The 54,505-nt window shown below is 63.0% G+C and carries 60 protein-coding genes and 1 pseudogene (1 of these 61 only partly in view); 24 read left to right on the plus strand and 37 right to left on the minus strand.

Features of this window, described 5'->3' with window-relative positions:
- The 3 genes from hslV to B9Y97_RS07790 all read right to left on the minus strand — a co-directional run.
- On the minus strand, positions 1-430 hold the 5' portion of the coding sequence (gene hslV / locus B9Y97_RS07780) for an ATP-dependent protease subunit HslV (protein ID WP_085526207.1). It extends 128 nt beyond the left edge of the window; only the first 430 of its 558 coding nucleotides appear in the window; the start codon lies at positions 428-430; its stop codon lies off the left edge, out of view.
- 129 nt (positions 431-559) lie between these two features.
- Complete coding sequence (gene hemH, locus B9Y97_RS07785) at positions 560-1,600, minus strand: ferrochelatase (RefSeq protein ID WP_085526208.1); 1,041 nt, start codon at positions 1,598-1,600, stop codon at positions 560-562.
- A gap of 51 nt (positions 1,601-1,651) precedes the next feature.
- Positions 1,652-2,455, minus strand: a complete 804-nt coding sequence (locus B9Y97_RS07790; protein WP_085528166.1) for a methyltransferase domain-containing protein — start codon at positions 2,453-2,455, stop codon at positions 1,652-1,654.
- 29 nt (positions 2,456-2,484) lie between these two features.
- On the opposite strand from B9Y97_RS07790, the pseudogene B9Y97_RS18430 reads away from it, so the two are divergent.
- The 5 genes and pseudogenes from B9Y97_RS18430 to B9Y97_RS07810 form a co-directional block, all read left to right on the plus strand.
- Positions 2,485-2,664: pseudogene (locus tag B9Y97_RS18430) on the plus strand (double zinc ribbon domain-containing protein); the annotation flags it as partial.
- Between the two features lie 9 nt (positions 2,665-2,673).
- The gene (locus B9Y97_RS07795) at positions 2,674-3,201 is read left to right on the plus strand and encodes a ComF family protein (protein WP_369596657.1); all 528 of its coding nucleotides are present in this window, start codon (positions 2,674-2,676) and stop codon (positions 3,199-3,201) included.
- 45 nt (positions 3,202-3,246) lie between these two features.
- Positions 3,247-3,501: a glutaredoxin 3 gene (grxC, locus tag B9Y97_RS07800; RefSeq protein ID WP_085526210.1), complete on the plus strand. Its 255-nt coding sequence runs from the start codon at positions 3,247-3,249 to the stop codon at positions 3,499-3,501.
- Positions 3,501-4,319, plus strand: coding sequence for a carbon-nitrogen hydrolase family protein (locus B9Y97_RS07805; RefSeq protein ID WP_085526211.1), 819 nt, complete (start codon positions 3,501-3,503; stop codon positions 4,317-4,319). Before grxC ends, B9Y97_RS07805 begins: the two co-directional genes overlap by 1 nt.
- Entirely contained in the window at positions 4,320-4,763 is a 444-nt protein-coding gene (locus B9Y97_RS07810; RefSeq protein WP_085526212.1) for a MarR family winged helix-turn-helix transcriptional regulator, read from the plus strand.
- 23 nt (positions 4,764-4,786) lie between these two features.
- On the opposite strand, the gene ubiG is transcribed toward B9Y97_RS07810, so the two are convergent.
- Positions 4,787-5,533, minus strand: a complete 747-nt coding sequence (ubiG, locus tag B9Y97_RS07815; protein ID WP_085526213.1) for a bifunctional 2-polyprenyl-6-hydroxyphenol methylase/3-demethylubiquinol 3-O-methyltransferase UbiG — start codon at positions 5,531-5,533, stop codon at positions 4,787-4,789.
- Positions 5,534-5,584: 51 nt separating this feature from the next.
- Between ubiG and pip the strand changes: the two genes are divergently transcribed.
- The 5 genes from pip to infB all read left to right on the plus strand — a co-directional run bounded on the left by pip (position 5,585) and on the right by infB (position 12,069).
- Positions 5,585-6,571 (plus strand): prolyl aminopeptidase, encoded by a 987-nt coding sequence (gene pip / locus B9Y97_RS07820; protein WP_085526214.1) that lies wholly within the window; start codon positions 5,585-5,587, stop codon positions 6,569-6,571.
- Between the two features lie 130 nt (positions 6,572-6,701).
- Positions 6,702-7,283 (plus strand): ribosome maturation factor RimP, encoded by a 582-nt coding sequence (rimP, locus tag B9Y97_RS07825; protein WP_254900876.1) that lies wholly within the window; start codon positions 6,702-6,704, stop codon positions 7,281-7,283.
- Between the two features lie 3 nt (positions 7,284-7,286).
- Positions 7,287-8,906, plus strand: coding sequence for a transcription termination factor NusA (gene nusA / locus B9Y97_RS07830; protein WP_085526216.1), 1,620 nt, complete (start codon positions 7,287-7,289; stop codon positions 8,904-8,906).
- 23 nt (positions 8,907-8,929) lie between these two features.
- Positions 8,930-9,565 (plus strand): RNA-binding protein, encoded by a 636-nt coding sequence (locus B9Y97_RS07835; RefSeq protein WP_085526217.1) that lies wholly within the window; start codon positions 8,930-8,932, stop codon positions 9,563-9,565.
- Complete coding sequence (gene infB / locus B9Y97_RS07840) at positions 9,562-12,069, plus strand: translation initiation factor IF-2 (RefSeq protein ID WP_085526218.1); 2,508 nt, start codon at positions 9,562-9,564, stop codon at positions 12,067-12,069. Before B9Y97_RS07835 ends, infB begins: the two co-directional genes overlap by 4 nt.
- A 59-nt stretch (positions 12,070-12,128) precedes the next feature.
- Here the strand turns inward: infB and B9Y97_RS18105 are convergent, their stop codons facing one another.
- From B9Y97_RS18105 to B9Y97_RS07855, 4 genes are all read right to left on the minus strand, one after another.
- Positions 12,129-12,266 (minus strand): hypothetical protein, encoded by a 138-nt coding sequence (locus tag B9Y97_RS18105; protein ID WP_176224323.1) that lies wholly within the window; start codon positions 12,264-12,266, stop codon positions 12,129-12,131.
- 87 nt (positions 12,267-12,353) lie between these two features.
- On the minus strand, positions 12,354-12,752 hold the full coding sequence (locus B9Y97_RS07845) for a (deoxy)nucleoside triphosphate pyrophosphohydrolase (protein WP_085526219.1): 399 nt from the start codon (positions 12,750-12,752) through the stop codon (positions 12,354-12,356).
- Positions 12,749-14,014, minus strand: coding sequence for a bifunctional glutamate N-acetyltransferase/amino-acid acetyltransferase ArgJ (gene argJ / locus B9Y97_RS07850; RefSeq protein WP_254900970.1), 1,266 nt, complete (start codon positions 14,012-14,014; stop codon positions 12,749-12,751). The genes B9Y97_RS07845 and argJ overlap by 4 nt, the downstream gene beginning before the upstream one ends.
- A 59-nt stretch (positions 14,015-14,073) precedes the next feature.
- Entirely contained in the window at positions 14,074-14,922 is an 849-nt protein-coding gene (locus B9Y97_RS07855) for a peptidylprolyl isomerase (RefSeq protein ID WP_176224324.1), read from the minus strand.
- Between the two features lie 175 nt (positions 14,923-15,097).
- Here B9Y97_RS07855 and secA point away from each other — a divergent pair, with 175 nt between their 5' ends.
- From secA to B9Y97_RS07870, 3 genes are all read left to right on the plus strand, one after another.
- Positions 15,098-17,809, plus strand: coding sequence for a preprotein translocase subunit SecA (gene secA / locus B9Y97_RS07860; RefSeq protein WP_085526221.1), 2,712 nt, complete (start codon positions 15,098-15,100; stop codon positions 17,807-17,809).
- 206 nt (positions 17,810-18,015) lie between these two features.
- Positions 18,016-19,245: a hypothetical protein gene (locus B9Y97_RS07865; RefSeq protein WP_139828253.1), complete on the plus strand. Its 1,230-nt coding sequence runs from the start codon at positions 18,016-18,018 to the stop codon at positions 19,243-19,245.
- A 19-nt stretch (positions 19,246-19,264) separates the two neighbouring features.
- A complete protein-coding gene (locus B9Y97_RS07870) occupies positions 19,265-20,824 on the plus strand; it encodes a phosphate ABC transporter substrate-binding/OmpA family protein (RefSeq protein ID WP_085526223.1) in 1,560 nt (519 codons plus the stop codon).
- A gap of 29 nt (positions 20,825-20,853) precedes the next feature.
- On the opposite strand, the gene radC is transcribed toward B9Y97_RS07870, so the two are convergent.
- Both radC and B9Y97_RS07880 read right to left on the minus strand, forming a co-directional pair.
- Positions 20,854-21,624 (minus strand): RadC family protein, encoded by a 771-nt coding sequence (radC, locus tag B9Y97_RS07875; RefSeq protein ID WP_085526224.1) that lies wholly within the window; start codon positions 21,622-21,624, stop codon positions 20,854-20,856.
- 52 nt (positions 21,625-21,676) lie between these two features.
- Complete coding sequence (locus tag B9Y97_RS07880; RefSeq protein WP_085526225.1) at positions 21,677-22,678, minus strand: asparaginase; 1,002 nt, start codon at positions 22,676-22,678, stop codon at positions 21,677-21,679.
- A 177-nt stretch (positions 22,679-22,855) separates the two neighbouring features.
- Between B9Y97_RS07880 and B9Y97_RS07885 the strand changes: the two genes are divergently transcribed.
- The 4 genes from B9Y97_RS07885 to B9Y97_RS07900 all read left to right on the plus strand — a co-directional run bounded on the left by B9Y97_RS07885 (position 22,856) and on the right by B9Y97_RS07900 (position 25,466).
- Positions 22,856-23,377, plus strand: a complete 522-nt coding sequence (locus B9Y97_RS07885) for an invasion associated locus B family protein (protein ID WP_139828254.1) — start codon at positions 22,856-22,858, stop codon at positions 23,375-23,377.
- 102 nt (positions 23,378-23,479) lie between these two features.
- Entirely contained in the window at positions 23,480-24,676 is a 1,197-nt protein-coding gene (gene rlmN / locus B9Y97_RS07890; RefSeq protein WP_085526226.1) for a dual-specificity RNA methyltransferase RlmN, read from the plus strand.
- Positions 24,677-24,775: 99 nt separating this feature from the next.
- Complete coding sequence (locus tag B9Y97_RS07895; protein ID WP_085526227.1) at positions 24,776-24,973, plus strand: hypothetical protein; 198 nt, start codon at positions 24,776-24,778, stop codon at positions 24,971-24,973.
- A 49-nt stretch (positions 24,974-25,022) separates the two neighbouring features.
- Positions 25,023-25,466: a ribbon-helix-helix protein, CopG family gene (locus B9Y97_RS07900; RefSeq protein ID WP_085526228.1), complete on the plus strand. Its 444-nt coding sequence runs from the start codon at positions 25,023-25,025 to the stop codon at positions 25,464-25,466.
- A 10-nt stretch (positions 25,467-25,476) separates the two neighbouring features.
- Here the strand turns inward: B9Y97_RS07900 and B9Y97_RS07905 are convergent, their stop codons facing one another.
- Positions 25,477-26,325: an LOG family protein gene (locus tag B9Y97_RS07905; RefSeq protein WP_085526229.1), complete on the minus strand. Its 849-nt coding sequence runs from the start codon at positions 26,323-26,325 to the stop codon at positions 25,477-25,479.
- Between the two features lie 93 nt (positions 26,326-26,418).
- Here B9Y97_RS07905 and dapD point away from each other — a divergent pair, with 93 nt between their 5' ends.
- Complete coding sequence (gene dapD, locus B9Y97_RS07910; protein ID WP_085526230.1) at positions 26,419-27,246, plus strand: 2,3,4,5-tetrahydropyridine-2,6-dicarboxylate N-succinyltransferase; 828 nt, start codon at positions 26,419-26,421, stop codon at positions 27,244-27,246.
- Between the two features lie 95 nt (positions 27,247-27,341).
- Here the strand turns inward: dapD and B9Y97_RS07915 are convergent, their stop codons facing one another.
- The gene (locus B9Y97_RS07915; protein ID WP_085526231.1) at positions 27,342-27,695 is read right to left on the minus strand and encodes a DUF5368 domain-containing protein; all 354 of its coding nucleotides are present in this window, start codon (positions 27,693-27,695) and stop codon (positions 27,342-27,344) included.
- 15 nt (positions 27,696-27,710) lie between these two features.
- Positions 27,711-29,039, minus strand: a complete 1,329-nt coding sequence (locus B9Y97_RS07920; protein WP_085526232.1) for an NAD(P)/FAD-dependent oxidoreductase — start codon at positions 29,037-29,039, stop codon at positions 27,711-27,713.
- Between the two features lie 203 nt (positions 29,040-29,242).
- On the opposite strand from B9Y97_RS07920, the gene B9Y97_RS07925 reads away from it, so the two are divergent.
- Positions 29,243-29,581 (plus strand): hypothetical protein, encoded by a 339-nt coding sequence (locus B9Y97_RS07925; protein WP_085526233.1) that lies wholly within the window; start codon positions 29,243-29,245, stop codon positions 29,579-29,581.
- A 12-nt stretch (positions 29,582-29,593) separates the two neighbouring features.
- Positions 29,594-30,247 carry an NnrU family protein gene (locus B9Y97_RS07930; RefSeq protein ID WP_085526234.1) on the plus strand — a complete coding sequence of 218 codons (654 nt, stop codon included), beginning with the start codon at positions 29,594-29,596 and terminating at the stop codon, positions 30,245-30,247.
- Here the strand turns inward: B9Y97_RS07930 and B9Y97_RS07935 are convergent, their stop codons facing one another.
- The 3 genes from B9Y97_RS07935 to B9Y97_RS07945 form a co-directional block, all read right to left on the minus strand.
- Positions 30,248-30,823, minus strand: a complete 576-nt coding sequence (locus B9Y97_RS07935; RefSeq protein WP_085526235.1) for a hypothetical protein — start codon at positions 30,821-30,823, stop codon at positions 30,248-30,250. It abuts the gene before it with no gap.
- 79 nt (positions 30,824-30,902) lie between these two features.
- Positions 30,903-32,009: a Hint domain-containing protein gene (locus B9Y97_RS07940; RefSeq protein ID WP_139828255.1), complete on the minus strand. Its 1,107-nt coding sequence runs from the start codon at positions 32,007-32,009 to the stop codon at positions 30,903-30,905.
- Positions 32,006-33,619, minus strand: a complete 1,614-nt coding sequence (locus B9Y97_RS07945) for a Hint domain-containing protein (RefSeq protein ID WP_085526237.1) — start codon at positions 33,617-33,619, stop codon at positions 32,006-32,008. The genes B9Y97_RS07940 and B9Y97_RS07945 overlap by 4 nt, the downstream gene beginning before the upstream one ends.
- Positions 33,620-33,908: 289 nt before the next feature.
- Between B9Y97_RS07945 and dapE the strand changes: the two genes are divergently transcribed.
- From dapE to B9Y97_RS07960, 3 genes are all read left to right on the plus strand, one after another.
- Entirely contained in the window at positions 33,909-35,054 is a 1,146-nt protein-coding gene (dapE, locus tag B9Y97_RS07950) for a succinyl-diaminopimelate desuccinylase (protein ID WP_085526238.1), read from the plus strand.
- A gap of 82 nt (positions 35,055-35,136) precedes the next feature.
- The gene (gene rnr, locus B9Y97_RS07955) at positions 35,137-37,395 is read left to right on the plus strand and encodes a ribonuclease R (protein ID WP_085526239.1); all 2,259 of its coding nucleotides are present in this window, start codon (positions 35,137-35,139) and stop codon (positions 37,393-37,395) included.
- 53 nt (positions 37,396-37,448) lie between these two features.
- Entirely contained in the window at positions 37,449-38,609 is a 1,161-nt protein-coding gene (locus B9Y97_RS07960) for a lytic murein transglycosylase (protein ID WP_085528169.1), read from the plus strand.
- Here B9Y97_RS07960 and B9Y97_RS07965 read toward each other — a convergent pair.
- From B9Y97_RS07965 to B9Y97_RS08010, 10 genes are all read right to left on the minus strand, one after another.
- A complete protein-coding gene (locus B9Y97_RS07965; protein WP_085526240.1) occupies positions 38,583-39,293 on the minus strand; it encodes an HAD family hydrolase in 711 nt (236 codons plus the stop codon). The two genes, B9Y97_RS07960 and B9Y97_RS07965, sit on opposite strands and share 27 nt — an antisense overlap.
- Positions 39,290-39,952 (minus strand): phosphoglycolate phosphatase, encoded by a 663-nt coding sequence (gph, locus tag B9Y97_RS07970; protein WP_085526241.1) that lies wholly within the window; start codon positions 39,950-39,952, stop codon positions 39,290-39,292. The genes B9Y97_RS07965 and gph overlap by 4 nt, the downstream gene beginning before the upstream one ends.
- On the minus strand, positions 39,949-40,506 hold the full coding sequence (locus tag B9Y97_RS07975) for a thioredoxin family protein (RefSeq protein WP_085526242.1): 558 nt from the start codon (positions 40,504-40,506) through the stop codon (positions 39,949-39,951). The genes gph and B9Y97_RS07975 overlap by 4 nt, the downstream gene beginning before the upstream one ends.
- Before the next feature lie 36 nt (positions 40,507-40,542).
- A complete protein-coding gene (locus B9Y97_RS07980) occupies positions 40,543-41,463 on the minus strand; it encodes an MBL fold metallo-hydrolase (protein ID WP_085526243.1) in 921 nt (306 codons plus the stop codon).
- 8 nt (positions 41,464-41,471) lie between these two features.
- Positions 41,472-42,173, minus strand: a complete 702-nt coding sequence (rpe, locus tag B9Y97_RS07985; RefSeq protein WP_085526244.1) for a ribulose-phosphate 3-epimerase — start codon at positions 42,171-42,173, stop codon at positions 41,472-41,474.
- 95 nt (positions 42,174-42,268) lie between these two features.
- Positions 42,269-43,318, minus strand: coding sequence for a class II fructose-bisphosphate aldolase (gene fba / locus B9Y97_RS07990; RefSeq protein WP_085526245.1), 1,050 nt, complete (start codon positions 43,316-43,318; stop codon positions 42,269-42,271).
- 12 nt (positions 43,319-43,330) lie between these two features.
- Positions 43,331-44,332, minus strand: a complete 1,002-nt coding sequence (gap, locus tag B9Y97_RS07995) for a type I glyceraldehyde-3-phosphate dehydrogenase (protein ID WP_085526246.1) — start codon at positions 44,330-44,332, stop codon at positions 43,331-43,333.
- Positions 44,333-44,348: 16 nt separating this feature from the next.
- Complete coding sequence (tkt, locus tag B9Y97_RS08000) at positions 44,349-46,340, minus strand: transketolase (protein ID WP_085526247.1); 1,992 nt, start codon at positions 46,338-46,340, stop codon at positions 44,349-44,351.
- A 10-nt stretch (positions 46,341-46,350) separates the two neighbouring features.
- Entirely contained in the window at positions 46,351-47,223 is an 873-nt protein-coding gene (locus B9Y97_RS08005; protein ID WP_085526248.1) for a phosphoribulokinase, read from the minus strand.
- A 9-nt stretch (positions 47,224-47,232) separates the two neighbouring features.
- Entirely contained in the window at positions 47,233-48,243 is a 1,011-nt protein-coding gene (locus tag B9Y97_RS08010) for a class 1 fructose-bisphosphatase (protein ID WP_085526249.1), read from the minus strand.
- A 105-nt stretch (positions 48,244-48,348) separates the two neighbouring features.
- Between B9Y97_RS08010 and cbbR the strand changes: the two genes are divergently transcribed.
- The gene (gene cbbR, locus B9Y97_RS08015) at positions 48,349-49,272 is read left to right on the plus strand and encodes a LysR family regulator CbbR (protein WP_085526250.1); all 924 of its coding nucleotides are present in this window, start codon (positions 48,349-48,351) and stop codon (positions 49,270-49,272) included.
- Here the strand turns inward: cbbR and B9Y97_RS08020 are convergent.
- The 11 genes from B9Y97_RS08020 to B9Y97_RS08070 form a co-directional block, all read right to left on the minus strand.
- Positions 49,269-49,916, minus strand: a complete 648-nt coding sequence (locus tag B9Y97_RS08020; RefSeq protein ID WP_085526251.1) for a c-type cytochrome — start codon at positions 49,914-49,916, stop codon at positions 49,269-49,271. The genes cbbR and B9Y97_RS08020 overlap by 4 nt on opposite strands.
- An 18-nt stretch (positions 49,917-49,934) precedes the next feature.
- Positions 49,935-50,882 (minus strand): sulfurtransferase, encoded by a 948-nt coding sequence (locus B9Y97_RS08025; RefSeq protein WP_176224325.1) that lies wholly within the window; start codon positions 50,880-50,882, stop codon positions 49,935-49,937.
- Between the two features lie 40 nt (positions 50,883-50,922).
- Positions 50,923-51,111: a hypothetical protein gene (locus B9Y97_RS08030; RefSeq protein WP_085526253.1), complete on the minus strand. Its 189-nt coding sequence runs from the start codon at positions 51,109-51,111 to the stop codon at positions 50,923-50,925.
- Positions 51,112-51,124: 13 nt separating this feature from the next.
- Complete coding sequence (locus B9Y97_RS08035; RefSeq protein WP_085526254.1) at positions 51,125-51,403, minus strand: hypothetical protein; 279 nt, start codon at positions 51,401-51,403, stop codon at positions 51,125-51,127.
- Positions 51,404-51,413: 10 nt separating this feature from the next.
- Entirely contained in the window at positions 51,414-51,704 is a 291-nt protein-coding gene (locus tag B9Y97_RS08040) for a hypothetical protein (RefSeq protein WP_085526255.1), read from the minus strand.
- A 20-nt stretch (positions 51,705-51,724) separates the two neighbouring features.
- A complete protein-coding gene (locus B9Y97_RS08045; RefSeq protein ID WP_139828256.1) occupies positions 51,725-52,258 on the minus strand; it encodes a rhodanese-like domain-containing protein in 534 nt (177 codons plus the stop codon).
- 58 nt (positions 52,259-52,316) lie between these two features.
- The gene (locus B9Y97_RS08050) at positions 52,317-52,589 is read right to left on the minus strand and encodes a hypothetical protein (RefSeq protein WP_085526257.1); all 273 of its coding nucleotides are present in this window, start codon (positions 52,587-52,589) and stop codon (positions 52,317-52,319) included.
- Positions 52,590-52,697: 108 nt separating this feature from the next.
- Entirely contained in the window at positions 52,698-52,907 is a 210-nt protein-coding gene (locus tag B9Y97_RS08055) for a hypothetical protein (protein WP_085526258.1), read from the minus strand.
- A 4-nt stretch (positions 52,908-52,911) separates the two neighbouring features.
- Positions 52,912-53,217 carry a sulfurtransferase TusA family protein gene (locus B9Y97_RS08060; RefSeq protein ID WP_176224326.1) on the minus strand — a complete coding sequence of 102 codons (306 nt, stop codon included), beginning with the start codon at positions 53,215-53,217 and terminating at the stop codon, positions 52,912-52,914.
- Between the two features lie 28 nt (positions 53,218-53,245).
- Positions 53,246-53,878 (minus strand): YeeE/YedE thiosulfate transporter family protein, encoded by a 633-nt coding sequence (locus tag B9Y97_RS08065; protein ID WP_085526260.1) that lies wholly within the window; start codon positions 53,876-53,878, stop codon positions 53,246-53,248.
- Positions 53,879-53,881: 3 nt separating this feature from the next.
- Positions 53,882-54,379, minus strand: coding sequence for a YeeE/YedE thiosulfate transporter family protein (locus tag B9Y97_RS08070; protein ID WP_085526261.1), 498 nt, complete (start codon positions 54,377-54,379; stop codon positions 53,882-53,884).
- Positions 54,380-54,505 lie beyond the last annotated feature (126 nt).

The following is a 54,505-nucleotide window of genomic DNA, read 5'->3' on the forward strand; positions in this document are numbered from 1 at the left end:
CCAGCGCATAGTTTCCGCCCGATCCGATCGCGGTAACATCGTGCTCGGGTTCAAGCACGTCACCCGCCCCGGTAACGACAAAGAGGCCATCGCCATCGGTGACGATCAGCATGGCTTCAAGTTTTTGAAGATACTTGTCTGTGCGCCAGTCTTTCGCCAGCTCGACACAGGCGCGGGCGAGTTGTCCGGGCGTTGCTTCCAGCTTTGCCTCGAGGCGCTCAAGGAGCGTGAAAGCATCGGCGGTCGATCCGGCAAAGCCGGCAACGATCTCGTGCCCTCCAGGCGTCAGACGTCGAACCTTGCGGGCACTGCCCTTGATCACGGTCTGGCCGAGGCTCACCTGCCCGTCGCCAGCGATAACCACGAGACCGCCCTTTTTAACCCCGATAATCGTGGTGCCGTGCCAGCCGGGGAAATCCTTTTCAGCCATATCGCCTCCTTGAATGCTCCCCGCTATATGGCTTGGCAGGCTAGCGGCGACAACCTTGGCCGGGGGCCATTCTGGCGAAGAAAAGCCGAAACGGCCGGGATTGAACCGAAAAACAGTCTCTATTCCTCCCTAATCGAGCCAACCCGCGAGGTTTTCCTCCACGATCTCCGCCATCATCGAGATATGCGCCTCGTCGTCGTTGAGGCAAGGCAGATAGGTGAAGCTCTCACCGCCCGCCTCGGTGAAGCTTTCCTGAATCTCCTCGTTGATCTCTTCGAGCGTCTCGATGCAATCAGAAGAAAACGCGGGCGCGATCACGGCAATTCGCTTCTTGCCTGCCTCGGCAAGCCGGGCCACCTCTTCGACGGTGTAGGGCTGGAGCCATTCCTCGGGCCCGAACTTCGATTGGAAGGTCGTGACAACCCTGTCCTTCGCCCAGCCGAGCCGCTCGCGAAGAAGGCGCGTCGTCTTCTGGCAATGGCAGTGATAGGGATCGCCCTGCATCAGGTAGCGCTTGGGAACGCCGTGGTAGGAGCAGACCAGAACATCCGGTGCTTCCGCTTCGCTCGGATAAACCCGCTCCACGGACTGGGCCAGCGCCTCGATGTAGCTTTCGCGATCGTGATAGGCCGGCACCGTCCGCGCGGCTGGCTGCCAGGTTTCTTCCATCAACACCCGAAAGAACTGGTCGTTCGCGGTGGCCGTGGTCGGCCCGGAATATTGCGGGTAGAGCGGGAAGAACAAGATCCTCGTGCACCCTGATTTGACCATTTCCGCAACTTTCGACCTGGTCGAGGGATTGCCATAGCGCATCGCGAAATCGACCATCACCTTGTCGCCGTAGCGCTCATGGAGCGCTTCGCGCAACTTGGCGGTCTGGGCCTTGGTGATTGTCATCAGCGGGCTCTCGCCAAGCTCGTGGTTCCAGATCGACTTGTAGTTGGCCCCAGACCGGAACGGGCGGATCGACAGGATGATGCCCTGAAGGATCGGTTGCCATTTCCATTTCGGGTAGTCGATGACCCGCTGGTCCGAGAGGAATTCGCTCAGATACCTGCGCATTGACCAATAGTCGTAGTTGTCGGGCGTTCCGAGATTGGCGATAAGCACGCCGATTTTCTCCTCGGGAACCTTCGGGTGGTCGGCGGGCAAATGGGTGGTGTCGCGCATGTCCTGGCTCTCCTGCTGGGTCGGGCCGTGATAACCTCCTCGCGGTTACGGTCAATCAGGCAAATCGGTTTCCTTGGTGCCGAGCGCATCGGCGAGCCGCGTGGTGGCGGAGCCGGGCTTGAGCGGTTTCTGCTGGCTGTCGTGGGGTGCCCAGCCGGTAAGAAAGATCATCTCGAAAGTGGCGCGCACCCGTCCGTCGTCGCCAAAGTTGGCCGCGTAGATCTCCGCTGCGCGCCGAAACAGCGCGCGAGGCGTTTTCTCCGCCCGAACCGCCAGCGCGTTGCCCTCGCCCATGGCGCGCAGATCACGCATCAGCGCCCGGGCATCAAGGTAGGAAACCACTTGCGAGAGGGTGTCGGCCACCGGCAAGGCAAGACCGGCGATCTGCAATATTTGCGCCAGGTCACGGATCTCGCCCATTGGAAGCACGCGCGGGGAAAGCCCCCCGGTGAGCCCGACCTCGGCTTCCGCCAAGGCCGTGCGAAGTTCATGGAGGGTCTGTCCGCCGAAGGTTGCCCCGATGAACAGCCCGTCAGGTTCCAAGGCCTGATGGCATTGAAAGACCTGCGTAACCGGATCATTGGACCAATGCAGGGAAAGCCCGTGGATCACCGCGTCATGTGCACCGGGTTCCAGCGCGAGCACCTCGTTATCCGGCACGATCCGCGCGTCGGGAAAGGCCGCGCGCCACGGATCCGGAAAACCGGTCACAACGGCCGGGCGCATAAACCTTCTGTTAACCAATTCAAGGCGATCCTTCACCTCGTGCGCCGCGATCTCGTGGAGAAACATGCCCTCGGGCCGCGCGCGGGCACGGATCAGTTTCAAGCGGTCGGGGTCGACGAGTTTGGCCATGGCGCGGACCATAGAAGGACAAGGCCGAAATGCAATCGCCCCTCGCAATCCTCTACCCGCCGCAGTGTGTGAGTTGCGGCGAAACCATTGCCGACGACCACGGTTTGTGTGGAAAGTGCTGGGCTCAGACACCCTTCATAACCGGCCATATCTGCGATCGTTGCGGTGCACCCCTGCCCGGCGAGAGTGACGGCGAGTCGGATCTTTGCGACGATTGCATGAAGATTGCCCGGCCATGGTCGCGCGGGCGCGCGGCGCTGATCTACACCGGCAATGCCAGGCGTATCGTTTTGCAGATCAAGCTGTCCGACAGGCTCGATCTCGTGCCCTCGGCGGCGTTCTGGATGGTTCGGGCAGGGCGCGAGATCCTTGCGGGCGATGCGCTGCTGGTCTCCATCCCGGCGCATTGGACGCGCGTTTTCAGCCGCCGCTACAACCAGGCGTCCGAACTGGCCCGGGCGATTGCGCGCCAGACCGGGCTTGGGTTTGCCCCAACTGCCCTGACGCGCCCGCACCGAACCGAAAAGCAGGAAGGCAAAGGGCTGGACGGGCGCTTTGCCAATGTGCGTGATGCCATTCGACCGCACCCGAGACGCGGGGCGATCCTGAAGGATCGGCGCGTCGTTCTGATCGACGACGTGATGACCTCGGGCGCCACGCTTGCCGCCGCCGCCGATGCCTGCCTAGCGGCCGGGGCCGAGGATGTCGCAACGCTGACACTGGCGCGCACGGTGAAGGATGCCTAGATTGCTCTGCAACGGCGCGATCCTCGCGCAACCAGGGAAATCGAGATGCAACCAGTTACGATCTACACCACGCCCTATTGCGGCTTTTGCATTGCCGCCAAGCGGCTTCTCAACAAGAAAGGCGTCGAATTCAATGAGATCGACGTAAGCCATCACCCCGAGCTTCGTCAGGAAATGATGCAGAAATCGGGGCGCCATACCGTCCCGCAAATCTGGATCGGCGAGGTTCACGTTGGCGGCTTTGACGACATGCACGACCTCGACATGAGGGGCAAGCTAGATCCGCTGCTTCAGGGTTGATGCGCGCGGGGCTCATTCAGCTTACCTCGAGGGCCGATCCGGCAGAAAACCTGCCGACGTCCGTATCGTTCATTCGTGAGGCCGCCGCTCGCGGGGCGGAATTCGTTCTGACCCCGGAAGTAACAAACATCGTGTCGGCAGACCGCGGGTATCAGGCAAGCGTTCTGGTGCCGGAGGAGCAGGACGGAACGCTTGCCGCGTTGCGCCATGAAGCCGGGTCTCTTGGCATCTGGCTCCTGATCGGCTCACTGGCGCTCAAGACAGATGATCACGATGGACGTTTCGCCAATCGGTCGTTCCTGATCTCGCCGACTGGCGATATCGCCGCCCGGTACGACAAGATTCACATGTTCGATGTGGAAATATCGTCGACCGAACGCTACCGCGAGAGCGCGGGCTATCGTCCCGGGGGGCGTGCTGTTGTCGCCGAAGCGCCTTTTGCCCGGATCGGCCTCACGATCTGTTACGATCTGCGCTTTCCGCATCTCTACCGCCGATTGGCGCAGGCGGGCGCAGACATCCTCACCGTCCCGTCGGCTTTTTCGCAAGTGACCGGTGCCGCACATTGGGAAAGCCTGCTGCGCGCCCGGGCCATCGAAACGGGGTGTTTCATTCTGGCGCCGGCGCAAACCGGCAACCATGGACCCAAACGTGCAACGCACGGTCATTCGCTCGCGATCTCGCCCTGGGGCGAAGTGCTTGCCGATGGCGGAACCGAACCGGGCGTCACGCTGGTTGATTTCGATCTCTCGGACGTGGAACATGCGCGCAAACGTATCCCGTCGCTCGATCACGACCGGGAATTTGAAGGGCCCTGAATGTCAGACCATGCCGAAAGCCTCTCGGTTGCGCTGTTCAGCGAGATGTTCATGGCCGATCAACTTGCGCGAACGGCGCTGTCAAAGGCGCTGCCAAAGGGCATGGAACTCAGCCATTTCTCGGTGCTGAACCATCTTGCCAACGTTGCCGAGCCGAAAAGCCCGGGCCAGCTTGCCCGGACGTTCCACGTGACACGCGGTGCGATGACCAACACGCTTGGCAAGCTCGAATGGGCGGGGCATGTGCATATTCACCCCGACTGGGACGATGCCCGGCGCAAGATCGTCACCATCAGCCCGGCGGGCCGAAAGGCGCGCGAGACCGCGCTTTCAGCGATCTCCCCGATCATTGCCGACGTGGTCGAGAAGATCGGCCCCGACAAGGTGCGCGCCGCACTCCCGGTGCTGAGAGAAATCCGCGCGCGTTTTGATGAGCAAGCCTGAAAGAGGCTCTATTCCAGCGTGATTCACGCTGGACGGACACTGGCGGTCACATAGTTGACGCTCAGATCGCGCGATGAGATCGACCAGGTCCAGGTGATCGGGTTGAATACGAAACCCTTCTTGTCGACCGGCCTGAGCCCGGCACGGGTGATTAGCTCTTCAAGCTCGGCCGGGGTGATGAACTTGCGCCAGTCATGCGTGCCGACCGGCAGCCAGCGCATGACCCGCTCCGCTCCGACGATCGCCACCATGTAGCTCTTGGGATTGCGGTTGATCGTGGAGGCGATCATCAACCCGCCGGGCCTGAGCAGGTTGTGGCAGGCGGTGAGGTAATCGATCGGGCTTGCCACGTGCTCGACCACTTCCATGTTGAGCATGGCGTCGAATTGTTCGCCCGCCTCCGCCATCGCCTCCGCGGTTGTGTGCCGGTAGTCGATCTTGAGCCCCGATTGCTCGGCATGAACCTGCGCCACCGGAATATTGCGCTCGGCTGCATCGGCACCGACAACCTCGGCTCCGAGCCGCGCCATCGGTTCCGACAGCAGCCCGCCGCCGCAGCCGATATCGAGAATGCGCAGGCCCTTGAACGGGAGATTGTCGGTCAGGTCACGGCTGAACTCGGCGGCGATCTGGCTGGTGATGTAGTCGAGCCGGACCGGGTTCATCATGTGAAGCGGTTTGAATTTGCCGGTCGGGTCCCACCATTCCGCTGCCATTGCCTCGAATTTGGCGACCTCGCTCGGATCGACGGTTGATTGCGCGTCTGCCATGGGTTTCCCTTTCTCGTGGCGGTCGTCTCGGCCGCGTTATATAGGTTTCGCATGAACATCGCCGCAGGAAAAAACACCGCAGGTGCGCTCTACCCCGGCCGGGAGCCGTTCCGCCGCCATATGCTAGAGGTCGGCGACGGGCACACGCTCTACGTCGAGGAAGTCGGTCGTCCCGATGGGATACCCGTGGTCGTGTTTCATGGCGGTCCGGGCGGCGGATGCTCGCCCGCGATGCGCCGATTCTTCGATCCTGACAAGTTCCGCGTGATCCTGTTCGATCAACGCGGCTGCGGACGCTCGCGCCCCCATGCCTCGGTCAAGGCCAATACAACCTGGCATCTCCTGCGCGATATCGAACATATCCGCGTTACGCTCGGCATCGATCGCTGGATCGTTTTCGGCGGAAGCTGGGGTGCCACGCTGGCGCTGGTCTACGGGCAGGCGTATCCTGCCCGTGTCGCCTGGCTGGTGCTGCGCGGGGTCTTTCTCGCCACCCGGGCAGAGCTTGACTGGTTCTACGGCGGCGGCGCGGGTCGATTCTGGCCCGACCTGTGGGAGCGTTTCATCGATCCTATCCCGCTGGACGAACAGGACGATCTGATCGGCGCCTACAACAAGCGGCTGTTTTCGCGAGACCGCGCCGAGCAGATCACGCACGCCAAGTCATGGGCGGCATGGGAGAACGCCCTTGCCTCGATCGACAACGACGGCGCGATCATCGACAGCCCGGCCGACTACGCGCTGGCGTTCTCGCGGATCGAGAACCACTATTTCATCAACGCGGCTTTCCTCGACGACTCCCAGCAGATCCTCCCCAACATGCCGCGGATCGCCCATATTCCCGGCACCATCGTGCAGGGTCGTCACGACATGATCTGCCCCCCCGCTTCGGCATGGGCCCTGCACAAGGCCTGGCCTTCGAGCGACCTGCGCATGATCTCCAAATCCGGCCATGCCGTGTCCGAGCCGGGGATCGCGGCGGAGCTTGTGCGCACCATGGACAAGCTGGCGCGGCAGCGGGAAACGCTGGGTGTTTAGCATTTCCCTTGCAGACTCATCGCAACCACCCTATATCCCCCTCAACAGCGGCGCTTCGGCTTCCAAACCCGAGGCTCCACCGGGAGAAATCGACGGGCCGCGCGCCCGTTTTTTTGTGCTTGGAGACACCGTGACCGACCTGGTTGCCAAAACCACCATCGACCAGAGGCTGGCCGAGATCGTCCGTCCCGTCATCGAGGGGATGGGCTTCGAATTGGTGCGTCTGCGCCTGATGGGCGGCAACACGCCGATACTGCAGATCATGGCCGAGAAGCCCGAAGGCGGCATCGAGGTCGATGATCTGGCCGAGATCACCACCGCGCTGGGTGCCGTGCTCGACGTGGAAGACCCGATCACCGACAATTACACACTCGAAGTTTCCAGCCCGGGCATTGATCGGCCGCTGACCCGGTTGAAGGACTTCGACACCTGGAACGGCTACGTTGCCCGGATCGAAACCAGCGAACTCATTGATGGGCGCAAGCGGTTCAAGGGCATCCTGGCGGGCACCGAGGGCGACGAGGTTCTGATCGAGATCGAAGAAAACGGCGAGCCGGTCACCATCGGGCTGACCTTCGATCTTCTGGCCGAAGCCAAGCTCCTGCTCACCGATGAGCTGATCCGCGAAACCCTGCGCCAGCGCAAACACGCGAGCGAAATCGACGAAACGCTCTATGATGAAATCCTGACCGACAGTTCTGAGGAGGACTGACCCATGGCAATCACCTCTGCCAACCAGCTTGAGCTTCTGCAAACCGCCGAAGCTGTGGCGCGCGAAAAGATGATCGAACCCGGCCTCGTGATCGAGGCGATGGAAGAGAGCCTCGCGCGGGCTGCCAAGAGCCGCTACGGCGCGGAGATGGACATTCGCGTGTCGATCGACCGCAAGACCGGCCGGGCGACCTTCACCCGGGTGCGCACCGTCGTCGCCGACGAGGATCTGGAGAACTACCAGTCCGAGCTGACCGTGGAGCAGGCCAGGCAATACCTCGACGATCCGAAGGTCGGCGACACCATCGTCGAAGAAGTGCCGCCCGTCGAGATGGGCCGGATCGCCGCCCAGAGCGCCAAGCAGGTGATCCTGCAGAAGGTGCGCGAGGCCGAGCGGGATCGGCAATACGAAGAGTTCAAGGATCGCGCCGGCACGATCATCAACGGCGTGGTCAAGCGCGAGGAATACGGCAACATCATCGTCGATGTGGGTGCTGGGGAAGCGATCCTGCGCCGCAACGAGAAGATCGGCCGTGAGAGCTACCGCCCGAACGACCGCATCCGCTGCTTCGTCAAGGATGTGCGCCGCGAAACCCGTGGACCGCAGATCTTCCTCAGCCGCACCGCGCCCGAGTTCATGGCGGAATTGTTCAAGATGGAAGTGCCGGAAATCTACGATGGCATCATCGAGATCAAGGCCGTGGCCCGCGATCCCGGGAGCCGCGCCAAGATCGCCGTGGTAAGCTACGACAGCTCGATCGACCCTGTCGGTGCCTGCGTCGGCATGCGCGGCAGCCGGGTTCAGGCGGTGGTGAACGAGCTTCAGGGCGAGAAGATCGACATCATCCCGTGGAACGAGGACGTCCCCACCTTCCTCGTCAACGCGCTTCAGCCTGCCGAGGTTTCCAAGGTTGTTCTCGACGAAGACGCCGGGAAGATCGAGGTGGTTGTGCCCGACGAGCAACTTTCCCTCGCGATTGGCCGGCGTGGTCAGAACGTGCGACTGGCCAGCCAGTTGACAGCGCTCGATATCGACATACTTACCGAGGAAGAAGAAAGCGCGCGGCGTCAGGCCGAATTTGCCGAGCGCACAAAGCTGTTCATGGACACGCTGGATCTCGACGAGTTCTTCGCCCAGCTTCTCGTCTCGGAAGGCTTCACCTCACTTGAGGAAGTTGCCTATGTCGATGTTGACGAGCTTCTGGTGATCGACGGTGTCGACGAAGATACCGCCAACGAGCTTCAGGCCCGGGCCCGCGATGTTCTGGAAGAGCAGAACCGCAAGGCGCTCGAACACGCACGCGAACTCGGCGTCGAAGATAGCCTGGTCAATTTCGAGGGCCTTACGCCCCAGATGATCGAGGCATTGGCGGAAGACGGCGTGCTCACGCTCGAAGATTTCGCAACCTGCGCCGACTGGGAGCTTGCCGGTGGCTGGACCACCGTTGACGGCGAGCGCGTCAAGGACGAAGGCCTGCTTGAAAAATTCGAGGTAAGCCTGGAAGAAGCCCAGAACTTCGTGATGACTGCCCGTGTTCTGCTTGGCTGGGTTGATCCGGCCGACCTCGTGGAAGAGGAAGAAGCGAGCGAAGAGAGCGAAACTGAAGAGGAGGCCGGAGCCTGATTTCAGGCTCCGGGCAAGGCCAGATGACCCGAGGCGGTCGGCCGAATACGCGGGCGGAAGGCCCTGAGCGTCGTTGCATCGCGACGGGCGAGGTGCAGCCCAAACATGGGCTGATCCGCTTCGTCGTCGGTCCGGATTCCGAACTGGTGCCCGATCTGCGCGAGAAGTTGCCGGGCCGTGGAATTTGGGTCGCGGCGGATCGCGCCGCGCTGGACAAGGCGGTGGCGAAGAACCTCTTTGCCCGCGCGGCCCGCCAACCCGTCGTGGTGCCCGAAGGGCTGGCGGATCGGATCGAAGCCGCAATGGCTGGCCGCGTCGTTGAGCTGATCTCGCTCGCGCGCAAGGCGGGTGCGGCGGTGACGGGTTACGAGAAGGTCAAGGATTGGCTTGTCAAGGATCAGGCCGAAGTTCTGATCCAGGCTTCAGACGGTTCCGAACGTGGCAAGACCAAGCTGCGCCCACCCGGGAAAGATGGCCGATTCATCGGCTGCCTGACGGCCCGGGAATTGGGTTTGGCATTCGGGCGGGAAAATGTGATACATGGCGCGCTCGCGGCTGGTGGACTCACCGCCCGTGTAGTAGAGGAAGCCGCAAAGCTCTCGGGCTTGCGCAGAAACGACGGTGGGAACGCCCACCGGAAAGGTACGAAGACGACATGAACGATAGCGACGGCAAAAAGCCCCTTGGACTGCGTGGTGGTGCCCGGTCGGGCCAGGTGAAGCAGAGCTTCAGCCATGGACGCACCAAGAATGTGGTGGTGGAAACGAAGCGCAAGCGCGTTGTCGTTCCCAAGCCGGGTGCGTCTTCGGGAACTGGAGGCGGATCTGCCGGGCAGTCGTCCGGGGTTGACCCCAGCAAACGTCCCGCCGGCATTTCCGATGCCGAACTGGAGCGCCGGATGAAGGCCCTGGCAGCAGCCAGGGCGAACGAAGCCGGCGAAGCCAAGCGTCGGGAAGAAGAAGAGAAGGCGCGCGAAGAAGAACGCGAGCGCCGCCGCCGTGAAGCGGAAGAAAAAGAGCGCGAGGAGCGCGAACGCGCCGAAGCCGCGAAGCGCAAGGCCGAGGAAGAAGAGGCCAAGCGCACCGAAGCGGAAGCGGTGAAGACGGCCCCTGCCGCCGCGCCCGCCGCGGTTGCCGATCCGGCAGAAGCACAAGCTGCGGAGGCCCGCGGTGCCAAGGCACCGGGCCCGCGCAAGACGGATCGTGAGCGGGTGGCCGAGGAACGCCCGACGCGCGGCAAGGCTGCCAAGGACGACAGCAGCCGCCGCACCGGCAAACTCACGCTCAACCAGGCACTTTCCGGCGGCGAAGGCGGGCGGCAACGCTCGGTTGCCGCGATGCGCCGCAAGCAAGAACGGATGCGTCAGAAGGCCATGGGCGGTGGCGCCAGCCACGAAAAGGTTGTGCGCGACGTTCAGGTGCCTGAGACCATCCTGGTTCAGGAGCTGGCCAACCGCATGGCCGAGCGGGTCGCCGACGTCGTCAAGGCGCTGATGAAAATGGGCATGATGGTGACCCAGAACCAGTCGATTGATGCCGACACGGCGGAAGTGATCATCGAGGAGTTTGGCCACCGGATCGTTCGCGTTTCGGACGCCGATGTCGAAGACGTCATCGACATGGTCGAAGACAAGCCCGAAGATCTCAAGCCGCGCCCGCCGGTCATCACCGTGATGGGCCACGTCGACCACGGCAAAACCTCGCTGCTCGACGCGATCCGCCACACCAAGGTGACATCGGGCGAAGCCGGCGGCATCACCCAGCATATCGGTGCCTACCAGGTGACGACGGATGCCGGGCAGGTGCTCTCCTTCCTCGACACGCCGGGCCACGCGGCCTTCACCTCGATGCGCGCCCGCGGCGCACAGGTCACCGATATCGTGATCCTCGTGGTGGCGGCAGACGATTCCGTGATGCCGCAGACGGTCGAGGCGATCAACCATGCCAAGGCCGCCGGCGTTCCGATGATCGTGGCGATCAACAAGTGCGACAAGCACGACGCCAACCCCGACAAGGTGCGCACCGAGCTGTTGCAATACGAAGTGATCGTCGAGGGGCTTTCGGGCGACGTCCAGGATGTCGAGGTCTCGGCCATTACCGGGCAGGGTCTGGATACGCTGCTTGAAGCCGTCGCGCTTCAGGCCGAAATCCTCGAACTCAAGGCCAACCCCGACCGTCCGGCGCAAGGCGCGGTGATCGAGGCGCAACTCGATATCGGGCGTGGCCCGGTTGCCACCGTGCTGGTGCAGAAAGGCACGTTGCGTCAGGGCGATATCTTCGTTGTCGGCGAGCAATGGGGCAAGGTTCGCGCGATGGAAAATGACCGCGGCGAACGGGTCAAGGAAGCCGGTCCTTCGGTGCCTGTCGAGGTGCTCGGCCTCAACGGCACGCCGGAAGCCGGTGATGTGCTCAACGTGGTCGAAACCGAGGCGCAGGCCCGCGAGATCGCCGAATACCGGGAGCAGGCCGCGAAAGACAAGCGCGCCGCCGCCGGTGCCGGAACCTCGCTCGAACAGCTTCTGGCCCAGGCCAAGGCCAACGAGAACGTGAAGGAGTTGCCGATCCTCGTCAAAACCGACGTGCAGGGTTCGGCCGAGGCGATCATCCAGGCGATGGAGAAGATCGGGAACGAAGAAGTGCGCGTGCGCGTGCTGCACTCCGGTGTCGGGGCGATCACCGAAACCGATATCGGGCTGGCGGAGGCTTCCGGTGCCCCGGTGATCGGCTTCAACGTCCGGGCCAACGCACCCGCGCGCAACAGCGCCAACCAGAAGGGTGTCGAGATCCGCTATTACAGCGTGATCTACGATCTCGTGGATGACGTGAAGAAAGCCGCGTCTGGTCTGCTCTCGGCGGAAGTGCGTGAGAACTTCATCGGCTATGCCGAGATCCGCGAGGTCTTCAAGGTTTCGGGCGTTGGCAAGGTTGCCGGCTGTCTCGTCACGGAAGGTATCGCCCGCCGGTCGGCAGGCGTGCGTTTGCTGCGCGACAACGTGGTGATCCACGAAGGCACGCTGAAAACGCTCAAGCGCTTCAAAGACGAAGTCAAGGAAGTGCAGTCCGGCCAGGAATGCGGCATGGCCTTCGAGAACTACGATGATATCCGCACTGGCGACGTCATCGAGATTTTCGAGCGCGAGGAAATCGAGCGTTCGCTGACCTGATCGGAGCGAGACCTGCGAAAAAGGGGCACCTTCGGGTGCCCTTTTCATTTGCGATGGCGTCAGGCGGCGGGCACCGAAACCGGCCTGCCGGTGTATTCTTCCTTGCCGATCCGGACGACGATGCGTCCGTCGCCAAGTTTGCGCACGAAAAGGCCCTGGATCGACAGGTAATTCCCGACAGTGATTGTTCTGACCATGGCCATTTCCCCCGGACCTTGAGCGATAGTGCCTCAAGTGCGGGGTGGCGGTAAACAAGATCTTGATGCCGGGAACCGATGCTCCGATCAGAGCCAGTCGCGAAGGATCGGGATCAGAGGTTTGTCGGCCGGCGGCATCGGGTAGCTGCGCATGTCGTTTGGTCGCACCCAAGCCAGCTTCTGGCCTTCCTGCGGCACGACAGTGCCTTTCCAGCGCCGGCATGCGAAAAGCGGCATCAACAGGTGAAACTCCGGATAGCTGTGGCTTGCGAAGGCGAGCGGTGCAAGACAGGAGGCGCGGGTGTCGATCCCGAGTTCTTCGTGCAATTCCCGGATCAGCCCGGCTTCGGGGGTTTCGCCCTCTTCAACCTTGCCGCCGGGAAATTCCCACAGCCCGGCCATTGATTTTCCTTCCGGGCGCTGGGCGAGAAGCACCCGCCCATCGATGTCGATCAGCGCCACCGCCGCAACAAGAACGATTTTCACGACCGGTAATCCGCGTTGATCTCGATGTATCCATGGGTGAGGTCACAGGTCCAGACCGTGGCCGCACCCTTTCCGAGGCCGAGATCGACCGAGATCACCAGCTCCTGGTTCTTCATGTAGGCCGCGCCCTCGGACTCCCGATAGGCAGGCGAAACCCAGCCCTGCGAGGCGACGAGGATCTCGCCGAAGTGAATCATGAGCTTGTCGCGATCCGCCGCCGCGCCGGATTTGCCGATTGCCATGACAATCCGGCCCCAGTTCGGGTCTTCTCCGGCGATGGCGGTCTTGACCAGCGGCGAATTGGCGATAGCCATGGCATGGGTCCGCGCATCGCTGTCCGACGCCGCCCCCGTCACCCGGATCTCGATGAACTTGGTCGCGCCTTCGCCGTCGCGCACAACCTGGTGGGCGAGTTCAAGCATCACCTTCTTGAGCGCGTTGCGGAAGGCCGTGGTGTCTTCGGTCACCTCGATGCCGGAGGCCCCGGTCGCGGCAACAAGCAGCGTGTCGGAGGTTGAGGTGTCGCTGTCGACGGTGATGTTGTTGAAGGTCTCGTCGGTCAGGCTGCCCAGCATCTTCTGCAACAGCGGTTGCTCGATCTTCGCGTCGGTGAAGATATAGACAAGCATCGTCGCCATATCGGGGGCGATCATGCCCGAACCCTTGGCGATACCTGCAATCCGCACCGTCTTGCCGCCGATCTGAACTTCTGCGCCCGCACCCTTGGCATAGGTGTCGGTGGTCATGATTGCGCGCGCGGCAAGCTCGATCGCATCGGCGGTCAGCGTGCCGTTCAGTTCCTCGATCCGTGCCGTGATCCGCTCAAACGGCAAGGGTTCGCCGATCACCCCGGTTGAGGCGGAATAGACCCTGTTTTCCGGCACACCCGTCACCCGCGCGACCTCCTCGCAGATCGCGGCCACGGCCTTTTCGCCGCTGGCACCGGTGAAAGCGTTGGAGTTCCCGGAGTTGACGATGAACACGGCACCCCCCGAGGTATCGCTGCCAATCTTGGCCTGGCAATCGAGAACCGGCGCCGAGCGGGTGGCCGAGCGGGTGAAAACCCCGGCCACCGAGGTTCCGGGATCGAGCACGGCGAGCATCACGTCGACCCGCCCGGCATAGCGCACCCCGGCCTGCACCGCCGCAAAGCGGGCCCCGCCAATCACCGGCAGGCGCGGAAAGGCCCCCTTCGGCGCGAGCGGGGAGACGGCATGTCTATGCGTCTTGGCCGTCTTCAAACGGCCTTTGAGGCGCGCCACTTTTTCCTTGAGCTTCAGGACCTTTGCCTTGTTTCCCACCTTCCGGGACTCCCTTTCAATCAGTCAAGGAGCGAGACGTCGCTCAGAACGTCAGGATCAATGGCTTCAACGTCGGTCCGCTCGATCGTCGCGGCATCGAGCAATGTCGCCAGTGCCTGTTCCACGGCGTCGTTCTCAAGCTGCTCTTCGATCTCTCCGCGCACTTCGTCCAAGGCCGGAGCGCCTTTCATGCGGGCATCATTGAGCTTGAGCACATGCCAGCCGAACTCCGTCTGCACCGGCCCGGCTACATCGCCAACATCCATGTCGGCAACGGCAACTTCGAAGGGCTCAACCATCATGCCGGGGCCGAACCAGCCAAGCTCGCCACCAGACGGACCGGACGGCCCGGTGGAATGCTCGCGCGCCAGCACGGGAAATTCCGCGCCGCCTGCCAGTTCATCAACCAGCGCCTGCGCCTCTTCCTCGGTTTCCACAAGGATATGAGACGCATTCCATTCCTGCGTCGGTTCGGCATCGGCATAGGTTTCGTCATAGGCCGCCTGCACCTTGGCATCGTCCACCGCGCCCGAGATCACCTCGTCGAGCTTCTCCGTGGCCACGATGGCGCGGCGCTCGTTGTCGAGCTGGATCTTCGCCCGTGCCGACATTTCCTCGATCGCCTGGCCCAGAACGGTTTGCTGGATAAGCTGTTCGATCAGGCCGGGCAGGAGCACGTCGTTGGGCAACGCCTGGTAGTCCTCGGGCAGGGCAAATCTGGCCGCGATCACATGGCCGAGCGTTATTTCATCTCCGTTGACAACCGCCATGACCGTGTCGGCAGACTCCTCTGCCCGAAGCGGCGCGGAGGCCACGAGCATCAACGCAGCGCCGGCGAGCAGGGTGGTGGTTTTGGGCAAGATTTTCATGGGTTTTCCTCTTGTCGGACCGGTTCCCCGGTGTCGTTGACTATTCCGGCTCCGGCCCTTACATCGCAAGGGTCTCACGGGGGCGGATCTCATGCCCTTGATATGGGGCCTTGCGGGCACGGGCAAGTGCTCCCCGCGATGTCGTGAACAAGAGAGCAGATCGGGCGGAGTGAACATGCTGGGTATCGGAAAAATCGCCAAGAAGGTGTTTGGTTCTCCGAACGATCGCAAGATCAAGACGACGCGCCCGATCATCGAGAAGATCAACGCGCTGGAAGTAGAATTCCACGCGCTGTCCGACGATGCGCTGAAGCAGAAGACCGAAGACTTCAAGAAGCGGGTCGCCGAGGGCGAAAAGCTCGACGACATTCTGCCGGAAGCCTTTGCCAACTGCCGCGAGGCCGCTTGGCGCGCGCTCGGGCTTCGTGCCTTCGACGTGCAGCTCATGGGCGGGATCTTCCTCCACCAGGGCAATATCGCCGAGATGAAGACGGGCGAGGGCAAAACCCTCGTCGCCACATTCCCGGCCTATCTCAACGCGCTGACCGGCAAGGGCGTGCATATCGTCACCGTAAACGATTACCTCGCCCGGCGCGATGCCGACTGGATGGGCAAGGTTTATGCCGCGCTCGGGATGACCACGGGCGTCGTCTACCCGCAACAGCCCGACCAGGAAAAGCAGGCCGCCTACCAGGCGGATATCACCTATGCCACCAACAACGAGCTGGGCTTCGATTACCTGCGCGACAACATGAAATCCGAGCTGAGCCAGATGTATCAGCGCGGGCACCATTTCGCGATCGTCGACGAGGTCGACTCGATCCTGATCGACGAGGCGCGCACGCCGCTGATCATCTCGGGCCCCTCGCAGGACCGGTCCGAGCTTTACGTGACGATCGACAAGGTCATTCCCGAGGTCAAGGACGATCACTACACCCTCGACGAGAAGACCCGGAACGTGACGTTCACGGATGAAGGCAACGAGTTTCTCGAAGAGCGACTTCACGAGCTCGGCCTGCTGCCCGAGGGTCAGTCGCTCTACGACCCCGAAAGCACCACGATCGTGCACCACATCAACCAGGGCCTGCGCGCACACAAGCTGTTCCACCGTGACAAGGAATACATCGTGCGCAACGGCGAGGTTGTGCTGATCGACGAATTCACCGGCCGGATGATGTCGGGACGCAGGCTGTCCGAAGGCTTGCACCAGGCCATCGAGGCCAAGGAGGGCTGCAACATCCAGCCCGAAAACGTCACCCTCGCCTCGGTGACGTTCCAGAACTATTTCCGTCTCTACGACAAGCTTGCGGGCATGACCGGCACGGCGCTCACCGAGGCCGATGAATTCGATGACATCTACAAGCTCGGTGTTGTCGAGGTTCCGACCAACCTGCCGATTGCCCGGATCGACGAGCATGATGCCGTCTATCGCTCGGCGGACGAGAAATATGCCGCCATCGTGGAAGAGATCAAGAAGGCGCATGAGAAGGGCCAACCCGTTCTCGTCGGCACCACGTCGATCGAGAAATCCGAGTTCCTGTCTGATCTTCTGAAAAAGGAAAGCATTCCCCATAACGTCCTGAACGCGCGCCAACACGAGCAGGAGGCCCAGATCGTGGCCGATGCGGGCAAGTTCGGCGCGGTGACGATCGCCACCAACATGGCCGGTCGCGGAACCGACATCAAACTGGGCGGCAACTTCGAGATGATCGTGCTTCAAGCTCTTGCCGCAGACCCGGAGGCAAACCCCGACGAAGTGCGCGCCCGTATCGAAGCCGAGCATGCCGACGAGGAAGCCAAGGTGAAAGCGGCGGGCGGGCTTTTCGTGCTCGCCACCGAACGCCATGAAAGCCGCCGGATCGACAACCAGTTGCGCGGCCGGTCCGGCCGTCAGGGCGACCCGGGCCGCTCGGCTTTTTTCCTGTCGCTCGATGACGACCTGATGCGAATCTTCGGGTCCGAACGGCTCGACAAGGTGCTCTCCACCCTTGGGATGAAAGAGGGCGAGGCGATCGTGCATCCATGGGTGAACAAGAGCCTGGAACGTGCGCAGGGCAAGGTCGAGGCGCGCAACTTCGACATCCGCAAGCAGCTCCTCAAGTTTGACGACGTGATGAACGATCAGCGCAAGGTGGTGTTCAGCCAGCGTCTGGAAATCATGGAGGCGGACGATCTTTCCGACGTGACGGAAGACATGCGCAACCAGGTGATCGACGATCTGGTTGAAAGTTTCGTCCCGCCCAAGACCTACGCGGAACAATGGGACGCCGAGGGTCTGCACGCCGCGGTTATCGAAAAGCTCAACCTCGACCTTCCGGTGACCGACTGGGTGAAGGAAGAAGGTGTCGATGACGAGGCGATCCGCGAACGGCTTTACGACGCCGCCGGCAAACAAATGGCGGACAAGGCCGAAGCCTTCGGTCCCGAGACCATGCGGACGATCGAGAAACAGATCCTGCTTCAGACCATCGACGCGAAATGGCGTGAGCATCTCCTCACGCTCGAACATCTGCGCTCGGTCGTCGGGTTCCGCGGTTACGCCCAGCGCGATCCGCTCAACGAATACAAAACCGAAGCCTTCCAGCTTTTCGAGGGCATGCTCGACGGCCTGCGCGCCGATGTAACCCAGAAGCTTGGCCAGGTGCGTCCGATGAACAAGGAGGAGCAGGAGCAGATGATGCAGCAAATGCTCCAGCAGCAGCAGGCACTTGCCGAGGCGCAACGCAAGGCAGCCGAGAAGATCACCGGCAAGTCCGAATTGCCCAAGGGCGTTGCGATGGCAGGGTTTGACGAAAACGATCCGGGCACCTGGGGCAACCCCGGTCGGAACGATCTTTGCCCCTGCGGGTCCGGCAAGAAATTCAAGCATTGCCACGGCAAGTTCTGAACCGGGCAGTTTTTCGGGCAAGGCCGGGGCGATCACGTGGCGTGATCGTGGCGCTTAGCGCTGGAACCCGAGATAGTTGCGAAATCTCAACGACTTGACCGTGTTTTCGAAAATCGAAACAAAACCGGAAAAGGCCACCTTCTGTTCATCTATTCGGCGTATTGCTGCGGGAAACTGCACGCTGACGGAATGAATTGGAGATCGCCATGTTCGCCGATCTGAAGCAAAAGGCTGCAGGAATTGACAGGAAGCGGCTCTATACCGCCGCCGCCACGATCCTGATCGCAGGGGCAGCGGGGCATTTCATGCAACGTTCAGCCCAGTCGCCGGGCGACAACCCCTCGACGATGGCAGGGGCCTTGCCGACTTCCGCGTCCGTCATGGGCCCCACGATCGCCCCTGCGCCCGATGCTTCGGACGCTTCGCAAGCGGCGGCCACCATCGTGGAAACGCCCGTGGCACCGGACGAACTGCCCGTTCCGGCCAAAACGCCGGCAGCGCCGACGCTGGAGGAACCTGCGGTCGATCCGATGATTGCCTCGGCCGAAGCGAACGATCCTTTGGTTGAGGAAGTGACTCGCGGCAAGACCGCGATGTTTGGCTTCGAGGAAGATCCCGCGCCAGACACCACCGCGATGACCGAGCCCGCCGCGGCGCCTTCGGAACCGGAGTCGGATACCGAGGCCCTGTTTGCGGCCCTTGATAGTGCCGAGCAATCCGGCGGCGAACCCGAGATCGCACCGGCCACTTCTCCCGAAGCGAATTGCGACATCAGCTTCAAGGCCGAGCCTGCAGAGGCCGCCATGGTGACCCTGTCCTTCGAGGCACCGTGCCACTCGGGAGAGGATGTCGGGATCGACCATGGCGATCTGCGGTTCTCCGAACAGCTTGGCCCTGACGGCAGCCTGATGATCCTCGCCCCCGTGATGTCCGCGACCGCCATTTTCACTGCCCGCCTGGGCGATGGCCAGACGGCATCGACCGAAGTGCGCGTCCCCGATTTCGCCTCCTATGAGCGGATCGCCGTGGTCTGGAAAGGGGCAACCGGGTTCCAACTGCACGCACTGGAGAACGGCGCGGTCTACGGCGAGCCGGGCCATGTCTGGGCTGAACAGCCGGGCACGGCCGAGATGGCCATCGCGGGCGCAGGCGGGTTCGTCTCGATCCTGGGAAGCAGCGCAAGTGGCTATGCTGCCGATGTCTACACCTATCCCGCGGGTCTCACGGCGGACGATCCGGGGCCGGAGATTTCGATCGAGGCACAGGTGATGGAAAACACGTGCGGCACCCAGATTGCCGGAACCATCCTGCGCAGCAATGCCATCGGAACGCCCAATGTCGACACCCTGTCGATGTCGGTGCCGGGCTGCGACGCCGTGGGCGAATATCTGGTGTTGAAAAACCTGCCCCAAGAGCTGAAACTCGCCCGCAACTGAAGCGGCCCGGGGGTCTTCGATGACAATCTTTCGTGCGGCGGTTCTCGCCGCACTTTTCCTTTGGTCGATGCTTTCCCCGGCTGCGGCCGAAGACGTTACGCTCACCTCACGCGATGGCGCGCTGGAAATCTCCGGGACTCTGCTTGGCTTCGACGGCGAGTTCTACCGCGTCGATACCGAGTTCGGGATCCTGACTGTCGATGGCTCCGGCGTGAATTGTGATGGTCCGGGTTGCCCGATGCTGGGGGCATACAAGGCCCGTTTCACCCTTTCGGGGGCCAGTGAAATGGGCGAGGTGCTGATCCCCGCGATGATCGAAGGTTTCGCGCTCAATGGCGGTTACGCTCTGGCGCGGGAAACCCTGCCCGGAGTCGGGCTGCTCTACCGTCTGTATGAAAAGGCGGACGGTCCCGAAACAGCCGAGATCACGGTGCGCCAGACCTCCTCGGCGGAGGGCTTTGCCGATCTCGTCAGCGAACAGGCCGACATCGTGCTTTCGATGCGCGAAGTCTCCTCGCGGGAACGTGCGCTGGTTCGCGATGCCGGTCTGGGCGATCTTCGCGGGCTGCGGCAATTTCGGGTGATTGCGCGCGATGCCCTCGTGCCCATCGTTGCGCCGGGCAACCCGGTGCGCCGTCTCACGATGAACGATCTCGCCGCGGTCTACGCGGGCGAGATCACCCGTTGGTCGGACCTCGACGGTGAAGACGCACCGATCACCCTGCATCTCACCTCGCCCGACGGCGATATCGGCCAACTCTTCGAGGCGCAGGTTCTGGAGCCGCAAGGTTTGACCCTCGCATCCGATCTTCGCACCCACGCCACGGTCAGCGGGCTTGCCGCGGCGGTCGCGCAAGACCCTTTCGGAATTGGCATTTCAACCTTCGCGCAATCCCGCCTCGCGGACGTGATCACGTTGACCGGCGCTTGTTCATTCGAGGTTGCCGCAAGTGACGCCAGCATCAAGGCGGGTGACTATCCGCTCACCGCGCCGATGTATCTCTACCTTCCGGCGCGCCGCCTGCCGAAGATTGCGCGAGATTTCCTGGCATACATGCGTTCGGGGAGCGCCCAGATGGTGACCCGCCGGGTCGGGTTTGTAGACCAGTCTTTCAGCGAGGTTCCGGTTGCCGCGCAGGGCAGGCGGCTGGCCAACGCGATCCGGGCGGCGGGGCCCGAGGTGAGCCTCGAAGAGCTTCAGCGCATGATGAAGTTGTTTGACGGCAAGGCCAGGATCTCACTCACCTTTCGGTTTCAGGGTGGATCGACCGTGCTGGATACGCCGTCCCGCGCCTTTCTCGCGCTGCTCGCCGCTGCCTTGGAGGCAGGCGAATTCGAGGGCAGGCGCTTGACCTTTGTCGGCTTCAGCGACAGTGAGGGGGAAGCAGATGCCAATCGCCGCTTGTCGCGAAGGCGAGCCGAAACACTCATGTCGGCAGTGCTCGCCGAGACGGAAGTGTTCGACCGCGCCCGCGTGTCTCTCGATACCGACGGGTTCGGAGAGGCTCTGCCGATGGCATGTGACGACACCGCATGGGGCCGCCACGTGAACCGCCGGGTGGAAATCTGGGTCGATTGATCACCGTTTCGCGGCGGTTCGTGCCGGAGTCAGAGATAGCCGGCGTCGCGGAAACTCGACACCTGTGATTTTCCGATGATGAGATGGTCGTGCAAGGTAATCCCCAGAGTCTCGGTGGCGGCCTGAACCCGGGCCGTCATGTCGATATCGCCTTGTGACGGCGTGGGGTCACCCGAGGGATGGTTGTGAACAAGGATCAGCGCCGAGGCGTTCACTTCAAGCGCCCGCTTGGCAACCTCGCGCGGGTAGACCGGCACATGGTCGACCGTTCCGCGCGCCTGTTCTTCGTCGGCTATGAGGGTGTTGCGGCGGTCGAGGAACAGCACCCGGAAATGCTCGATATCACGATGCGCCATCGTCGTGCGGCAGTAATCGAGCAAGGCGTCCCAAGAGGAGATCACGTCGCGCCGGATCACCCGGGCCCGCGCCAGCCTTTGCGCCGCCGCTTCGACGATCTTGAGTTCCAACACCACGGCCTCACCCACGCCGGCAACTTCGCGCAGCCGGTTGGGCGGGGCCGAAACAACCGCGTTGAAATCACCGAACCGGGCGAGCAGCGCGTGGGCGAGCGGCTTCACGTCCTGCCGGGGGATCGCGCGAAACAGAACGAGTTCAAGTATCTCGTAATCCGGCAGCGCGCCCGCGCCGCCTTCCATGAAGCGCGCGCGCAGGCGTTTGCGATGATCGCCGATGTAGGATGGCACCCGTCCTTTTTGCGCGGCCACGCACGCGGCAGGTGCTTCGTCCGTCTCGAACAGAGGCAGGGGCATTTCGCCGAAATGTGATTCGATAAGCTCCATGGCACCAGATTGGCTGCACCGGATGAATCAAAGGTTAACGCGGGTTCACCGCTCAGCCGGTCAACCCGTCAACCGGCCGGATATGGCCGGTCACCATGCCCCGCCAGTTGCGGATCGGCGCGTTGAGCACTTTGAGGGTTTCGTCGTGCGCCGGGTCGAGCACGCCAAGCCGAACCAGCAGCGCCGCGATGGTGGCTTCGGAAGCGCGCGTTGCGCCATCGGCAATCTTGAGTGCGATCCCGACACGCTTTTCCGGCACCATTGCAACGAACACTCCCTCCGCGCCGGTCTTGATTGCCACGCGCCCCGCCATCGCGCGCATCAGCCCGGTGCAGGCCCGTCCTTCGCCCGCGACCAGCTCGGGATGTGCGGTCATCGCCTTCCGCAGTCGTGCGGCTGCGCGCGCGCGCGGACTGTCCCCGTCCTCCCGGGCCGTGGCGAAAAAGGCCATCGCTCGCCCGAGCCCGCGCAGCGATGTGGCGTAATTGGGGGCGGAGCAGCCGTCGATTGCCCAGCCATGCACTGGCTCGCCGGTCACGTCTTCCCAAGCCGCGCGCACCGCCTTCTGAACCGGGTGGTCGATCTCGAGGTATTCCGGGCCCGCGCCAAGATGACGGGCCAGCGTGAGATAGCCTGCATGTTTGCCCGAACAATTGTTGTGCACCTGCCGTGGCTTCGCACCCGCGCAGGTGATCTCTTTCGCCGCTTTCGGGTCTGTGGGCATATGTGCGCCGCAACGCAGATCGTCATCACCAAGTTTCCGATCGGCGAGCCACCGTGCCACCCGGTCGGTGTGAATGTGCCCGCCCATGTGCGAGGCGCAGGACAGCGCGAGGTGTTCCCTTGTCAACCCGGCCGCATCGGCGGCACCGCTTTCGACCAGCGGCAAGGCCTGAATCATCTTGGCCGACGACCGCGGGTAGATCACCGCGTCCGGATCGCCCCATGCTTCCACGATCTCACCCGCCGCCGAGCAGATCACGGCATGACCCAAATGCAGAGATTCCACCCGGTCGCCACGCCAGATTTCGGTCAGCCTCGCGGGTTCACCCATGGTTGTTCCTCCATGCCCCGGGGAACGCGCGGTTTTCCGCCAACGGGGCTTTCATGATCCGGGCATGTTGCGTTAGTGTAACCCGCAGATGGGAAACGGGTCCGCGTCTCGACAAGACCGCTTTAGGCAGGCCGACGCAAGGGCCAAGAGGCAGGAACGGCTGGAGGCTGTGAAAAGATGATTTCGAATTTCGCACGGGGCCTTTGTATCGCGGCATTCTCGATTTTTGGGGGTGGAGCGGTTGCGCAGGAAAGCACCAACCGGGTTGCGGCCAACACCGATTGGAGCGTGTTCGTCGAGGAAGACCCGAAGGAATGCTGGGGCGTGTCCAAGCCCAAGGAATCGGTCAACACGCGCGACGGGCAGGTTGTTGCGGTGCGGCGGGGGGAGGTTCTTCTCTTCGTCAGCTACAGGCCGGACAACAGTGGCGCGGGCGAGGTCAGCTTCACCGGCGGCTACCCGTTCCAGGCCGATTCAACCGTGGCGTTGACGATTGGCGGCGAAACCTACCAGCTCTTCACCGATGGTGAATGGGCCTGGGCAAGCCCGGACGACGATCCGAAGATCATCGACGCGATGAAACGCGGCGCGGATGCCGTCGCCGTTGGCGTCTCCGGACGGGGCACCCGAACCGAAGACACCTTCTCGCTTCTCGGCTTCACCGCTGCCGTGGAAGACGCCGCCAAACGCTGCGAGTGAATTATCCTCAATCGTGGAGCGCCCCGGCCCGGTGCCGGGGCGTTTTCTTTTGAAACTGCCGCGCAATGGCCTATATGGGCGTGAAAGCGCAAGGATCATCCCATGAACACGCCGACTGCCCCGATCACCCAGGATGTGCTTACCATCGCCCGCAAGGACGGTGAGCAAACCGGCAAGGCGAACCTCGTGGGTCTCACCCGCAACGAGATGCGCGATGCCCTGATCGCAGCGGGTACGCCAGAGAAACAGGCGAAGATGCGCGTCGGCCAGGTTTGGCAATGGATCTATCAGAAGGGCGTGCGCGATTTTGACGCGATGACCAACCTTGCCAAGGATTATCGCGCAATGCTGGGCGAGGTCTTCGAGATCCGCGTGCCCGAGATCATGACCCGTCAGATTTCAGAGGACGGCACGCGCAAGTATCTCGTGCGCATTGCCGGGGGCCACGAGGTCGAGGTTGTCTATATCCCCGAGGAAGATCGCGGCACGCTCTGCGTCTCCAGCCAGGTCGGTTGCACGCTCACCTGTTCGTTCTGTCATACCGGCACGCAGAAACTCGTGCGCAACCTCACCGCCGCCGAGATTGTCGGCCAGATCATGCTGGCGCGCGACGATCTGGGCGATTGGGTCAAGCCCGGCGAGGGCATGGGTGAACGTCCGCGTCTCGTGTCCAACATCGTGCTGATGGGCATGGGCGAGCCGCTCTACAATTTCGATGCGGTGCGTGACGCGATGAAAATCGCGATGGACGGCGAGGGCATCAGCCTGTCGCGCCGCAGGATCACGCTCTCCACCTCCGGCGTGGTGCCCGAGATCGCACGCGCGGGCGAGGAAATCGGCTGCATGCTGGCGATCAGCTTCCACGCCACCACCGACGAGGTGCGCGACACGCTCGTGCCGATCAACAAGAAGTGGAACATCGCCGAGTTGCTCGAGGCGCTCCGGGCCTATCCGAAACTGTCCAACTCCGAGCGGATCACCTTTGAATACGTGATGCTCGACGGTGTGAACGATACCGAAGACGATGCCCGTCGCCTCGTGAAGCTGATCGACGGTATTCCCGCCAAGATCAACCTGATCCCCTTCAACGAATGGCCCGGCGCGCCCTACAAGCGGTCGTCGAACAATCGCATCCACCGATTTGCCGACATCATCTACAAGGCGGGCTATGCCACCCCGATCCGCACACCGCGCGGCGAAGACATCATGGCCGCCTGTGGCCAGCTCAAATCGGCCACCGAGCGCGCACGCAAGAGCCGCCGCGAGATCGAGACCGAGGCGGGTATCGCGTCGCGTTGAAAAAACCCCGCCTGTTCCACAGGAATTCCCGCAATACGCTGCAATATTGCCCCAGTTTTCCTGTGATCTGTTCTCGAACGGAAACAATGGGGCATAGACATGGCTGACAACTCCGAAGTCGAAGAAATCGTCGCTTTCGTCCGGGATCAACGCGCGCGGGTACAGACCATGCGCCAATGGCGGCGGAGGCTGGCCGCCTTCGGGTTCGCGATCGACCAGACCGAAGCGGGCCTGGTGATCGCAAAACTGCCGCGCCATCGGGTCGTCTGCCCGGTTCCGCAGGAACTCATCGCCTGAAACGGCCCGATTAACCGGGCAGAAACCGGTTTTCCGCCAGACTGGCGGTATGGAATCGGTGTCTTTCAAACTGCCTGCCGAGATGATCGCTCGCCTTGAGGGCCTGGCGCGGGATGATGACGTTTCCGTGGGTCAGGTCATCCGGGCGGCGGTGGATCGGGAGTTTCGCCGCCGCGATGCCCTGCGCATGCCGCCGCGCGTCTGCCAACGCCTGCTGGCGCCGGTGCGGGCACGGGTGTGCGAGGATTTTGAAGCCGCGCAGGGGTGGTCCGATCTGCGCGACCGGTTGGTTGCCAAGGGCTACACCTTGCGGGAATCCGGCGGCGGGCTGGCGTTGCACGAGGCGATTTCCGGTCGCTTCCTGTGCCGCACATCCGAAATCGGGTTTGGCTACCCGGCCTTGCTCAACCGGTTTTCCCAGCCGTTCCCGGGCCATAGCCACACCTGGCTTCTCGATCGTATCCGCGAGGTGCCGGTTTATGTGAAATCCTGAACCCCCCGGATCAGTCCTTGCCGTTGGCGGCGCTCACCTCGCATTTGCTTTCCCACGCGTCGATGATCGCAACCGCCTCTTCCGCCGTCTCGACGAACTCGAAAAGGTCGAGGTCGTCGCGGCTGATGGTTCCTGCCTCGGCCAGCGCTTCCCAGTTGATGATCTTTTGCCAGAAGTCGCGCCCGAACAGGATCACTGGCACCGCGCGCATCCGTTTTGTCTGGATCAATGTGAGGCTTTCGAACATCTCGTCGAGCGTGCCGAAACCGCCGGGAAAGCACACGATCGCCTCCGCACGCATCAGGAAATGCATCTTGCGAATGGCGAAATAGTGGAAGTTGAAGCAAAGCTCCGGTGTGACCCATTCATTCGGCGCCTGCTCATGCGGCAGAACAATATTGAGCCCGACGCATTTTGCGCCCACGTCATGCGCGCCGCGTGACGCTGCTTCCATCACCCCGGGTCCGCCGCCGGAAACGATCACCTTGCAACGATGCCCGTTGTCCCGCGACTGCGTCGAGATCAGCCGGGCGAAGCGGCGGGCCTCGTCGTAATAGTGGCTGAGATCGGCCAGCGTCTGCGTTGCCGCCGTGTCCTTGTCTTCGGGTCGGGGGATGCGCGCGCCACCGAACAACACCACGGTCGACTCGACGCCAAGTTCCTGCATGACGAGTTCGGGCTTCAACAACTCAAGCTGAAGCCGTACCGGCCGAAGTTCGTCGCGCAGAAGGAAATCGAGATCGTCAAAAGCCAGCCGGTAGGCGGGAGAACGGGTTTGCGGCGTGTCGGGAGTCTCATGCGCTGCCTGCCTGTCCTGCCCGGAATGGCGGAACGGGTGGTTGCGGGAATTGTCGGTCATCTGCTTGCCCTCTCTTGCCGCATTGCGCGCCGCGGTTTCAGCCCTTATAGCCGTGCGGACCAGAGGACTGAACCGAATTCGGGGGAAAAGCCCATGTCGAACGCCCAGCTTGAAGCCGCAATCGAAGCCGCATGGGAGGCACGCGACACGATCTCGCCCGCCACCACTGGTGAGGCCCGCGAGGCCATTGAAGACACGCTGAATGCCCTCGATTCGGGCAGGCTGCGTGTCGCCGAACGGCACCCGAATGGCGAATGGCACGTCAACCAATGGGCGAAAAAGGCGGTGCTTCTGGGGTTCCGGATCAAGGACATGGAGGCCCACGGAGGCGGCCCGCAAGGCAGCGGCTGGTGGGACAAGGTCGATAGCAAGTTCAAGGGTTGGGGCGAAGACGACTGGAAGGCCGCAGGCTTTCGTGCCGTGCCCAACTGCGTCGTGCGCAAGTCGGCCTATATCGCGCCGGGCGCGGTGCTGATGCCCTCTTTCGTCAACCTTGGTGCCTATGTCGATGAAGGCACAATGGTCGATACCTGGGTGACGGTCGGCTCCTGCGCCCAGATCGGCAAGAACGTGCACCTTTCGGGCGGCGTCGGCATCGGCGGCGTGCTGGAGCCGATGCAGGCCGGGCCCACGATCATCGAAGACAACTGCTTCATCGGCGCGCGGTCGGAAGTGGTCGAGGGCTGCATCGTGCGCGAGGGCTCGGTGCTCGGCATGGGCGTGTTCATCGGCAAATCCACCAAGATCGTCGACCGCGAGACCGGCGAAGTGATGTATGGCGAAGTGCCGCCCTACTCGGTGGTCGTCGCCGGTTCGATGCCCTCGAAGAACAACGTGAACCTCTATTGCGCCGTGATCGTGAAGCGGGTCGATGAGCGCACCCGCTCCAAAACGGCGATCAACGAACTTCTGCGCGACTGATCCCGGATCGCCGTTTTTTGGCGCCTTGGTCCTGAAAAGTCGCACCGCCCCGGAGGTGTCCGGGGCGGTGGTTTCTCTGGATTTCCATCACTGAATCAGGCGGTCTCCTTGCCGCGCAGCAGCGATTGCCCGGTATAGACCAGGATAGAAAGCCCGCCTGCGCCGAGTGCTGCGACGCCCAGCAGCACGATCAGGTCCACCGGACCGCCGATATCGCGGAACCCGGAATCGGTGATCGCCTGCACGAACAGCACCGCCGCGACGGCACCGAAGGGCATCGACAATTGTGCCCAGAGGAACTTTCGCATCGACATCGCCCGGTCACGCACCAGCACGTAGATATAAGCCACCGTGATGGCCAACGCGACGGCGACCATCACCCAGAACAGGCCCCGCCCGAACATCTCTTCGAACACGGCGATCATGGTTTCCAGTGTCAGTTCATTCATCGTCCCGGTCCTTTCTCAGGCCTTGCCACGCAGCATGGCGTTGTAGGTGGCTTTCAGCGCGACTTCCTTCATCAACCAGCTGATCCAGAGTTCCTCCATCGGCGCGATCACGCCGGGGAAGGAGGGCACGAGGTTGTTCTTGTAGTCGAACTCGATCAGCATCGCCCGGCCGACGCGGGTGATCAGCGGGCAGGAAGTGTAGCCGTCATAGGTGGCGGTGCCTTCCTTGCCCTCGATGGCGGCGACGAGATGATCCTCGACCACCGGCACCTGGAACTTGACCGAGGCCGCCGTCTTGCCTTTCGGAACCCCGGCAACGTCGCCAAGCGCGAAGATCTCGGGATAGCGCAGGTGGCGCATTGTTTGCGGGTCGCATTCGACCCAGCCCTGATCGACCCACTTGTCGCCCCAGCTCAAGCCCGATTCGCGGATCACGTCGGGCGCACGCTGCGGCGGAATCACGTGCAGGTAGTCGTAGGGCAGTTCGACCGTCGACACCGCATCGCCCGTCTTTTTCTCGAAGGTGGCGCGCTTCTGGCCCGGATCGACCGATTTCAGCGTGTGCTGCATGTGGGTTTCGATGCCGCGCTCTTCAAAAAGCATCCGCACCTTTTCCGCCACGATCGGCACGCCGAACAGCGCCCCCTGCGGTGCGGCATAGTGCATTTCGTATTTGCCCGAGCCCACTCCGCGACTGGCAATATCGTCGATCAGGAAGGTGTGCTTGAGGGGCGCGCCCGCGCATTTCATCTCGGTCTCGGGCCGCATCACGAGGCCGACGCCGCCTTCCTCGGTGAATTTCTGGGCGGCTTCCCACGTCTTGGCGGCATAATCGGCCCCGGCATAGAGCGAGCCGATGCCGTTCTGCCCGACCATGTCGAGCGAGAAACCCTCGATGGCGTCATAGTCCAGCACCAGCCCCGGTGCGACGATGAGGTAGTCGTAGGCCAGCGTCTGCCCACCCTCGGTGCTCACGGTCTTGGCTTCCGGGTCAATCGCGGCGGCGCGTTCGGCCACCAGCGACACCCCGGCAGGCAGCCAGTCGGCGGTCTGCGACGTGACGTAATCTGCGGGTTTCAACCCGGCGGCGACGAGCGAAAGGCCCGGCTGGTAGAGGTGCTGCTTGCGGCCATCGACAAGGGTGATCTCGGCCCCGTCGAGACGATCGACGAGACGGTTTGCGATTGCCGTGCCCGCCGCACCCGCGCCAATGATCACGATCCTTGCCTTGGTGGCGACCTTTGCCGCCTGGGCGGGCGATCCTGCCAGCGCTGCGGCCATGCCAGCCATGCCAAGGCCGATGAATGCACGGCGCGATGTTGCCATGTTGGTGAAATCTGACATTGGGATTCTCTCCTCCGTGTTCGCGCATTCCGACCCTGACGGACGGGTTTCGAAATATTCGGAAGTGCGAATATATGATGTGGGCGACCTGTGACAAGCCCAAACCCGACTATTCCCCTATGCCTTGATGTCGCAGCCGATGGTGAATTGCGGAACGGCTCCGTTCACGTTAGATCAACCGGGCACGAGGAAAGGCACTCACATTGACCAAGAGCGCGACGACCGAAAGCCGGCAGAAGGTCTATACCCTCCTCGTCGAGGTTGGCCGCAAGTCCGGTGACGGGCTGCCAAAGGGCGCGACCGGGGCCGCGCTGATGTGCTACGCCAGCGGCGTTGACGAGGCCGAAGCCGTGCGCGAAACCGTGGCGATCCTGAAACAAGCCGATCTCGCCCCGCTCGATGTGTCTGGCTATGGCACGCTCGACGAGCGGCTCGCGGAAGGGCATGACATTGCCGACGACGAGCGCGCGTTGATGGACCGGGCGCTGGCGGAAAATTCCGTCATCGTCGCGCAGTTGACACCGTTCTTCGAAGACAAGTAGCAGGGGTCGCGCATGGCAGGCTGGGGCGAATACATCCTTGCTTTCGCAGTGTTCTTCATCTCGCACGGCGTCCCGGTGCGGCCCGCCGTGAAGGCCCGGCTGGTGGCAAGGCTTGGCGCGCGCGGGTTCAGCATCGCCTATTCCGCGCTTTCCATCTTTGTGCTGGCGTGGCTCATCGTGGCCGCCGGGCGCGCGCCCTACGTCGAGCTCTGGCCGCGCGCGCCCTGGCAGGCCTGGGTGCCGCTCGTGCTGATGGCGATTGCCACCGCGATTCTGGCGTTGGCGATCGCCCGTCCCAATCCGCTGTCATTTGGCGGGGCGCACAACGCCCGGTTCGACCCGGCCAATGCCGGTATCGTAGGCTGGACGCGGCATCCGCTTCTTGCCGCCATCGCGCTTTGGGCCGGCGCGCATATCGTTCCGAACGGCGACCTTGCCCACGTGCTGCTGTTCGCCGTCTTTCTCGGTTTTGCGCTTCTTGGGATGCGGTTGATCGACCGTCGGAAACGCCGCCAGTTCGGCAAGGATTGGGAACGCCTCGCCGCCACCAGCCGCCGCCTCTCGGTTACGGTTGATGGCGCGATGCGGCTTGCGCTGGGCCTTGGCGTCTACGCCTTCCTGCTCTGGCTGCACGGCCCGGTCATTGGAGTCTATCCCTGGCCGTGATCAGCCGCCCGGGCGCACGAGTGCGTTGAAGGTCTCGGGAAGATCGCCGGCGCCGTCGAGCGCAACGGTCAGCGGAATCTCGTAGGTCGACGTGGTGCCGTCATCCGAGACCGTGCCATTGGTCTCGACAATCTCTGCGCCGGAAATGTTGAGCGTGATCGAGCGCCCCGCGAATGCCTCGCGCATCATCGCCATCATCTCGTCGGCACCTTCTTCCTCGGGCGGCGCGATATCCTCGGTGATGTCGCCGAGGTCGAACGCCACGTAGATCAGCTCGCCGTCGCGCCGCTCGATCGTCATGCCGGAACCGATATCGGGATCGTTCATGATCTCGTCGATCGTGCCCCCCGTGGTCTCGGTGCAGACATGCTGACCGTCCTCATTCATCGATTCCTCGCCCTCGCAGAAGGCCTCGCCGCTTGAGGTTGCAAGCGCGTAGAAATCCGGGCTTGCGGTCATGACCATGGTTGCCTCGGCGCGATCCTCCCCGGGAAAATCGAGCGACATTTCGGCGTCGAAACAGGCTGCGAGCGGCAGCGCCAAGACGAGGGGAAAGAGAAAAGAAGGCTTGCGCATGATCGGCTCCGATGAAGATTTCGGTGCAAGCTTGGCATTGCGAGCCTGCCCTGTCCACCCGCGCGCTTGGGATTTGGACCTAGCGCGCAACTTGCAAGGAAGCGGCGAGATTGCGCAGCTCAAGCCCTGAAAGCTCTTTTTTCTTGAAAGCGCGGTGGCCCGGGAGTGTCGAGATCGGGGCAACACCAAGCGCCGTGCTGGCCAAGATCCCGGGCTGGCGCACCATCTTTCCAAGAAACAGGCTCTCGGCCCAGAGCCCGTCATGCAAGAGGCAATCATGCACATCGAGCAGGACCTGGTAGTACTCCACGAGACGGCGACGCGTGTCTCCCCTTGCGTGCATTCCGTTGGCAAACATGGCCGCGGGCACCAGCACCTCTTCGTCGTCGTGGGTGAACTCCGAATCGGTCCAATCGAGACGCACGCGATGGTCCGGTGCCACCACCACGTCCCGGCTCAGGCCAAGAAACGGCGCGCGCAGGCGGATCGGGCGAAAGTGTCCCAAAGCCGGGACCGTGCGTTTCACGATCCAGCGCACCGGCTGGTTTCCGGCTCCGGCAGTCACCACCTTGTCGCCCAGCCGCAGACGTTCCGCCAAAACCGGCCCCCTTGTGGTTTCAATAGGGGTATCGCCCCGGACCCCTTTGCCGAGCCCAACCGGCTCCACCTTGCTGGAGACCGCGATATAGGAAAGCGACGGGTCCAGCCGGGTGCTCCGTCCATTCCGAACCAGGGCCCTGATGTCGTGAACAGGCAAAGGCACCGGGTTTGCCGATTGGGCCTGGAAAATCCGCCCGTCATCGAGATACTCGACCGTCAGGCGCGCCAGCCGACGCGGCGCATCCCACGCGTAACTCACCCGCAAGTGGCCTTCTCGCGGTGTGGGGGGCAATGCGATCTCGGCACGCGAAAACGCAACGCCTTGCTGACAATCGATCGAAAGCCGTCCGTCCGGCGCCATTTCACCCGTGATCTTCCGGGGCCAGTCGCGATTGTTCTGGTAGTCCAGAAAGCGCCATGCGCCGCCTTGGTCCTTCTGGACGCGCAGCTCGAACATAAGGGTGCCCGTTGGCAGGATTTCATGCGCACTCGCGGGCGGCCGCACCCCTGGCCGATCCGCGGGAACGCCTATGCCACGGATATTGAACACCGGTCGGCAAAGATCGGTGAGCGCAATCCAGGTCACGCGGCAGCCTTTGCATTGCGCCGGAACAGCAGTTGCGCCTCGAAAGTGCGCAACGTGCGCCTTGCAGCCGCCGAGTAGCCGGCCCCGGTATCAGGGTCTAATTCCGGAAAAATCGACACAATCTCTGCCAGGACTTCGCGTTCGAAAGACTGGCTGATCTGCGGCCCGGGCAGAAAACTCTCTGTCGCAAGCCCTTCGGAAAACACCACTTCATGAGAGTCGAAAAGGATGTGAACATAGTCCACGGTGCCGCCTTCGACCGGCCGCACCGTCAGGTCGTTCACCAGATCCTTCGCCGCGACCAGAACCTCACGCTCGCCAAACAATAGCTCCGCCAGCGCATCGCGGATCAAGACGCGATGAAGCGGCGAAACCAGCAACTCGCGATGCGTCCCGAAGGTATTGGGGGCAATCCTTATCGGCGCGTGACTTCCGGTTGCAGGCACGGCACGGCGTCCGATCCATCGCAGCGGCTGTGGTCCGTGGTCATGGGTCAGCACGAGATCGCCCGGGTTCAGGGATTCCACCGCCACTTCGCCGTGCGGTGTCGCGATAAGGGTGCCAGCCACGAAACAGGGCACCGAGTTGATCGTGACGAACGCGCTATCGGTCAAGCCTTCGCCGTTTCCTGCGCCGACCGTGTAGGAAAAGTTGACACTCTCTTCGTCGGAATCCGCGTCGACCGTGAAGGTGCCATCGGCGTTGAGGGTCACCACCTGGCCGGTGGTAAGCGTGACGCTGTCGCCGGCGTTTACCGCGATCCCGTTGATATGGGTTATGGTCAGCGTCGTGTTTCCGGGGCCCTGATCATTGGCCAGCACGTCAACGGTCTTGCTGCCGTCCGGGGCCACGTTGACTACGTCGTCATTGGCGATCAGTGCTGTCTGCGCCGAGTCGCCGGCGATCAGCAGGGTTGAGTCATACTGCGCGTCAGATGCATCGGCGATCCCGATGCGGATCGAGTTCACCTCGCCCGGGACAACGTTCATCTTCAACGTCATGGTGACGGTGAAGCCGTCCATCTCGGTGTTGTATTGCGACTCGGTGTTGTCGACGTAGAGGTTCTCGTTGGAGGCCTGGTTGATGCTGCCCACGGCGGTTTCGCCGCTGCCAACCGAGAGTTCAACCAATTCGTCGTTCACCCAGACGCCAACGATGTCGTTGTAGATCGAACCGGAATATTCCGGATACTCGTCGGAGGAGAAAACGAATTGGAGCGACATCACGTCGCCGGTGGGAATGAAATCCACGTCGAGAATCGAGGCGTCGTAGGTGCGGGTTCCGGCCAGATCGTTGAAATCGGCGTTGTTGTTGATGCCCGAGGTGTCGGTCGAGGTGCTGCCGCTTTGGTTGGCCTGGTTGGGGCCGCTCCACCAGTTGCCGCCCGCCGGGTTTGTGAAATCGCTCAAATGCCCGGTGGACAGCATCACGCCGGTATCTGCCGGGGTCACCCCCGGTGAAACGGCGTCGCCATTCGTGTAGATGCCGGAAGAGCGGTTGTCGCCCGAATAGGAAGCAGAGACGACGGTCACGCCTTCGCCAAAGATCGTTTGCGCCATGTTCAGCGCACTTGCATTGGTTGTAATCGGAAGTTCCGACGCTGCAACCATATCACCTGCCTCCTGTCCCTCTCAGGCAGGAGTCACGGCGCACGCGGTTTTGTAACCGCGATATATAGCCGAACTGCTCACCGAACCGCGCACATTTTGTGCTTGTCTGGTCCGAACCCCTGCCTCGGGATTATCATTTTGAGGGCACTATGCCGAACCCGAATGCGTTTGTTAAGGGTTTGTTTTTGTGCCGCAAAAATTGTGTTCCAACCCTGTCGCCAATCCGACACGTTTGCCACCTCGGGCCGCGCGCGATATCACGGGATCGAACACGAGCGAGGAACCTGCCATGCCCCGGACCGATCCCGTAGACCTGACGAAACGCCTCATCCAGTGCCCTTCCGTCACGCCCGAGGAAGGCGGCGCGCTCGTCTTGCTGGAGGATCTGCTTACCGGGGCCGGTTTTGCCTGCACAAGGGTAGACCGCAACGGCGTGGCCAACCTGTTTGCCCGCTTCGGCAATCCCGGCGCACCCCGCACGCTTGGCTTCAACGGTCATACCGATGTCGTGCCGGTGGGCAACACCGGCGACTGGACGGTGCAACCTTTCGGCGGTGAAGAGCGCGATGGTTATCTCTGGGGCCGGGGCGCGACCGACATGAAATCGGGCGTCGCAGCCTGGGTCGCGGCGGCGATCGACCTAGCGGGCGAGATCCCCGAGGATGGTGCTCTGATCATCACCATAACCGGCGACGAGGAAGGCGATGCAACCGACGGCACCAAGGCCCTCCTCGACTGGATGGCCGAGCACCAGGAACGGATGACCGCCTGTATCGTCGGCGAGCCGACGTCGCCAAACCACATGGGCGAGATGATGAAGATCGGACGCCGCGGCTCGATGACGGCCTTTTTCACCGCCCGCGGCATCCAGGGCCATTCCGCCTATCCGCACCGGGCAAAAAACCCGGTGCCGGCAGTCGCCCGCCTCATGGCCCGCCTCGACAGCCACGTGCTCGACGAGGGCACCGAGCATTTCGACGCCTCGACGCTGGCGGTGACCACGATCGACACCGGAAATCCGGCCACGAACGTGATCCCGGCCACGTGCCGGGCCACCGTCAACATCCGGTTCAACGATGCCCACAGCGGCGAGGGGCTCACCGCGTGGCTGGGCGAGGAAATGGAGCGCATCGCGGGCGAAACCGGCATCGAGATATCGATGGAGGTTAAGATCTCGGGCGAAAGCTTTCTCACGCCGCCGGGCGAGTTCTCGGCATTGGTGGCGGCAGCGGTGAAGGCTGAAACCGGGGTCATGCCGGAGATGTCCACCTCGGGCGGAACATCCGATGCGCGCTTCGTGAAAGATCATTGCCCGGTGGTTGAGTTCGGCCTCGTCGGCAAGACCATGCACCAGGTCGACGAGCGCGTGGAGATCGAGCAGATCCATCAACTCAAGCGCGTCTATGCGCGTGTGATCAGGGACTATTTCGCCTGAAAACGGCACGAATGCCGAGGCGCGACAGATTCGGCCTGCGATTCCCGCTGACCTTTCCCGCGCGGCATGTTAGGCCGGATGCATGACACGGATACCTTCAAAAGATGAGATCCTCGCCTGGATTTCCGACAATCCTGCCCTGACCTCGAAGCGCGATATCTCACGCGCATTCGGGATCAAGGGGTCTGACCGGATCGAGTTGAAGCGCCTCCTGCGCGAGCTGGAAGACGCGGGCCATCTTGCCAAGCGCAAGAAAACCTACCGCGACCCCGAAAAGCTCCCGCCCGTCGCCGTGCTCGAAGTGTCGGAGGTCTCGCCCGATGGCGACCTCTATGCCCGGCCGCTGGAATGGCAGGGAGAAGGCGCTCCGCCCGGCGTGCTGCTGGTGACCAAGAGCTCCGATCCGGCCCTGAAGCCGGGTGATCGCATCCTGGGCCGGATGACCGAGGTAAAGGGCGAAGACCACGCCTATGAAGGCCGGTTGATCCGCCGGATCGGACAGGCGGTGCACCGCATTCTTGGTGTCTACCGCAAGGGGGCGGAAGGCGGCCGCGTCGTGCCGATCGACAAGGGGGCCGACAAGGAGTGGATGGTGCCCGCCGGGGCGGATGAAGGCGCAAAGGATGGCGAACTTGTCGAGGCGCAGCAAACAGGGCCGCGCGCCCGCATGGGCCTGCCGAAAGCGAAGATCGTCGCCCGTCTGGGCGACCCGAGCGCGCCGAAGGCCGTCAGCCTCATCGCCATTCACCAGCACGGTATTCCCGACGATTTCCCCGACGAGGTGATCGCCGAGGCTGACCGGCAGAAGCCCGCCGGGCTCAAAGGCCGTGAAGACCTGCGCCACCTGCCGCTCGTCACCATCGACCCGGCCGACGCCCGTGACCATGACGATGCGGTCTGGGCCCATGCCGACGACAACGCGAAAAACCCGGGCGGCCACGTGATCTGGGTGGCGATCGCCGATGTCGCCCATCACGTCCGCCCCGGCACCGCGCTCGACCGCGAGGCGCGCAAGCGGGGCAATTCCACTTACTTCCCCGACCGGGTCGTGCCGATGCTGCCCGACCGGCTTTCGGGCGATCTCTGCTCGCTGCACGAAGGCGTGCCGCGCGCCGTGATCGCCGCGCGCATGGTTGTCGATGCCCATGGTGAGAAACGGTCGCACAGCTTCATTCGCGGCCTGATGAAGTCGCGCGCCTCGCTGAATTACCGCGAGGTGCAGGCGGCGCAAGACGGCGCCGCCAACGAGAAATGCGCGCCGCTGATCGACGAGGTGATCACCCCGCTGTTCGAGGCCTATGCCGCGCTCAGGCAGGCCCGCGCAAAACGCCAGCCTCTCGACCTCGACTTGCCCGAGCGAAAGATCGTTCTGTCGGACGAGGGCAAGGTGGAAAGCGTGCGCTTTGCCGAGCGGTTCGATGCCCACAGGCTGATCGAGGAGTTCATGGTGCTTGCCAATGTCGCGGCGGCGGAGGAACTGGGCCGCCTTGGCCGCCCGCTTCTCTACCGCGTCCACGAGGAACCGAGCCCCGAAAAACTCGAGTCGCTGCGTGAAGTGGCGCAGGCCTCGGGATTCACGCTCGCCAAGGGGCAGGTGCTCCAGACCCGGCACCTCAACCAGCTTCTCGCGCAGGCCGAGGGCAGCGAGTTTGACGAGCTGATCAACATCAGCACCCTGCGGTCGATGACGCAGGCCTACTACAGCCCGAAGAACTTCGCGCATTTCGGCCTTGCCCTGAAGCATTACGCGCATTTCACCTCACCGATCCGTCGCTACTCCGACCTGATCGTGCACCGCGCCCTGATCACCGGGCACGGCTGGGGCGATGACGGGCTCAGCCGCGACGATATCGACCAGCTCGAAGCGACCGCCGAACACATCTCCGACACCGAGCGCCGGTCGATGGTTGCCGAGCGCGACACCAATGACCGCTACCTTGCGGCCTACCTCTCCGAGCGCGTCGGCAACGAGTTCTCCGGCCGGATCTCGGGCATTCAGCGGTTCGGTGCCTTCGTCAAACTGGACGAGACCGGCGCCGATGGCCTGGTGCCGGTGTCGACCATCGGCAACGAGTATTTTCACTACGACGGAAATGCCCAGACGCTGACCGGCGACCGCAGCAAACGGGAGCTTTCTGTCGGCCTGCCCGTGCTCGTGCGGCTTTCGGAAGCCGTGCCGGTGACGGGTGGATTGATGCTGGAACTGATCGAAGTGGACGGCGCGCCCGTATCAACCATGACGCGAGGTCGTTCCGGCAAAAAACCGGTCTCGCGCCAAGGGTCAAAGGCGCGCTACAAGGCCGCGAAAACCGAGAAAAAGGTGCGGCACCGCCGAAAGTGATGTTGGTTCTGCCTCGTGCGCGGGGCATCGCCGGAAGCGGAGGGATGGGGATGATGTCGTTGCCGGATGTGCTGGACCAGGAAGCGTTCCAGCAATGGGTGCACGACACTTTGCGCCCGCGTGTGCTGACGCGCAATATCCGCCCGCGCGTCTTTGCCCAGGCAATGGCGAACGCGGCGTTCCTGCCCGACATCATCGAGCGTCAGCAGAACCAGAAGGAGTTTTCCCTCCCGATCTGGGAGTATCTCGATATCGTCACCACGCAAGACCGCGTGCGCAATGGTCGGCAGCGCATGCGCCGCCATCGCGCCTTGCTCAACCGGATCGAGCAGGATTTCGGTATCGAGCCGGATATCGTTGTCGCGATCTGGGGACTTGAAACCGGCTATGGCGCGAACCGTGGCCGCGAGCCGATCATATCCGCGCTCGCCTCCCTCGCATGGCGGGGGCGGCGTGCGGCATTCTTCGAGGACGAACTGGTCGCTGCTTTGAGGCTTGTGCAAAGCCAGGGTTGTGCGCCGGCCTTGATGGTTGGTTCATGGGCCGGGGCCATGGGCCACGGCCAGTTCATGCCGTCATCGGTGCTGGATTTCGCGGTTGACTACGATTGCGATGGGATACCCGCGATTTGCCGTGACGACCCGACCGACGCGCTCGCTTCCATTGCCAACTACCTGCACAAACACGGCTGGAAGACCGGCCAGCCCTGGGGGTTTCATGTCCGGCTCCCCGAGGGTTTTGACCATGCGCTCACCGGAACGGACCAAACCCGAACCTCCTCGGACTGGGCGGGTTTGGGCCTTCTGAGCGCCGATGGCGGCCCGGTTCCCGATTATGGCCCCGGGTCAGTTCTCCTGCCCGCCGGAGCACGCGGCCCCGCCTTTCTCATCTTGCGCAACTTCCACGTCATCACCCGCTACAACAAGTCAGAGGCCTATGCGCTCGGGATCGGCTTGTTGAGCGATCGCATAAAGGGCGGTCGACCGTTGCAAGCAGATTGGCCGACCGATGAGCGGGCGATCGGTCAGGGCGATGTGAGCGAGATCCAGTTTCTGCTGACAAGCGCCGGGTTCGATACCTTCGGCGTCGATGGCCTTGTTGGCCCCAACACAGCCCGTGCCCTGCGCGCTTTTCAGTCAAGCCAAGGTCTCGTCCCCGATGGCCACCTGAACGGGGAAATCCTCGCGCTACTGCGCAACCTCGTCCGCGAGTAACGCCGCGAGATCGCCAAGGCCAAGCTGCGCGAGGTTGCCGGTGACCAGTTGCGCCTGTGAAAAGTCCTGATCGTCGGTGTAGATCGAAGGTGTCACCACCACCCTCAGCCCGGCACCCCGGGCCGAGATCAGGCCATTGAGACTGTCTTCAAACGCGATGCAGGCCCCGGGCGGTAGCCCGAGCCGTTCCAGCGCCAATTCGAACACGTCGGGTGCGGGCTTTTTCGCGTCCACCTCGTCGCCGGCCGCGATCACGTCGAACACCTCGAAAGGTGCCGCGTTCCAGCAACAGCGGGTCAGCGCCGCCACGTTGGGCATGTTGGTTGTCGTCGCGACCGCAAGGCGCAGACCCTCGGCCCGGGCCGCTTCGATCAGCTCCGCCACCCCGGTGCGCAGTTCGAGCTCGCCGGTGGCCAATATCCCGGTATAGATCGCGGTTTTCTCGAGGTGAATCCGGGCGATATCGGCATCGCTCAGGCGCGGCGCATCGTTCGGCAACCTGTCTTGCCAGGCCCGTATGCGCTCCTTGCCGCCGGTCGTTTGCAGAAGGTCGCGATAGAGCGGCTGGCTCCAGTGCCAGTCGAGTCCCCATTCGACGAAAACCCGGTTGAAGGCCTCGCGATGGGCCTCTTCCGTCTCGGCCAGCGTGCCATCGACGTCGAAGATCAGCGCCTTCAGCGTCACGCCGCGGCCGTCTCGCTGGCAATGCGGTCGATGATCGGGCCCAGTTCCTCGAACCGGTCAAAGCGAAATTCGTGCGGCAACCCTTCTACCGCCTTCTTGCGGTACCCTTGCGTGTGCAGGGCAAAGCGCACCCCGGCGGCCAACGCCACCTCGGCGTCAATCTCGCTGTCGCCGACATAGATCTTTTCGCCCTCGCCCATCCGCGCGAACGTGAGGTGTAGCGGGGCAGGGTGCGGCTTCTTCTCGGGAAGGGCATCGCCGCCGACGACAACGTCGATGTAGTTTTCGAGCCGCAGCAGGCTCAACATCAGCCGCGCCGGTTCCTCGGGCTTGTTGGTGCACACGCCGATCCTGTGGCCCTTGGCGCTCAGCTCAGCCAGAAGCTCCGGCACGCCCGGAAAGGGTCGCGATTCGTCAGCCGGGGCGGCATTGTAGAAATCGCGCACCTCGTCATAGAGCCGGGGAAACTGGCTCTGCGCGATCCCGCGCGCCCGCAACACCCGTTCGACCAGCTTGGGAAGCCCGTTGCCGATGAAGGAGGTGATGGTGGCGAGGTCAAGCGGTTCGAGCCCTTCGCCCGCCAGCATCCTGTTCGCCGCCACCATGATATCGGGGGCGCTGTCAACGAGGGTTCCGTCGAGGTCGAAAACGATGTTCATGCGGCGTCCTTCCACTTGATCGAGCAGCCCATTGAGGCAACCTGCTCCGCAGGCCCCTCACCGGTTTCGGCCACCTGTTTCATTGCCTCGAAGAGGTCGCGCCGAAGGTCCGCCGGCCCCGCCTCCTTGCGGGAGGCATCGAGGCGCCCCCTGTATTGCAACTCTCCGGCGGCATTGTAGCCGAAGAAATCGGGCGTGCAGACTGCGTCATAGGCCCGCGCCACGCCTTGGCTCTCGTCGTAGAGATAGGGGAAGGTGAAGCCGTGGCCTTCGGCCAGGGTTACCATGTGTTCGGGCGCGTCCTGCGGATAGGCCGCTATGTCGTTGGCACTGATCGCCACCACGCCGATGCCAAGCCCCTGCAATTCCTTCGCATCGCGCACGATCCGGTCGATCACCGCCAACACGTAAGGGCAGTGGTTGCAGATGAACATGACCAGCGTGCCGTTCGGGCCCTTCACGTCGTCGAGGGTCCAGACCTTGCCATCCGTGCCCGGAAGGCTGAAATCCTTGATCGACGCGCCGAAATCGCAAACCGGGGGAATGGCTGCCATGCTGTGTCTCCTTGTGCTCGTCGATCATGCCGGGCTTCAGGCTGGCACGAAGACAAATCCTTCGCCCTGCCGTTCCACCCGCCCGATCCCGCCGTTGGGCAGGTGAAACCCGATCATGGTCATCTGTTCGTGCGCCAACTGGTCGAGCAGGCCGGCGCGCGACTGCGCTGCAAGCGCGCGGTCGCCGTCGGCACCGAAGTGCCAGTCTGGATGGGCAAAGGCGACGTGATCGTTCAGGATCGCATCACCCACCACCATCACACCAGCGTTGCCCGCGCGCAGCTCGAAGCTCATGTGTCCGGGCGTGTGGCCAAAGCTCGCCCGCGCGGCGATCCCGGGCAGGATTTCTTCGCCATCTGCGAAGACCTCCATCGCGTCGCCCAGAGCGTCAAGCCTGCGAAGCGCGCCAACCGCCATCGGCACCCGATCTTCCCCGATCGTGTCGACGGTCGCTGGATCGGCCCAGAACGCATGTTCCTCGCGGCCCATCATGTGGCGCGCATTGGCAAACACCAGGTCGTCGAAATCGTCGAGCACGCCCCAGAGGTGGTCGGCGTGGCCATGGGTGAAAACAACGTGGGTCACGTCTCCCGGGTCCACGCCCACCGCGGCAAGGGCGTTGGTCAGATCGCCCACGCTGTCCATGAACCCCGGCCCCGATCCGGCATCGAACAGGATCACCCGGTCTTCATGCCGCACCAGCGTGAGATTGCACTCCGGCAGAAGCGGGGCTTCACGTTCCATGCCGCGTTCCGCGAGGAAGGCGGCAAGCTCATCCTGGGGCATCGGCGCAAACATGAAATCGGCCGGTTGCGTCAGATAGCCGTCGCTCAACGTCGTGATCCGCATGTCTCCAAGCGTGATCTCGGTCGCGGCCCAGGCCATGCGGGGCGCAAGCATCGCGGACGCAAGGCCTGCCGCGGCGCTCGAAAGTATCGTGCGTCTGGTAATATTCATCTGGTCCCTCAGGCTACGTCTTTCAAAGCCCCCTGCGCCGCAGCGCGGATGGCCCGGATATTCTCGCCGTAAGGGGCCGGGTTGTCTACCGAGCCGCCCTTGAATACCGCCGATCCGGCCACGAAGCAGTCCGCCCCGGCCGCGACCAGCGGACCAACCGTGTTGGGGTCGACCCCGCCATCAACCTGGATCATGATTTCGCGGTCGCCGATCATCTCGCGCACCTGGCGCACTTTCTCGACGCTGGTCGGAATGAACTTCTGCCCGCCGAACCCGGGGTTCACGCTCATCACCAGCACCATGTCGACGAGGTCGAGAAGTTCGGAGATCACCGCGGCCGGGGTGCCCGGATTGAGCGAGATACCCGCCATCTTGCCGGTTGCCTTGATCGCCTGCAGCGTGCGGTGCGGGTGCGGCCCGGCCTCCCAGTGGGCGGTGATCATGTCGGCGCCCGCCTCGGCATAGGCCTCGATATAGGGGTCGACCGGCGCGATCATCAGGTGCACGTCCATGAAGGTGGTCACGTGCGGTCGGAACGCCTTCACCGCGGGCGGGCCGAAGGTGAGGTTGGGCACGAAATGCCCGTCCATCACGTCGACATGCACCCAGTCGGCGCCCTGCGCCTCGATGGCCCGGATCTCCTCTCCGAAGTTGGCAAAATCGGCGGAAAGGATCGACGGTGCGATCTTGATGGAACGGTCAAACGACATATCGTGTCTCCCTGTTTTTCACTGTCGGGCGGGAGCGTGCCCCGCCCGATCCATCTATCATGCAGCCTCGCGCGCGGCCACTGTGCGATACGCGTTCAGAGCGAACCGTCGGCGTAGCGCCTGGCCATGTCGTCAAGGTCGATGGCCTTGATCTTCGAGGCATTGCCGGCGGTGCCGAAGCGCTCGAAACGGTCGATGCAGAGCTTTTTCATCTCTTCCATCGCCGGGATCATGAACTTGCGCGGGTCGAACTCGGTTTTCTTCTCCATCGCCACCTTGCGGAACTGGCCGGTGATGGCCATCCGGTTATCGGTGTCGATGTTGACCTTGCGCACACCCGACTTGATGCCGCGCTCGATCTCTTCAACCGGCACGCCGTAAGTTTGCGGCATGTCGCCGCCGAACGCGTTGATCAGGTCTTGCAGATACTGCGGCACGCTCGACGAACCGTGCATCACGAGGTGCACATGCGGGATCTTGGCGTGGATCGCCTCGATCTGGCTGATCGCCAGCGTTTCGCCGGTGGGTTTCGAGCTGAACTTGTAGGCGCCGTGGCTAGTGCCGCAGGCAATGGCCAGCGCGTCGACCTTGGTGAGCTTGACGAAATCCGCCGCCTCGTCCGGGTCGGTGAGAAGCTGGCTGTGATCGAGTTTGCCTTCGGCACCCGAGCCGTCTTCCTCGGCGGCCATGCCGGTTTCGAGGTTGCCGAGCACGCCCAGCTCACCCTCGACCGAGGCCCCCACCCAATGCGCCATCTCGGCCACGCGGCGGGTGATATCGACGTTGTAATCCCAGTCGGCAGGCGTTTTCATGTCGGCCTTGAGCGAGCCGTCCATCATCACGGAGGTGAAGCCGTGCTTGATCGCGGAGATGCAGGTTTGCTCGTTGTTGCCGTGGTCCTGGTGCATCACGATCGGAATGTCGGGATACATCTCGGTGAGCGCCTGGATCATGTGCTTGAGCATGATGTCGCCGGCATAGGACCGGGCACCGCGCGAGGCCTGGAGGATAACCGGGCTATCCACCTTCTTGGCCGCGTTCATGATCGCGAGGCCCTGTTCCATGTTGTTGATGTTGAAAGCCGGCACGCCATAGGAATGTTCGGCGGCGTGATCGAGCAGTTGGCGAAGTGAGATAAGTGCCATGTGTCAGGTTCCTCAGATCAGCTTGCCCATGGCGACAGCGGTGTCGGCCATGCGGTTGGAGAAGCCCCATTCGTTGTCGTACCAGCTCAGGATGCGCACGAAGTTGCCGTCCATCACCTTGGTCTGGTCCATGTGGAAGGTCGACGAATGCGGATCGTGGTTGAAGTCGATCGAAACGTTGGCCTCGTCGGTGTAGCCGAGAATGCCCTTCATCGGGCCATCGGCGGCGGCGCGGATCGCGTTGTTGATCTCTTCCACACTGGTGGCCCGACTGGCTTCGAAGGTCAGGTCGACAACCGAGACGTTCGGCGTCGGCACCCGGATCGCCACGCCGTCGAGCTTGCCGTTGAGCTCGGGAAGCACGAGGCCCACGGCCTTGGCCGCGCCGGTGCTCGTCGGGATCATGCTCATCGCCGCCGCGCGGGCGCGGTAGAGATCGGAGTGCATGGTGTCGAGCGTCGGCTGATCGCCGGTGTAGGAGTGGATCGTGGTCATGAAACCGCGGGTAATCCCCACCGTGTCTTGCAGCACCTTGGCCACCGGCGAGAGGCAGTTGGTGGTGCAGGAGGCGTTCGACACCACCAGATCGTCGGCGGTGAGCGTATCGTGGTTCACGCCGAACACGATGGTCTTGTCGGCACCGCTTGCCGGCGCCGAGACCAGAACCCGCTTCGAGCCGTTTTCGAGGTGGAATGCGGCCTTGTCGCGCGCGGTGAAGATGCCGGTGCATTCCAGCGCGATATCGACATCGCCCCACGGCAGTTCCTTGGGGTCGCGGATCGCGGTCACCTTGATCGGGCCGCGGCCCACGTCGATGGTGTCGCCGTCCACCGTGACGGTGCCGGGAAAACGCCCGTGCACCGAGTCGTAGCGGATGAGGTGGGCGTTGGTTTCCACCGGCCCGAGATCGTTGATCGCGACCACCTCGATATCGGTGCGGCCGGATTCGACGATGGCACGCAGCACATTGCGGCCGATACGGCCGAAGCCGTTGATAGCTACCTTGACAGTCATGTTACCTCCTGGGACGTCAGACAAGTGATTTGGCGGCGGCCACGACAGCCTCTGCCGTGATGCCGAAATGTTCGTAGAGCGCCGGGGCCGGGGCGGACGCCCCGAAGCTGGTCATGCCGACAAAGGCACCGTCATTGCCGATCAGCGCATCCCATCCCTGCCGCACCGCCGCTTCCACGCCAACGCGGGGCGCGGTGCCGAGCACGGCGTCGCGGTAGGCCCGCGGTTGCTTGGCGAAGGCCTCGAAGCAGGGGGCCGAAACCACTACCGCCTTGACCCCGTCCGCCGCCAGTTTCTCGGCGGCGTTTATGGCGATCTCCACCTCCGAGCCGGTGGCGACGATGGTCACGTCGCGGGTGCCGGCCACGTCGCGGAGCACATAGGCACCCTTGGCGGTCATGTTGGTGTCGGTATGGCTGGTGCGCACCGTGGGCAGGCCCTGGCGCGAGAGCGAAAGCACGCTGGGCGTGCCTTCCATCTCCAGCGCCGCCTGCCAGGCTTCGGCGGTTTCCACCGCGTCGGCAGGGCGGAACACCATCATGTTCGGCATCGCGCGCAGGCTGGCGAGCGTTTCCACCGGCTGGTGCGTCGGCCCGTCCTCGCCAAGCCCGATGCTGTCATGGGTCAGCACGTAGACCACCCGCAGACCCATCAGCGCCGAAAGCCGCATCGCGCCGCGCATGTAATCGGCGAACACGAGGAAAGTGCCGCCATAGGGGATGAACCCGCCGTGCAGCGCGATCCCGTTCATGATCGCCGCCATGCCGTGCTCGCGCACGCCGTAACGCACGTAGTTGCCGGAGTAATCACCGCGCACCACGTCTTTCATGCCCTTGGTGTAGGTCAGGTTGGAGCCGGTCAAGTCGGCCGATCCGCCCACCGTGTTGGGCAGCGTGCCGTTGACGATCTCCAGCGCCATCTCGCTGGCCTTGCGGGTGGCGACCTTGGGCGCATCCGCGCTGAGCCGGGCTTTGTAGGCATTGAACGCGGCGTCGAGCGCGCGGGCGTCAGGATTCGCCTGCGCGGCTTCGAAGGCATCCTGCTTCGGATGCCCGCCAAGGCGCTTTTCCCACGCCAGCCGGGCCTCGCGGCCACGGGCGGCAATCGCGTGGAACGCGTCATAAACCTCGCCTGGCACCTCGAAGGGCGCATGCAACCAGCCAAGGTTCTCCCGCACGGCGGCCACTTCGTCGGCACCCAGCGGCGCACCGTGCACGTCGTGGCTGCCCTGCTTGTTGGGTGCGCCAAAGCCGATCACGGTGCGGCAGGCGATCATCGAAGGCTTGTCGGTCACGCCACGAGCCGCTTCGATCGCGGCGGCAATCGCCTCCTTGTCGTGCCCGTCGATCGACTGCACGTGCCAGCCCGCCGCCTCGAACCGGGCCTGCTGGCTCGTCGAGGTGGAAACATCGGTCGAACCGTCGATCGTGATCTGGTTGTCGTCCCACATCAGGATGAGGCGGCCAAGCCCATGATGTCCCGCAAAATCAATGGCTTCGTGGCTGATTCCTTCCATCAGGCAGCCGTCGCCCGAGATCACGTAAGTGTAGTGATCCGCGAGGTCGTCGCCGTAGCGCGCATTTGCCATGCGTTCGGCCAGCGCCATGCCTACGGCGGTGGTGATGCCCTGTCCGAGCGGCCCGGTGGTCACCTCGATGCCCTTGGCATGGCCATATTCCGGGTGTCCGGCGGTGCGATAGCCCATCTGCCGGAAGTTGCGGATCTGCTCCATCCCCATGTCATCATAGCCGAGCAGGTGGTTGATCGCGTAGACCAGCATCGAGCCATGGCCCGCGCTCATCACGAAGCGGTCGCGATCGGCCCAGGTGTCGGCCGAGGGGTCGATCTTCATGAACCGGTTGAACAGCACCGTGGCAACATCCGCGAGGCCCATCGGCGCGCCGGGGTGGCCCGAGTTGGCGGCCTGCACCGCGTCCATCGCCAGCGCCCGGATGGCATTGGCCATCAGGTCTTCGGTCGATGTGTCGATATTCGTCTGAATGTTCATGGCACCCTCCTCAAGCGCGCTTCGAGACCGACACCAGCCGCTCGATCATCGGGGTGAAGATGAGCTGCATCGCGAGGTCCATCTTGCCGCCGGGAATGACGATGGAATTGGCCCGGCTCATCCAGCTGCCCTGGATCATCCGGGTGAGATAGCCAAAGTCGATTCCGCGCGGGTTCTTGAAGCGGATCACCACGAGGCTTTCGTCGGCGGTGGGAATCCAGCGGGCGATGAAGGGGTTCGACGTATCCACAATCGGAACGCGCTGGAAGTTGATGTCGGTTTCGGTGAACTGCGGCGTGATGCAGTGAACATAATCGTGCATCCGGCGCAGGATCACGTCGGTGACAGCTTCGGTCGAATAGCCGCGATGGGTCTTGTCGCGGTGGATCTTCTGGATCCATTCGAGGTTGATCACCGGTACCACACCGATCTTGAGATCGGCCAGCGCCGGGAGGTTCACTTCGTCGTTGACCACCGCACCGTGCAGCCCCTCGTAGAACAACACGTCCGAATCGTCGTCGAAGGGCGCCCAATCGGTGAAGTTGCCGGGCGCGACGCCGAATTTCTCCGCCTCGATATCGTCATGCACGTAGTGCCGGGTACGGCCCTTGCCGGTCTCGCCATACTCGCGAAACACCCTTTCGAGCTCGTCGAGTGCGTTGGCTTCGTAGGAGAAGTGGCTGAAGGTATGGTCACCTTCGGCAGTGCGCCGTTCCAGCTCCGCCTTCATTTCCAGGCGATTATATCTGTGAAAGGCATCGCCCTCGATCGAAACCGCCTTCACGCCCTCGCGGCGGAAGATCTGATCGAAGGTGCCTTTGACGGTTGATGTGCCGGCCCCCGAGGAGCCCGTGACCGAGATGATGGGGTGTTTTTTGCTCATGATATGTCCTCAGACGCGGAACAGGCCGCGAGTTCCGAAAAGGGCGTTGACTTCATCGGTCGGCAGATCCTGGTAGGCGGCAACGCGCGCCACCTTGTCGGAACTTCCGAAGACGAAGGGCGTGCGGGCGTGCAATTCGCTCGCCTGCTGCGACATGATCCGGTCATGCCCATCGGTGGCGCGCCCGCCGGCCTGTTCGATCAGGAAGGCGATCGGGGCGCATTCATAGACCATCCGCAAACGGCCGCGTTCGTATCCTGTCCGATCATCGCCGGGATAGAGAAAGATCCCGCCACGGCTCATGATCCGGTGCGTCTCTGCCACCAGCGAGGCCACCCAGCGCATGTTGAAGTTCTCGTCGCGCGGCCCGGTTTCACCTGCGAGCATGTCGTCGATGTAGGCCCGGATCGCCGGGCTCCAGTGCCGGTAGTTCGAGGCGTTGATCGCAAATTCGCGGGCTTTCACCGGCACCTTGTGCTCGGTTTCGACCAGTTTCCAGATCATGCTGTCGGGGTCGAAGATATAGCTCTGAACCCCGTTTCCGAAGGTTACGACGATATAGGTCTGCGGCCCGTAGATGATGTAGCCGCCGCAAATCTGCTCGTCGGCCGGGCGCAGGAAGGTGCCGTTCGGGTCGCCGTCCTTGGCCTCGAAGATCGAGAAGATCGTGCCGATCGACACGTTCACGTCGATGTTGGAAGACCCGTCCAGCGGGTCGATGGCGAGGCCGAAGCGGCCTTCCGGATTCAACTCGACGACAAAATCCTGCTCCTCGGACGCATAGTAGCGCACCGAGGTTTTCTTCAGCTCTTCGGCGAAGGCATCGTCGGCCATCACGTCGAGAGCCTTCTGCTGGTCGCCGCCAAGGTTTTCGCCCACGCCGGCACCAAGCGAGCCACCCAGCGGCCCCCGCTTGATCGTTCGGCACAGATCGCGGCCGACAAGGCCGAGCGCCTCCATTATCGGCCGAAGGTCAGCCGGAATGTGAGACGTATCGTCAAAGACATCCGTGGTGCTCATGATTCCTCCCAAGTCCGGCCTCCAAACCGGATTGTCCTTGTCGTGCCACGGTTGAATCGTTTACAGAATTTAATAAGTAGAAAGTTATGAAAAGAAAAATCTAAGATGCGCCGACCAGACGCCATTACTCTCAAGCAATTACGGGCACTTAGTGCAGTTGCCGCGCATGGCTCGATCACCAAGGCGGCTGAGGCAATTCGCCTCACGCCGCCGGCTGTTCACACCCAGCTCAAACAGCTTTCCGAGAACATGCACGCCGAGATGCTGCGCCGGGGGCCATCCGCCAAGATGGAGCTGACGCCGGAAGGCGAAGTGGTGTTGCAGACGATTCGGCGTATCGAGGTCGAGCTTGATGCCTGCATGCGTTCGGTGGCCGAACTGCGCGACGGGCGCTCCGGTTTTGTTCAGCTTGGCGTGGTCTCGACGGGCAAGTATTTCGCCCCGGGTCTCGTCGCCACCCTCAAGCGCGAATTCCCTGAAATCAGGATAGACCTCGTGGTTGGCAACCGCGAGCAGACCATCGCGGCGCTCGAATCGCGGCAGATCCAGCTTGCCATCATGGGCCGTCCGCCGCGCGTTCCGGCCAACAGCTCTGTGCTGATCGGCCCGCATCCGCATGTGCTGATCGCGCCCCCCGACCACCGCCTTTCCGGAAAGGCGCGGATCGACCCGGAGGAGCTGCTGGAAGAGACCTTCATCGCCCGCGAAGAGGGCTCGGGCACGCGCATCCTGATGACCCGGTTTCTGGATCGCATCGGCGACGGGCGCACCTACGACATGATCACGATGAGCTCCAACGAAACCATCAAGCAGGCGGTCATTGCGGGGCTTGGAGTTGCGCTGATTTCGCAGCACACGGTCGTTGAAGAGTTGCATTCCGGCCGGATCGTGAAGCTCGATCTGCCCGGCCTGCCGATCGAGCGCGCGTGGTATCTGCTCAACCGCGAAGACACCCCGCTCACCCCCGCCGCCGAGCGGATCCGGGCGCATGTTTCGCAGATGGATGGCAGCTTCCTGCCGCAGCTTTAATCGGTGGAATAATAGCGCCAGAGCGCGAGGAATTGCGTCTCGGTCAACGGGTTTTGAAACCCGATGGTCGCGTCGCCCTTTACCCCGACATAGAGCCGGGCGGCGAAGATATCCGCCGGTTCCTCGCGCGCCATCCCGAACAGGTCGCGGATGGGAAGTTTCATGCCGGGATCGCCTTCGCCGGTATCGTCATGGCAGCCGGCGCAATAGGTCTCATGGATCGCGCGGGCGTCGAGCAACGCTTTTGCGCTGACGTCCGCCGTGCCTTGTTCGAGCAGATCGAACGGATGTCGGCCGATCAGGGAATCGAGCGCCCCGGCGAGGTCGTCGGGATCGTCCCTGCGGTCGGCCGCGAGCCGGTCGGCACCCGCCTCGTCCCCGGATTGGATCAGCAGCCACGGCACCAACCCCAGCGATCCGGTCACCCGCGCCTCCAGCCCTTCGCGATGGGCCTCGGGCAAACCGTTTTCGCGCAGCCTCGCAAGATCACCCTGCAAAACGCGCAGTTCAGCCGCCAGTGTTCGATCGGCGCGCGCCACCGGTGTTTCGGCCAGAGCCACGCCAACCGAGGCAATGCAGATGGCCGCAACGCCCATCGACGTTGCGGCCAGCCTTGTTTGCATGGTGCGGCGCAGAAGCGCCATGGATCACCTCACTCGGAATCAGTTGACGGAGATCCGGGATTCCATCGGCATGTTCTTGGCGGTCCAGTCCACCATCGAGCCATCATACATCACGGCCTGCTTGTTGCCGAGAAGTTCCGATGACACGAACCAGCCCACCGAGGCCCAGTGCCCGGTGTTGCAGAAGTTCACCTGGTCGCCGGACGTCGGCACACCCGCCGCGTCGTAGAGCTTGGCGAGGGTCTCGGAATCGCGGAACATGCCGCCCGCGTTGTCGGTCATCCAGGTGTTGGGCAGGTTGACCGCGCCGGGGATCGTGCCGGCCATCTTCGCCGGTCCGGCCTTGTTCACGCCAAGATACTGGTCGGCCGGGCGGTGATCGACAAGCATGCTGCCGCTGTCGCTCAGGCTCTGAACGTCATCGGCGTCGATCAGCATGTCTTCGCGCAGGGCAACGGTGAACGACTTGGCGTCTGCCTCGACGTTGCCCTTGTCGAGCGGGTTGACCGGGTTCTTGTCGCCGTCGACCTCGGAAAGATAGGCCGCCATGCCGCCGTTCAGGATCGAGACCTCGTCATGCCCGAGCACCTTGAAGGTCCAGTACATCCGGGTTGCCGTGCCCATGTCGGAAGAACTCGTCCCGTTGGCGACCAGCACCACGTGGGAATTGTTGTCGATTCCGAGGCTGCCGATATGTGCCGCGAGCGCGCTGGTGTCTTCCGGCAGATAGCCGGGCACCTTGTCGATCGCCACGCGCCAGCCTGACTTGCCGTAGTCGGTGTTCACCGCACCCGGAATATGCCCGCGCAGATAATCGGTCTTGCCGCGCGCATCGACAAACACCACACCTTCGTTGCCGATGTTTGCCTTGACCCAGTCGACATCGACCAACGGATCGGCCGCCAGTGCCGGCCCCGCGATACCGGCGATCACCATGATCGCCACCGAGGCCATAACGGCCCGGATCCTGTTCACTATCGTTTTCATTCTCAGTCCTCCCTTTTTTGGTCTGATTGTGCGCATTCCGTCAAAGCGTCACGACCATGTCGGCCGAAAGTACCGCCTCGGCCACCTTGGCCCAGGTTTGCGCGTCGTCCGGCGCAAGGCCGGAAACATCGTGGCGCTCGATATCGTGCGCCGTCTCGTTCTGCGCGACCGCTTCGGCCACGCGCTCGGCGTCGGGAAACAACCCGGTCTTCAACTCGACGATCTTCATGCCCTGGCCTCCCTCAGATGTTCACCACGCGGTCGGCGGCGGTCATCGCCTTCGCCAGCGCGGCGGTGTCGAGAAACGGCAGATCATCGGCCATTTCCGCAACCGTGGTTTCGGGTTCGATGTCCGACAGCTCCAGGAGTTCCGCCTGTTCGGCATTCTCCTCGGTGTCGGCCACCGGCTCGGTCATGAAAACCAGACGCACCTCATGGCCGAAGATCGTGAGCCCCGCGGCAACGCGCATCGCTTCGGTGTGATTGCGCCGACCGAGCACGAGGATGTTTTTCGTGTCCATGCCTGTCTCCTCAAAGCGAAATCACGCGCCCGGCCTCGGCCATGAGCGCGGAATTGACGGTCTGGCTGCCGCGTTCGACGGGGCAATCCAGCCCGGCCATGTGCAGGTCCCAGGAATGTTCGCAGACTGCAACGCGGGCGGCATTCTTGCTCGCGACGGCGAAGGCCGGATCTACCAGCGCCTTCACCCCGTCATTGGTCAGGAAGCAACCCCAGCTCGCCCCCTGCTCGGAGAGCGCGCGGCCAAGCGAAGCGCCGATCCTGGCGGCGTCGGGCGAGGTGATATGAAGAAGCACATCCATCGGCTGTCATTTCCTTTTGGTCATGTGTCCGGCCCGTAGCTGACCAGTTCGGTGCGGCCCTGCGCAAACTCCGCAAGGGCACCAACCGTCGGCCCCGAACCACTTTCGTCCAAACTCATCGCGGCCAACCGAATTGGTGCGACAAACACGTTCTCGCGGCTGAAGGCGCGGGGCCAGCCGTTGCGGCCGGTTTCGGCCGGGCCGTCGAGCACGGCCACCTCTGCCTGACCGGCAAGATGGATCAGCGCCGCCACCGCCCAGGCTTCCTGCGAAGGGCTGTCGCTCCCGTCGTAGATCACCAGGGTTTCGCGCCCGGTGAGCCCGACCGTGCCGAGAAGCCAACGCAGTGGCGAAAACCCGATCACCCGGCCGGTTCCATCATCGAGAAACCATTGGGCGGGCAGGCAGCGCGCGTCGGGCAGGGAGCCCGCGAGGCAATCGGCCTCCGCGCGGATGTCGAGCACCGCGACGGTATCGGATTGCGGCATGGTGCCGATGCGCGCGACCGGGTTGGCACCTGCCTCGCCCGGCACGCCGAGGGCCAGCGCAGCCATCACGGCAGGGCCGGCGACGCCGGTGATCCCCCCGAGAAATGGCCGCGCAGATCCCATCTCAGCAGCCCCCGAACTTGATTTCGGGCGCGGCCGCCGCACCGGCTTCCGGCGGCGCGGGCGGGTTCTCGATGTAGTAGTCCATCAATTCGGTCGCGGGCAATTCGCCGAAGCCGCCGCCCACGTCGATCATCGGCATCAATTCTGCCGGTTGCGCGGTATTCGCTTGCGCGATGGTTTCCTCGTCGAGCGCGGCAAGCGGATAGGCGATCCAGGCCAGTCCGAGGCAAACGATCACGCTTGCCGCGCAAAAGATGAAGCTGCTGCGGTCCATGTCGTCCCTCCTCAGAGCGTATCCTTGAGAAAACTCAGATACATCGCGCCAAAGGCGATCACGCCGATGATGATCTGTGCGCCGGTTTCAAAATCCATGATCGTCTCCTCAATCGCCGCGATAATGGCGGATCAGTTCGTTCACGCTTACGCCCTCGCCGGTGATCGGATGCTCGACCTCGGGGGTGAAATGCGGAACCCCGTCACGGTCTGTCCGCAGGCTCTGGGGCGGGCTCACGAACGTGTAGGCAATGCCGACAACGATGATCGCGAGTCCGGTCCAGGCATAAATGTGCATCAGGATGCGGGATGCGCTCATGGTTTCAGTCCTTCTGGATGTAGACTTTCCAGCAGCGCGGCTCCTGGATCGTCTCAAGGTGCCTTGCGCCCATCTCGTCGCAGAGCGGCGGCAGCGCCTCGACCGACGAGGGATTGTCGAGCACCACTTCCACCACGTTGCCGGACCCGACCTGCCCGACGGCCTTCTTGGTCATCAGTTGCGGCCGAGGGCAGCTGTCACCGAGGCAATCGACGCTTTGCGCGATCGAAATCACCGTGCCGTTGCTCAGCGTGGCTTCGCCCACGGAGCCGGCGCTTGCCGCTTCCTTCTTCTTTCCGAAAAGTCCCATCATGTCCTCCTGTCGAAACGTCCGCGCGTCATTCGGCGGGTTGTGCTGTTGCGGATTTGGCCTGCGCCATGCGGTGGCTCTCGGCCTGGCCGGCCTCCTTGCGCAGAATGGCCTTGTAGATGAGGTAGAGCACGCCGGCCTGGATCAGCCCGAAGAAGATGGCCGGTATGCCGAACTTCTCCTGAAGCGTCGCCGCGTTGGCGTAGCCCAGTTGCAGGGCTTCGAGGTTGGGCTCGCCGGTCATCGAGGCGGGCGCGGGCGGCCAGTAGTTCGCCGACCACACCAGCGAGAACAGGAACATGCCCACGAAGGTGAAGATCAGCGCCCAGAGCGCGCCGACGTTGCCCTCGCCGGTCTTGACCCAGGTGGAAACCGTGCAGGCACCCGCGAGCACCATGCCGACGCCGAAGATGAAGAGCCCGGCAAAGGTGTTGAGGCCAACGTCGAAATACATCGGGTTGCCCTCGCCGAAGGTGATAAACGTAGTAAATCCGATCGTCAGGATCATCATCGCGACCAGCAGCGCCTTGGTGTTGCGATAGGTTTTGAACAGCATCGCGTCACGCAGCGCGGCGGTGTTGCAGAAGCGCGAGCGCTGCACCAGAACACCGACGACGGAGCCGAAGATAAATGCGACAAGGCAAAGTCCGATAGCGCTCATGGGTCAGCCCTCCAGTATTTTCTTGTAGATCATCGAGCCGACCCAGGCGCCGGCGATGATGCCGCTGATCGCGAGGTAGCCGCCCATGTTCATCTCGGGGCCCATGCCGAAGAAGGTCGACACGTTGCACACGAAGGCGAGGCGGATGCCGATGCCCATCAGCAACCCGCCGATGGTGATCATCACCCATTCCGACATCCGGCGCGGGAAGCGGATGTAGAACTCCTTGGCGATCACCGCGCTCACGAAGGCGCCAAACAGCATGCCGAGGCTGATGTAGATCTTCCAGTAGGTCGGATCGGGCTCGAACACGAGGTTCCAGAACGGCAGCCGCTTGAGATCGTCGCCCATGAAGCCCTGCGCGATCAGGCCGGTCATCATGGTTTCGCCGCCGCCGACCGTCCATGCGCCGACGATCACGAACAGAAAGATATCCATGACCGCGATGGCCACGAGGGCGATCACCGGGTCGAGGGTTTTTTTGAAGAATTCACTGGCCAAGACGTCCTCCCATCGTCGCTTGCGACATTCGTTGTATCGTTCACGAAAAGGTTAGGACCGTCTCGCCGCGGGGTGGTAGTAATATATGCAAACATTCGCGCTCGACGGGTCGATGCTGGGAGGTGG

Source organism: Maritimibacter sp. HL-12, assembly GCF_900177545.1.
GTDB lineage: Bacteria > Pseudomonadota > Alphaproteobacteria > Rhodobacterales > Rhodobacteraceae > Sinisalibacter.

What these genes read in the sequence shown, in the direction of transcription:
- hemH (WP_085526208.1), bottom strand. Translation starts at nt 1,600, where the DNA reads ATGCGCGACACCACCCATTTGCCCGCCGACCACCCGAAGGTTCCCGAG.
- B9Y97_RS07790 (WP_085528166.1), bottom strand. Translation starts at nt 2,455, where the DNA reads ATGGCCAAACTCGTCGACCCCGACCGCTTGAAACTGATCCGTGCCCGC.
- B9Y97_RS07795 (WP_369596657.1), top strand. Translation starts at nt 2,674, where the DNA reads ATGAAGATTGCCCGGCCATGGTCGCGCGGGCGCGCGGCGCTGATCTAC.
- grxC (WP_085526210.1), top strand. Translation starts at nt 3,247, where the DNA reads ATGCAACCAGTTACGATCTACACCACGCCCTATTGCGGCTTTTGCATT.
- B9Y97_RS07805 (WP_085526211.1), top strand. Translation starts at nt 3,501, where the DNA reads ATGCGCGCGGGGCTCATTCAGCTTACCTCGAGGGCCGATCCGGCAGAA.
- B9Y97_RS07810 (WP_085526212.1), top strand. Translation starts at nt 4,320, where the DNA reads ATGTCAGACCATGCCGAAAGCCTCTCGGTTGCGCTGTTCAGCGAGATG.
- ubiG (WP_085526213.1), bottom strand. Translation starts at nt 5,533, where the DNA reads ATGGCAGACGCGCAATCAACCGTCGATCCGAGCGAGGTCGCCAAATTC.
- pip (WP_085526214.1), top strand. Translation starts at nt 5,585, where the DNA reads ATGAACATCGCCGCAGGAAAAAACACCGCAGGTGCGCTCTACCCCGGC.
- nusA (WP_085526216.1), top strand. Translation starts at nt 7,287, where the DNA reads ATGGCAATCACCTCTGCCAACCAGCTTGAGCTTCTGCAAACCGCCGAA.
- B9Y97_RS07835 (WP_085526217.1), top strand. Translation starts at nt 8,930, where the DNA reads ATGACCCGAGGCGGTCGGCCGAATACGCGGGCGGAAGGCCCTGAGCGT.
- infB (WP_085526218.1), top strand. Translation starts at nt 9,562, where the DNA reads ATGAACGATAGCGACGGCAAAAAGCCCCTTGGACTGCGTGGTGGTGCC.
- B9Y97_RS18105 (WP_176224323.1), bottom strand. Translation starts at nt 12,266, where the DNA reads ATGGTCAGAACAATCACTGTCGGGAATTACCTGTCGATCCAGGGCCTT.
- B9Y97_RS07855 (WP_176224324.1), bottom strand. Translation starts at nt 14,922, where the DNA reads ATGAAAATCTTGCCCAAAACCACCACCCTGCTCGCCGGCGCTGCGTTG.
- secA (WP_085526221.1), top strand. Translation starts at nt 15,098, where the DNA reads ATGCTGGGTATCGGAAAAATCGCCAAGAAGGTGTTTGGTTCTCCGAAC.
- B9Y97_RS07865 (WP_139828253.1), top strand. Translation starts at nt 18,016, where the DNA reads ATGTTCGCCGATCTGAAGCAAAAGGCTGCAGGAATTGACAGGAAGCGG.
- B9Y97_RS07870 (WP_085526223.1), top strand. Translation starts at nt 19,265, where the DNA reads ATGACAATCTTTCGTGCGGCGGTTCTCGCCGCACTTTTCCTTTGGTCG.
- radC (WP_085526224.1), bottom strand. Translation starts at nt 21,624, where the DNA reads ATGGAGCTTATCGAATCACATTTCGGCGAAATGCCCCTGCCTCTGTTC.
- B9Y97_RS07880 (WP_085526225.1), bottom strand. Translation starts at nt 22,678, where the DNA reads ATGGGTGAACCCGCGAGGCTGACCGAAATCTGGCGTGGCGACCGGGTG.
- B9Y97_RS07885 (WP_139828254.1), top strand. Translation starts at nt 22,856, where the DNA reads ATGATTTCGAATTTCGCACGGGGCCTTTGTATCGCGGCATTCTCGATT.
- rlmN (WP_085526226.1), top strand. Translation starts at nt 23,480, where the DNA reads ATGAACACGCCGACTGCCCCGATCACCCAGGATGTGCTTACCATCGCC.
- B9Y97_RS07895 (WP_085526227.1), top strand. Translation starts at nt 24,776, where the DNA reads ATGGCTGACAACTCCGAAGTCGAAGAAATCGTCGCTTTCGTCCGGGAT.
- B9Y97_RS07900 (WP_085526228.1), top strand. Translation starts at nt 25,023, where the DNA reads ATGGAATCGGTGTCTTTCAAACTGCCTGCCGAGATGATCGCTCGCCTT.
- B9Y97_RS07905 (WP_085526229.1), bottom strand. Translation starts at nt 26,325, where the DNA reads ATGACCGACAATTCCCGCAACCACCCGTTCCGCCATTCCGGGCAGGAC.
- dapD (WP_085526230.1), top strand. Translation starts at nt 26,419, where the DNA reads ATGTCGAACGCCCAGCTTGAAGCCGCAATCGAAGCCGCATGGGAGGCA.
- B9Y97_RS07915 (WP_085526231.1), bottom strand. Translation starts at nt 27,695, where the DNA reads ATGAATGAACTGACACTGGAAACCATGATCGCCGTGTTCGAAGAGATG.
- B9Y97_RS07920 (WP_085526232.1), bottom strand. Translation starts at nt 29,039, where the DNA reads ATGTCAGATTTCACCAACATGGCAACATCGCGCCGTGCATTCATCGGC.
- B9Y97_RS07930 (WP_085526234.1), top strand. Translation starts at nt 29,594, where the DNA reads ATGGCAGGCTGGGGCGAATACATCCTTGCTTTCGCAGTGTTCTTCATC.
- B9Y97_RS07935 (WP_085526235.1), bottom strand. Translation starts at nt 30,823, where the DNA reads ATGCGCAAGCCTTCTTTTCTCTTTCCCCTCGTCTTGGCGCTGCCGCTC.
- B9Y97_RS07945 (WP_085526237.1), bottom strand. Translation starts at nt 33,619, where the DNA reads ATGGTTGCAGCGTCGGAACTTCCGATTACAACCAATGCAAGTGCGCTG.
- dapE (WP_085526238.1), top strand. Translation starts at nt 33,909, where the DNA reads ATGCCCCGGACCGATCCCGTAGACCTGACGAAACGCCTCATCCAGTGC.
- rnr (WP_085526239.1), top strand. Translation starts at nt 35,137, where the DNA reads ATGACACGGATACCTTCAAAAGATGAGATCCTCGCCTGGATTTCCGAC.
- B9Y97_RS07960 (WP_085528169.1), top strand. Translation starts at nt 37,449, where the DNA reads ATGTCGTTGCCGGATGTGCTGGACCAGGAAGCGTTCCAGCAATGGGTG.
- gph (WP_085526241.1), bottom strand. Translation starts at nt 39,952, where the DNA reads ATGAACATCGTTTTCGACCTCGACGGAACCCTCGTTGACAGCGCCCCC.
- B9Y97_RS07975 (WP_085526242.1), bottom strand. Translation starts at nt 40,506, where the DNA reads ATGGCAGCCATTCCCCCGGTTTGCGATTTCGGCGCGTCGATCAAGGAT.
- B9Y97_RS07980 (WP_085526243.1), bottom strand. Translation starts at nt 41,463, where the DNA reads ATGAATATTACCAGACGCACGATACTTTCGAGCGCCGCGGCAGGCCTT.
- rpe (WP_085526244.1), bottom strand. Translation starts at nt 42,173, where the DNA reads ATGTCGTTTGACCGTTCCATCAAGATCGCACCGTCGATCCTTTCCGCC.
- fba (WP_085526245.1), bottom strand. Translation starts at nt 43,318, where the DNA reads ATGGCACTTATCTCACTTCGCCAACTGCTCGATCACGCCGCCGAACAT.
- gap (WP_085526246.1), bottom strand. Translation starts at nt 44,332, where the DNA reads ATGACTGTCAAGGTAGCTATCAACGGCTTCGGCCGTATCGGCCGCAAT.
- tkt (WP_085526247.1), bottom strand. Translation starts at nt 46,340, where the DNA reads ATGAACATTCAGACGAATATCGACACATCGACCGAAGACCTGATGGCC.
- B9Y97_RS08005 (WP_085526248.1), bottom strand. Translation starts at nt 47,223, where the DNA reads ATGAGCAAAAAACACCCCATCATCTCGGTCACGGGCTCCTCGGGGGCC.
- B9Y97_RS08010 (WP_085526249.1), bottom strand. Translation starts at nt 48,243, where the DNA reads ATGAGCACCACGGATGTCTTTGACGATACGTCTCACATTCCGGCTGAC.
- cbbR (WP_085526250.1), top strand. Translation starts at nt 48,349, where the DNA reads ATGCGCCGACCAGACGCCATTACTCTCAAGCAATTACGGGCACTTAGT.
- B9Y97_RS08020 (WP_085526251.1), bottom strand. Translation starts at nt 49,916, where the DNA reads ATGGCGCTTCTGCGCCGCACCATGCAAACAAGGCTGGCCGCAACGTCG.
- B9Y97_RS08025 (WP_176224325.1), bottom strand. Translation starts at nt 50,882, where the DNA reads ATGAAAACGATAGTGAACAGGATCCGGGCCGTTATGGCCTCGGTGGCG.
- B9Y97_RS08030 (WP_085526253.1), bottom strand. Translation starts at nt 51,111, where the DNA reads ATGAAGATCGTCGAGTTGAAGACCGGGTTGTTTCCCGACGCCGAGCGC.
- B9Y97_RS08035 (WP_085526254.1), bottom strand. Translation starts at nt 51,403, where the DNA reads ATGGACACGAAAAACATCCTCGTGCTCGGTCGGCGCAATCACACCGAA.
- B9Y97_RS08040 (WP_085526255.1), bottom strand. Translation starts at nt 51,704, where the DNA reads ATGGATGTGCTTCTTCATATCACCTCGCCCGACGCCGCCAGGATCGGC.
- B9Y97_RS08045 (WP_139828256.1), bottom strand. Translation starts at nt 52,258, where the DNA reads ATGGCTGCGCTGGCCCTCGGCGTGCCGGGCGAGGCAGGTGCCAACCCG.
- B9Y97_RS08050 (WP_085526257.1), bottom strand. Translation starts at nt 52,589, where the DNA reads ATGGACCGCAGCAGCTTCATCTTTTGCGCGGCAAGCGTGATCGTTTGC.
- B9Y97_RS08055 (WP_085526258.1), bottom strand. Translation starts at nt 52,907, where the DNA reads ATGAGCGCATCCCGCATCCTGATGCACATTTATGCCTGGACCGGACTC.
- B9Y97_RS08060 (WP_176224326.1), bottom strand. Translation starts at nt 53,217, where the DNA reads ATGGGACTTTTCGGAAAGAAGAAGGAAGCGGCAAGCGCCGGCTCCGTG.
- B9Y97_RS08065 (WP_085526260.1), bottom strand. Translation starts at nt 53,878, where the DNA reads ATGAGCGCTATCGGACTTTGCCTTGTCGCATTTATCTTCGGCTCCGTC.